The organism is Frankia canadensis, assembly GCF_900197875.1.
In the GTDB taxonomy this organism is placed as follows: Bacteria; Actinomycetota; Actinomycetes; order Frankiales; family Frankiaceae; genus Frankia; species Frankia canadensis.
This window is the reverse complement of sequence record NZ_FZMO01000312.1, coordinates 1-41,645: the sequence shown is the minus strand read 5'-3', so window position 1 is coordinate 41,645 and position 41,645 is coordinate 1. Positions and strand designations below refer to the sequence as shown.

The 41,645-nt window shown below is 73.1% G+C and carries 38 protein-coding genes and 3 pseudogenes; 23 read left to right on the top strand and 18 right to left on the bottom strand.

Going from position 1 to position 41,645, the window contains the following annotated elements; genetic code table 11:
- The 5 genes from C1A33_RS21825 to C1A33_RS21805 all read right to left on the bottom strand — a co-directional run.
- Nucleotides 1–602 (bottom strand): toll/interleukin-1 receptor domain-containing protein (locus C1A33_RS21825; protein ID WP_133150779.1); only part of this gene is annotated, 602 nt, incomplete at its 3' end.
- Between the two features lie 152 nt (nucleotides 603–754).
- Entirely contained in the window at nucleotides 755–925 is a 171-nt protein-coding gene (locus C1A33_RS35920; protein ID WP_207770433.1) for a hypothetical protein, read from the bottom strand.
- 45 nt (nucleotides 926–970) lie between these two features.
- Nucleotides 971–2,551 carry a TIR domain-containing protein gene (locus C1A33_RS36905; RefSeq protein ID WP_243407802.1) on the bottom strand — a complete coding sequence of 527 codons (1,581 nt, stop codon included), beginning with the start codon at nucleotides 2,549–2,551 and terminating at the stop codon, nucleotides 971–973.
- A 152-nt stretch (nucleotides 2,552–2,703) separates the two neighbouring features.
- The gene (locus tag C1A33_RS21810) at nucleotides 2,704–5,157 is read right to left on the bottom strand and encodes a WD40 repeat domain-containing protein (protein WP_133150778.1); all 2,454 of its coding nucleotides are present in this window, start codon (nucleotides 5,155–5,157) and stop codon (nucleotides 2,704–2,706) included.
- A gap of 5 nt (nucleotides 5,158–5,162) precedes the next feature.
- A complete protein-coding gene (locus tag C1A33_RS21805) occupies nucleotides 5,163–5,360 on the bottom strand; it encodes a hypothetical protein (RefSeq protein ID WP_101833248.1) in 198 nt (65 codons plus the stop codon).
- 479 nt (nucleotides 5,361–5,839) lie between these two features.
- Here C1A33_RS21805 and C1A33_RS34310 point away from each other — a divergent pair, with 479 nt between their 5' ends.
- Nucleotides 5,840–6,193: a hypothetical protein gene (locus C1A33_RS34310; protein WP_133150777.1), complete on the top strand. Its 354-nt coding sequence runs from the start codon at nucleotides 5,840–5,842 to the stop codon at nucleotides 6,191–6,193.
- 71 nt (nucleotides 6,194–6,264) lie between these two features.
- On the opposite strand, the gene C1A33_RS21800 is transcribed toward C1A33_RS34310, so the two are convergent.
- The 3 genes from C1A33_RS21800 to C1A33_RS21790 form a co-directional block, all read right to left on the bottom strand.
- Nucleotides 6,265–7,641, bottom strand: a complete 1,377-nt coding sequence (locus tag C1A33_RS21800; protein ID WP_207770432.1) for an RNA polymerase sigma factor — start codon at nucleotides 7,639–7,641, stop codon at nucleotides 6,265–6,267.
- Complete coding sequence (locus C1A33_RS21795; RefSeq protein WP_101833247.1) at nucleotides 7,641–8,060, bottom strand: YciI family protein; 420 nt, start codon at nucleotides 8,058–8,060, stop codon at nucleotides 7,641–7,643. The genes C1A33_RS21800 and C1A33_RS21795 overlap by 1 nt, the downstream gene beginning before the upstream one ends.
- Before the next feature lie 213 nt (nucleotides 8,061–8,273).
- Nucleotides 8,274–9,014: an SDR family NAD(P)-dependent oxidoreductase gene (locus tag C1A33_RS21790; RefSeq protein WP_101833246.1), complete on the bottom strand. Its 741-nt coding sequence runs from the start codon at nucleotides 9,012–9,014 to the stop codon at nucleotides 8,274–8,276.
- 107 nt (nucleotides 9,015–9,121) lie between these two features.
- On the opposite strand from C1A33_RS21790, the gene C1A33_RS21785 reads away from it, so the two are divergent.
- The 13 genes from C1A33_RS21785 to C1A33_RS21725 all read left to right on the top strand — a co-directional run bounded on the left by C1A33_RS21785 (nucleotide 9,122) and on the right by C1A33_RS21725 (nucleotide 24,382).
- Nucleotides 9,122–9,673 (top strand): MarR family winged helix-turn-helix transcriptional regulator, encoded by a 552-nt coding sequence (locus C1A33_RS21785; protein WP_165818522.1) that lies wholly within the window; start codon nucleotides 9,122–9,124, stop codon nucleotides 9,671–9,673.
- Nucleotides 9,674–9,703: 30 nt separating this feature from the next.
- Nucleotides 9,704–10,555, top strand: a complete 852-nt coding sequence (locus C1A33_RS21780; RefSeq protein WP_101833244.1) for a DUF72 domain-containing protein — start codon at nucleotides 9,704–9,706, stop codon at nucleotides 10,553–10,555.
- 282 nt (nucleotides 10,556–10,837) lie between these two features.
- Entirely contained in the window at nucleotides 10,838–12,658 is a 1,821-nt protein-coding gene (locus tag C1A33_RS21775) for a VIT1/CCC1 transporter family protein (RefSeq protein WP_243407801.1), read from the top strand.
- Nucleotides 12,659–12,934: 276 nt separating this feature from the next.
- Nucleotides 12,935–13,813, top strand: a complete 879-nt coding sequence (locus C1A33_RS21770) for an SDR family oxidoreductase (protein WP_101833243.1) — start codon at nucleotides 12,935–12,937, stop codon at nucleotides 13,811–13,813.
- Between the two features lie 217 nt (nucleotides 13,814–14,030).
- The gene (locus tag C1A33_RS21765) at nucleotides 14,031–14,948 is read left to right on the top strand and encodes an IclR family transcriptional regulator (protein ID WP_133150776.1); all 918 of its coding nucleotides are present in this window, start codon (nucleotides 14,031–14,033) and stop codon (nucleotides 14,946–14,948) included.
- 568 nt (nucleotides 14,949–15,516) lie between these two features.
- Nucleotides 15,517–16,272 (top strand): SDR family NAD(P)-dependent oxidoreductase, encoded by a 756-nt coding sequence (locus C1A33_RS21760; protein ID WP_480014662.1) that lies wholly within the window; start codon nucleotides 15,517–15,519, stop codon nucleotides 16,270–16,272.
- 59 nt (nucleotides 16,273–16,331) lie between these two features.
- Nucleotides 16,332–17,618: an acyl-CoA dehydrogenase family protein gene (locus C1A33_RS21755; RefSeq protein ID WP_101833240.1), complete on the top strand. Its 1,287-nt coding sequence runs from the start codon at nucleotides 16,332–16,334 to the stop codon at nucleotides 17,616–17,618.
- A gap of 153 nt (nucleotides 17,619–17,771) precedes the next feature.
- Nucleotides 17,772–19,322 carry a rhodanese-like domain-containing protein gene (locus C1A33_RS21750; protein WP_101833239.1) on the top strand — a complete coding sequence of 517 codons (1,551 nt, stop codon included), beginning with the start codon at nucleotides 17,772–17,774 and terminating at the stop codon, nucleotides 19,320–19,322.
- Between the two features lie 193 nt (nucleotides 19,323–19,515).
- On the top strand, nucleotides 19,516–20,610 hold the full coding sequence (locus C1A33_RS21745; RefSeq protein WP_133150775.1) for an ABC transporter substrate-binding protein: 1,095 nt from the start codon (nucleotides 19,516–19,518) through the stop codon (nucleotides 20,608–20,610).
- Nucleotides 20,611–20,702: 92 nt separating this feature from the next.
- A complete protein-coding gene (locus C1A33_RS21740; RefSeq protein WP_101833237.1) occupies nucleotides 20,703–21,707 on the top strand; it encodes an ABC transporter permease in 1,005 nt (334 codons plus the stop codon).
- Nucleotides 21,704–22,588, top strand: a complete 885-nt coding sequence (locus C1A33_RS21735; RefSeq protein ID WP_101833236.1) for an ABC transporter ATP-binding protein — start codon at nucleotides 21,704–21,706, stop codon at nucleotides 22,586–22,588. Before C1A33_RS21740 ends, C1A33_RS21735 begins: the two co-directional genes overlap by 4 nt.
- Nucleotides 22,585–23,898 (top strand): LLM class flavin-dependent oxidoreductase, encoded by a 1,314-nt coding sequence (locus tag C1A33_RS21730; protein ID WP_101833235.1) that lies wholly within the window; start codon nucleotides 22,585–22,587, stop codon nucleotides 23,896–23,898. Before C1A33_RS21735 ends, C1A33_RS21730 begins: the two co-directional genes overlap by 4 nt.
- A 124-nt stretch (nucleotides 23,899–24,022) precedes the next feature.
- On the top strand, nucleotides 24,023–24,382 hold the full coding sequence (locus tag C1A33_RS21725; protein WP_243407800.1) for a 2OG-Fe(II) oxygenase family protein: 360 nt from the start codon (nucleotides 24,023–24,025) through the stop codon (nucleotides 24,380–24,382).
- Nucleotides 24,383–24,686: 304 nt separating this feature from the next.
- On the opposite strand, the gene C1A33_RS21715 is transcribed toward C1A33_RS21725, so the two are convergent.
- From C1A33_RS21715 to C1A33_RS21685, 6 genes and pseudogenes are all read right to left on the bottom strand, one after another.
- Nucleotides 24,687–25,592 (bottom strand): alpha/beta fold hydrolase, encoded by a 906-nt coding sequence (locus C1A33_RS21715; protein WP_101833234.1) that lies wholly within the window; start codon nucleotides 25,590–25,592, stop codon nucleotides 24,687–24,689.
- A 211-nt stretch (nucleotides 25,593–25,803) separates the two neighbouring features.
- Complete coding sequence (locus C1A33_RS21710; protein WP_243407803.1) at nucleotides 25,804–26,631, bottom strand: SAM-dependent methyltransferase; 828 nt, start codon at nucleotides 26,629–26,631, stop codon at nucleotides 25,804–25,806.
- 191 nt (nucleotides 26,632–26,822) lie between these two features.
- A complete protein-coding gene (locus C1A33_RS21705; protein ID WP_243407799.1) occupies nucleotides 26,823–27,257 on the bottom strand; it encodes a type III PLP-dependent enzyme domain-containing protein in 435 nt (144 codons plus the stop codon).
- Nucleotides 27,176–27,843: pseudogene (locus tag C1A33_RS38070) on the bottom strand (type III PLP-dependent enzyme domain-containing protein). The gene C1A33_RS21705 and the pseudogene C1A33_RS38070 overlap by 82 nt, the downstream one beginning before the upstream one ends.
- Before the next feature lie 163 nt (nucleotides 27,844–28,006).
- Nucleotides 28,007–29,031: pseudogene (locus C1A33_RS21690) on the bottom strand (agmatine deiminase family protein).
- A gap of 14 nt (nucleotides 29,032–29,045) precedes the next feature.
- Entirely contained in the window at nucleotides 29,046–29,249 is a 204-nt protein-coding gene (locus tag C1A33_RS21685; RefSeq protein WP_165818518.1) for a hypothetical protein, read from the bottom strand.
- A gap of 90 nt (nucleotides 29,250–29,339) precedes the next feature.
- Between C1A33_RS21685 and C1A33_RS21680 the strand changes: the two are divergent.
- Nucleotides 29,340–29,534, top strand: a pseudogene (locus C1A33_RS21680) (AfsR/SARP family transcriptional regulator); the annotation flags it as partial.
- Between the two features lie 32 nt (nucleotides 29,535–29,566).
- On the top strand, nucleotides 29,567–31,237 hold the full coding sequence (locus C1A33_RS21675) for a long-chain-fatty-acid--CoA ligase (protein WP_101833228.1): 1,671 nt from the start codon (nucleotides 29,567–29,569) through the stop codon (nucleotides 31,235–31,237).
- Here the strand turns inward: C1A33_RS21675 and C1A33_RS35910 are convergent.
- Together C1A33_RS35910 and C1A33_RS21665 are read right to left on the bottom strand one after the other, a co-directional pair.
- Entirely contained in the window at nucleotides 31,191–32,042 is an 852-nt protein-coding gene (locus C1A33_RS35910) for a helix-turn-helix domain-containing protein (protein ID WP_207770434.1), read from the bottom strand. The two genes, C1A33_RS21675 and C1A33_RS35910, sit on opposite strands and share 47 nt — an antisense overlap.
- 169 nt (nucleotides 32,043–32,211) lie before the next feature.
- Nucleotides 32,212–33,384, bottom strand: a complete 1,173-nt coding sequence (locus C1A33_RS21665; protein WP_101833254.1) for an acetamidase/formamidase family protein — start codon at nucleotides 33,382–33,384, stop codon at nucleotides 32,212–32,214.
- Between the two features lie 215 nt (nucleotides 33,385–33,599).
- Here C1A33_RS21665 and C1A33_RS21660 point away from each other — a divergent pair, with 215 nt between their 5' ends.
- From C1A33_RS21660 to C1A33_RS21640, 5 genes are read left to right on the top strand one after another with little or no spacing between them, the layout of a single operon-like run.
- The gene (locus tag C1A33_RS21660; protein WP_243407798.1) at nucleotides 33,600–34,445 is read left to right on the top strand and encodes a cysteine hydrolase family protein; all 846 of its coding nucleotides are present in this window, start codon (nucleotides 33,600–33,602) and stop codon (nucleotides 34,443–34,445) included.
- Nucleotides 34,446–34,450: 5 nt separating this feature from the next.
- Nucleotides 34,451–34,936, top strand: a complete 486-nt coding sequence (locus C1A33_RS21655; protein ID WP_243407797.1) for a cupin domain-containing protein — start codon at nucleotides 34,451–34,453, stop codon at nucleotides 34,934–34,936.
- Entirely contained in the window at nucleotides 34,933–36,447 is a 1,515-nt protein-coding gene (locus C1A33_RS21650; RefSeq protein ID WP_101833227.1) for an AtzH-like domain-containing protein, read from the top strand. Before C1A33_RS21655 ends, C1A33_RS21650 begins: the two co-directional genes overlap by 4 nt.
- Complete coding sequence (locus tag C1A33_RS21645; RefSeq protein WP_243407796.1) at nucleotides 36,444–37,775, top strand: amidase family protein; 1,332 nt, start codon at nucleotides 36,444–36,446, stop codon at nucleotides 37,773–37,775. Before C1A33_RS21650 ends, C1A33_RS21645 begins: the two co-directional genes overlap by 4 nt.
- Nucleotides 37,772–38,338 (top strand): helix-turn-helix domain-containing protein, encoded by a 567-nt coding sequence (locus C1A33_RS21640; protein WP_101833226.1) that lies wholly within the window; start codon nucleotides 37,772–37,774, stop codon nucleotides 38,336–38,338. The genes C1A33_RS21645 and C1A33_RS21640 overlap by 4 nt, the downstream gene beginning before the upstream one ends.
- Nucleotides 38,339–38,401: 63 nt before the next feature.
- On the opposite strand, the gene C1A33_RS21635 is transcribed toward C1A33_RS21640, so the two are convergent.
- On the bottom strand, nucleotides 38,402–38,623 hold the full coding sequence (locus C1A33_RS21635) for a helix-turn-helix domain-containing protein (RefSeq protein WP_101833225.1): 222 nt from the start codon (nucleotides 38,621–38,623) through the stop codon (nucleotides 38,402–38,404).
- Nucleotides 38,623–39,114, bottom strand: a complete 492-nt coding sequence (locus C1A33_RS21630; protein ID WP_101833224.1) for a DUF2975 domain-containing protein — start codon at nucleotides 39,112–39,114, stop codon at nucleotides 38,623–38,625. Before C1A33_RS21630 ends, C1A33_RS21635 begins: the two co-directional genes overlap by 1 nt.
- A 398-nt stretch (nucleotides 39,115–39,512) precedes the next feature.
- Here C1A33_RS21630 and C1A33_RS21625 point away from each other — a divergent pair, with 398 nt between their 5' ends.
- Nucleotides 39,513–40,814 carry an LLM class flavin-dependent oxidoreductase gene (locus C1A33_RS21625; RefSeq protein ID WP_243407795.1) on the top strand — a complete coding sequence of 434 codons (1,302 nt, stop codon included), beginning with the start codon at nucleotides 39,513–39,515 and terminating at the stop codon, nucleotides 40,812–40,814.
- Nucleotides 40,811–41,645: creatininase family protein (locus tag C1A33_RS21620; RefSeq protein WP_101833223.1), on the top strand; the 835-nt coding region annotated here is incomplete at its 3' end. The genes C1A33_RS21625 and C1A33_RS21620, both read left to right, overlap by 4 nt.

Genomic DNA, 41,645 nt, shown 5'->3' with positions numbered 1-41,645 from the left:
CGTTGGCGGGTGAGGGTGTCCTCGAGGCTTCGTCGATCTTGTGGGGTGGGGGAAGTGTCGGTGGGCTCAGGGTCGGCGGTGGGGAACGCTGGTACGTGGGCTGGTGCGTTGAGCCTGTGTACGGGGAAGTCGGGTGGGGTGGTGGGTTTCGCGCGTCCGGTAAGGGCGTGGCGGACATGGTCGAGGAGGTGCGGCCCGGCCGTGTCGGGGTTGTGGTGGAACAGGTCGATGGAGACGACGCCGCCGAGCAGTCCGGGTCGTGGGCAGTCTTCGACCCGGACGGGGAGGAGTTTGCGGCCGAAGCCGTGGGGGTCGGCGGCTTGGGCGGCCTGCCATTCGCTCTGTCCGTATACCGAGGTCAGGTAGGCGGCGGAGAGCACGGCGACGGTGCGCTGTGAGTGTTGGACGCCTTGTTGCATGCGGATCTGCCAGTTGGAGCCGGCGACGAAGTCCCAGGCTTGGACCAGAACCCGGTAGCCGGCTTCCTCAAGCTGCCAGGAGATCCACTCCGCCCACTCGCGGTCCGCCCGGGTGTAGGAGACGAAGAAATCCCAGCCCTCCCCGCCGTTGTTGGTGCTGTAGGTGCTGCCCCCGCCGGTCACCAATCCAGTGTGTCACTGGCACACACCGCGGCAGACCCGCCCATGACGACACTACGGCGACAGAAAGTCTGTGATGGCCGTCACGGTGTACTTTGCTTTGCGCGACGAGTCGCAAGAGAGGACTCGTGCACCGGTGGAGTCGTGATCGGTGCTCAGGAGTCGGCCGGTACCCAAACAAGGACGGCGTGGTCGTAGCTGGCGCTGGCGAGCAGAGTGGTGCCGTCGGGCTGGGACAGCATGGCCAGGGCGCGCACCGGTCCGGTGTGGCCGGGGGTGAGGATGGGGCCGTGTGGCTGGCCGCTGGTCGGACCCCACAGCCGCACCGTGGCGTCGCTGCCGGCCTAGACCTCGACCCTCGGGTCTGCGGCTTACAGTGCTCGACCACTGGCGGACACCAACCCCATCACAGACGGAACTGGTGCAGCCCCATTAGCGGTTTTCCCTATGGAACCCGGGCAGCAGCGTCTGGACCAGCGCGTCCGTCTCGGCTTCGGCCCGGCCACCCCGGCGCGAGCTGCCGGTACTGATCGAGCGGTACATCTCCGTGACCACTGCTTCCAGTATCCCCGTCGGTCGCCTCGGGCGGCGACCGTGCGCAGGAGGTCCCGCCAGAGCACCTCCGAGGTGGGTACGGCCCGAAGCCCAGTCCGATTGGCAGCCATGGCGGTCATCGTGTCCCCGGAACCGAGGGCCAGACCGGCGAGCCGATGGGCCACGTCCACGACGCCGGCCCGGGTGCTGCGCGCGATCGGCCCGGTGGTCGCCCACCGGTACCGGTCCGCGGGAATGTTGGTCCACAGCGGGCCGCTGACCATCCTCAGCGCCGTGGTGAGATCCGCCTCGGTGTCGCTGCCGACCAGGTCGGCCCGATGGCTGTAGGCGACGAACAACTCCCAGTCGCAGCGCACCTCGGCGCTGAGCCGCCACTGTCCCTGTGGGTCCGCGGCGAGCCTGGGTCGCCCCTCGCTGTCGACACCCAGCCAGCGCCCCGCCCGTTCCAACGCGGTCTGGACGGGATCGCGGTCTCCCGAATCCGTACCTGTGAACGTGATCTCCTGGGCGAGCTGTTGATGCTGCGCACCCTCCCGGTGCAGGGCGAGGTAGACGACGAGCTCGGTGAGCAGATCGAGGTCGCTTCCCGGCTGCCGGCCCGGTGCTTCGACGGTGGGAGTGCCGAAGACCCGCACATGGGCCTCACCGGTGGCCTTGGGCGTGTCCGGCTGGGCCGTGTCGCGCCCAGCGGTGCCGGCCGCGGCCGTCTCGGTGGCGGGGCGGGACATACGTGCGGTGACTGGTCGGCCGGCAGCCCGCGGTGAATCATCCGGGATCGTCGAGTCCCTGTCCCTGTTGGTCGGCGGCCTCGCCGTTGACCGCATGGTCGTCCCGGTCGGGCCGCTGGAAGCATCGGCGGACTGAGGTCCATCGACGGGGAAGGCTGGCGCATGGATATGCGTATTAGCTCGGCGTGCGGGGAAGTCGGGTGGATCGGTGGGTTTGGCGCGCCCGGTGAGCGCGTGCAGGACGTGGTTGAGAAGGTGTCCGCTGGCCTGGTCGGGGTCGTGGTCGAACAGGTCGATGGAGACGACGGCGCCGAGAAGCCCCGGTCGCGGGCAGTCCTCCACCCGGACGGGGAGGAGTTTGCGGCCGAAGCCTTGGGGGTCTGCGGCCTGGGCGGCCTGCCATTCGGCCCGGCCATAGACCGAGGCCAGGTAGGCGTTGGAGAGTATTGCGACGGTGCGTTGTGCGTGTTCTACGCCCTGATGCATGCGGATCTGCCAGTTCGAGCCCGGAACGAAGTCCCAGGCTTGGACGAGCACGCGGTAGCCAGCTTCTTCGAGCTGCCAGGAGATCCACTCCGCCCATGGGCGATCCACGGCCGTGTAGGAGACGAAGAAGTCCCAGCCCTCCCCGCCGTTGTCCGCGCTGTGCGTGATGCCCCCGACGGTCATCGGATCAGTGTTTCACCGACGCGGAGCGCAGCACACCCGCCCGTACTGACGTCCGTACGACCGGCGGGTTGTGGTCCAGATCACGGTGCACCTTGCTTTGTACGACGAGGCGCGAGAAAAGACTCGTACACCGGCAACGTCCTGACTGACGATCACTCAAAATCCGGTGCCCAGACGAGGATGGTTCGGTCGTTGCCTGCGCTGGCGAGCAGGGTGGGTCTGTCGGGCAGGGGCAGGACGGCGAGGGCGCGGACCCAGTCGGTGTGGCCGGTGAGGGTGGGGCCGGGCTGTCCGGTGGCCGGGTCCCACAGTCGCACGGTGTGGTCTGCGCTGGCGCTGGCGAGCAGGGTGCGTCCGTCGGGCAGGGGCAGGACGGCGAGGGCGGTCACCCAGCCGGTGTGGCCGGTGAGGGTGAGGCCGGCCTGTCCGGTGGCCGGATCCCACAGCCGCACGGTGTGGTCGTTGCCTGCGCTGGCGAGCAGGGTGGGTCCGTCGGGCAGGGGCAGGATGGCCAAGGCGCGGACCCAGTCGGTGTGGCCGGTGAGGGTGGGGCCGGCCTGTCCGGTGGCCGGGTCCCACAGCCGCACGGTGTGATCGTCGCTGGCGCTGGCGAGCAGGGTGGGTCCGTCGGGCAGGGGCAGGACGGCCAGAGCATTCACCGGAGCGGTGTGGCCGGTGAGGGTGGGGCCGGGCTGTCCGGTGGCCGGGTTCCACAGCCGCACGGTGTGGTCGTTGCCTGCGCTGGCGAGCAGGGTAGGTCCGTCGGGCAGGGACAGGACGGCCAGGGCAGTCACCGTGCCGGTGTGGCCGGTGAGGCAGGGAACGGGCTGTCCGGTGGCGGGATCCCATAGCTGCACCGTGTGGTCGTTACCTGCGCTGGCGAGCAGGGTGCGTCCGTCGGGCAGGGACAGGACGGCCAGGGCGAGCACTGTGCTGGTGTGTAGGGCGAGGGTGCGATGGGTGGTGCCGGTCCACATGGCTGTGTGAATAGTCCACGGGCGTGGGGTGTGATGGGCGGCGTTGTCGGCGAGGGTGGTGGCGCGGGTCTTGCGCGCCCAGATATGTAGCCACCAAGTGGGTGCGTCCTCGGGGTAGCGGTTGATGTCGTCAAGGGCTTGTTCATAGGCGTCGACGGCTGCGGTGCCAGCGGGTGTGGTGAGGCGGTGTCGGTGACGCAGGATGCCGTCTGGCTGGCATGCCAGCAGGAACTCAGGATCCTGGACCAGGTCGTCGAGGCGCCCGGCGTAGGCGGCGTGATGAGGTAGGTGGGTGCGGGTGTAATCGTCGGTCCAGGCGCGACGGGCGGGGTCGCCGGCTGGGATGAAGTGATCGGTGAGTGTGCTGTGGGCGGTGAGGATCGCGTAGTGGAGTTCGTCGCCGAGGCCACCGTCGTCGTGGTCAACCTGTGTCCTGGTGGGGGTGAACAGGTCGCGGAGGCTTTGGTGGCGCATGGTGTAGGTCCGTGGCCAGGGCCGTGTGACATCGAGGAACGCCCGGAGATCACCTTCCAGCCAGGCGGCGACGTCGTCGCGGTCGACACAGGCCAGCTCGGCGAGTTCGGTAGCGGTGGCGGGGCGTTGGAGAGCGGCGATTAGCGCGAGGGTGGGCCGGCGGAGGCGCTTCCAGTGGTGGTCCACGGCCCATCGCTCACGGATCTGTTGCATGTAGTAAGTGCGGAGTCCGACTGGAAGGGAGGCGACGTCAGTGGGGGAGCGGCGTCCGGCGCGTATGTCGGCGAGGACGTATTGCAGGTAGAGCCAGACTCCGGCACACCGGTCAAGCAGGGTGGCGGTGAACGCTGCCGAGGTGATCTGTTGCTCGTCCAGCAGCCGAACGAGCTGTGAGTCCGGGTGGGGGCCGGTGAGGAGCCTGGTCAGGTAGTCGTGCATGTCCTGCCGGTTGCTGGCATCGTCGACGTTAAGGGTGAACCAGCCCTGGGAGCCATCCTGAAAGCGATCCAGGGGTGGGCCGAGCCGGCTTGTCGCCACCACGAACACGCCGGGGGGAAGGCTGTCCGGGGCGGGTAACCCGAGTGGCACGCCGGTGTCCATACCGGGGGGGTCGGGTTCGGCTTCGTCGAGTCCGTCGACGACGAGAACTAGCGGCGCGCCGGGAGAAAAGGTGTCGCGTTGGCGGGCTGCTGCCCGGAGGACTTTACCGAGCCAGTCAGGACGTGCTGCCCCGATGGGGAAAGTATCGTCGGGAGCGAACTGGCCCGCTAGATCCCAGGCACCGATCAGCTGCGCGGCCAGGTTCTTGCGTGCTTCTACAGGTATGCGTGCACCCGCGCCAACGCGGGTGAAGTGGTAGGCGCAGGGCCGTGTCCACACCAGATGCGCCGCCAGCGCGCTTTTGCCGACGCCGGCTTCTCCGCGGATCAGGGTGTAGCCGCGGTCGTGGGTGGCGATGTACTGGTCGATTTTGCCGATGAAGTCAGTCCGGCCTTGGAAGCGGGCGACGTCGAGTTGGTCGGCCAGCTCCTCCACATCGAAGATTGCGTCGGCCAGGCGATCGAAACTACCCTGCACCACCCGGATGGTGACCGGCCCGCCGATCGTCAGGTCTCGGCCCGCGCCGATCGCCCCAGGCCCGAGACTCCACGTCACCGCGCTCACGAGCCGGAAGGACCACCCGTGCTACCTGGACGGGTCTGCACGTCCCCGCCGATCTCCATGTCCCGGCCGGAGGCGACCGCGCCCGGGCCGAGCTGCCAGCCCGGGCCCGCAGCCGGAGGCGGATCGGCCGGTGTCTCCAGCCCGGTCGAGGTCGATACTCCGCCGAGGATCTTCAGGTCCTGGCCGGAGAACACCCCTCCCCTACCGATGTGCACACGGTCTGGTGGGCCTGCCGAGTTGGCGGGAGGGGGGGCTGATGGGGGGCTATCGGTGGTCCGCCACGTCGTCCATGCGGTCACAACACCGCCGATCACAAGAGCGGCGCCCAGGCAGACCCACGCCCATCGGCTTCCGGCGAGATTCCCGCCCGCCGCGCCAGCTGCGCCGGCCATCACGAACGTCACCCCGCCACCCGCCGTGGCGACCCATCGACGTGACATCCCCACCCCCGTATGCCACTTCTGGTGGAAGATCGTACGTGGCCTGATCGTAACCCTGAGCAGCAGCTACCCGGAGACCTTGCCGCTACTGGGGCAAACGGGTGCCGGATGTAACGCGCGTCACGGTGTACTTTGCTTTGCGCGACGAGGCGCGAGAGTAGGCATCGGGGGATGCGGCCGGTACACGGGGAAGTGTCGGGTGGTGCGGCGGGTTTGGCACGTCCGGTGAGTGCGTGGCGGACGTGGTGGAGCAGATGCTGGCTGGCCTGGTGGGCGTCCCACCGGAACAGGTATATGGCACCGAGCAGGGCGGAGGTGCTCGCGGCGCTGGCGAGGTTCGCGGTGATCGTGAGGGTGTCGTTGCCGCCGACGCGGGTCTGTGGGGTGAGAAGGTGGCGGTGGCGCCGGCGGGTAGTCCGGTGACGCTGAGGTCGACGGGAGCGCCGTGCAGGCGGCGGCTGGCGTCGAAGGTGATGGTGGTGCTCACCTGGCTGCCGGGCTGGATGGTCGCGGCGGTGGTGGACGTCGCATCGTGCTCTCCCCTCTCTCGCCGACGCCCACGGGGTAGGCGGGCGCGGCTCAACTGATGCCTTTCCGTGGTCGTGACCTGGCCGTGCCGCCACCCCGAGACGCTTCTGGGACGGCAATGGCCAGGCGGCTACGACGGGCCGGCAGCCTTGCGGTCGAGGACGGCGCGTTCGCGGGTGTTGCGGCACAGGGCGGCGGCGCGGGCGAACTCGGCGCGGGCCTGGGTGGTGCGGCCGAGGCGGGCGAGGAGTTCGGCGCGGACGCTGGGCAACAGGTGGGAGTTGGACAGGTGGCCGGCGGCGGCCAGGGCGTCGACGATCTCCAGGGCGGGCAGCGGTCCGACGGCCATCGCGACGGCCACGGCCCGGTTCAGCTCGACGATCGGGGACGGAGCGATCCGGCCGAGCGCCTCGTAGAGCAGCACCACCCGCTCCCAGTCGGTCTCGGCGACCGACGGCGCCACCGCGTGGCAGGCCGCGATCGCCGCCTGCAGGCCGTAGGGCCCGAGGCCCCGCCCGAGCGCGCCGGCCCGGTCCAGCGCCGCGCGCCCGCGGCGGATCGCCGAGCGGTCCCAGCGGCGGCGGTCCTGGTGCTCCAACAGGATCGCCTCACCGTCCGGGCCGGTGCGGGCGGGGAAGCGGGCCGCCGTCAGTTCGCACAGGGCGAGCAGGCCATGGATCTCCGGCTCGGACGGCAGCAGGGCGGCGAGCGTCCGGGCCAGCCGGATCGCCTCGTGCGCGAGGTCGGCGCGCAGCAGATCGTCGCCGGACGTCGCGGTCGAACCCTCCGTGAAGATCACGTAGAGCACGCTCAGGACGCCGCCGAGACGTTCCCGCCGCGCCGCCGCGGCCGGCGGCTCGAAGGGGACGCCGGCCGCGGCGATCGTCTTCTTCGCCCGGGTGATCCGCGCCTGCACGGTCGGCACCGGGACGAGGAACGCCCGGGCGATCTCCTCGCTGGTCAGGCCGCCGACGGCACGCAGGGTCAGGGCGACGCGGGCCTCCGGCGCGAGCACCGGATGGCACGAGATGAACATGAGCGCCAGCAGGTCGTCGTCGATCCGGTCGGGATCCCACAGCAGGTCGTCCGGTCGCTCCGGCGGGAGATGCGCACCGGAGGTCGCCTGGCCCTCGGCGAGCTGGCCGGCGAGGGCAGCGTGCCGCTCGTCGAGGGCCGAGCGGCGGCGGAACCCGTCGATCGCCCGGCGCCGTGCGGTCGCGAGCAGCCATCCCACCGGGTTCGCCGGCGTGCCGTCGCGGGCCCAGGAGACGAGCGCCTCGGCGACCGCTTCCTGGGCCACGTCCTCGGCGAGTTCGAGGTCACGCGTGTAGCGGGCGAGCGCGCCGACGATGCGTGCCGACTCGATCCGCCACACCGCCTCCACCGCCCGCCGCGCGGCCGAGCCGTTCCTGGCCGCCGCGGTGTCCAGCCCAGCCGCGGTGTCCCGCGCCGTCGCGGCGTCCGCCAGCGGCCCCTCCGAGGACGGGCCGCCGGGCGTCGGGACCATCAGAGCTGGCCGGTCCGCTCGCGCCAGGCCCGCTCCTTGATGATCCACTCGTTGTCCTGCGGGAACTCGTCGATGGTGGGCACCCGGCGGATCTCGCACTTGGAGCCGCGGACCGCCGGCATCCGCCGGGCCCACTCGACCGCCTCCTCCTTGGAGGCGACCTCCAACAGGTAGAAGCCGCCGAACAGCTCCTTCGTCTCGCCGTACGGCCCGTCGGTGACCACCGGCGTCTCGCTCCCGAAGTCGACGACGACGCCCTGCCCGGGGTCGTCGAGCCCCTCGGCGGCGACGAGCACGCCGGCGCGGATCAGCTCCTCGTTGAACCGGCCCACCACTTCGAGCATCTCCTCGAACGGCGTCGACATCATCTCCGCCATCGACTCGTCCGTCCCGCGCATGATCAGCATGAACTTCGGCATCGCGGTGTTCTCCCTGGTCGTGGGCCCGTGTCCGGACCCTCTCACCACAGGGTCGAACGGGACACCCGCACATCGACACGGCGGCGGCACCTTTTTCACGGCGGATGTCGACCTTCACGGCGGATGTCGACCTGCGGCTCCCGCGGGGCGAACGGCGCACGGACCCGCCGCGGGGAGCCGGCATGGCTGCGGCGCCACGGTCGCGGGGTGGCCTCAGCCGGCCGAGCGGCCGCCGTCGACGACCCAGATCTGGCCGGTGACGTGGCTGGCCTGGCTGTCGTCGGCGAGGAACGCCGCGACGTTCGCGATCTCCTCGGGGGTGCCGAGACGTCCCTGCGGGATGCGGCCCTCGAGCATCCGCATCAGGTCCGGCGTTGCCTCGTCGAGGATGGCGGTGCGGGTCGTCCCGGGCGCGACGGCGTTGACCCGGATGTTGCGCTGCGCGTACTCCAGCGCGGCGACCCGGGTCATCATCACCATCGCGCCCTTGGAGGTGATGTACGCCGACGCGGTGGCGGTGGCGCGGAAGCCGCCGATCGACGCGGTGTTGACCACGGCGCCGCCGCCGCTGGCCAGCATGAGCCGCAGGCCGGCCTGCAGAACCAGGTAGGCGCCGCGGATGTTGACCGCGACGACCCTGTCGAAGGCATCGACCGGGTATTCGTGGATGGGCAGGTTCGGGCCGCCGATCCCGGCGTTGTTCGCGAGGATGTCCAGGCCACCGAACTCGGACCCGATCCATCGCTCCAGGTCGGCGACGTTGGCCTGGTCGGCGACGTCGAGCCGGCGGGCCAGCGCGAGCCCGCCGATCTCCCGTGCGGCCGCGTCCTGCGCCCCGCTGACGTCGGTGAGGATCACCCGGGCGCCGTCAGCGGCGAGGCGGGCGGCGATCGCGCGTCCGATGCCCGAGCCCGCGCCGGTGACGAGAGCGGTCTTGCCGTCGAAGCGTCCCATCTGAGCGTCTCCTGATCTGTGTATGACGGACGCCGGGGCTGCCCGGCAGGGCGGTCGCCCGCGGCGAAGGTTTCCGAGGGAAAACATATAGGCGGTACTGTGTTGATGTGGACGAGGACGGTGCCCCTCAGGAGCTGCGGCACGCCGTCGAGCTGACGGCGCTGCTGAGCTGGCTGGCGGAGCTGTGGTCGTCGCCGACCTACCAGGCGTCGATCCTCGCGGCCATCGGGGCGGACGTCGGCGTCACGGAGGGCCGCGTGCTGTGGCATCTCGGCCAGTACGGCCCGCTGCGGCCGACCATGCTGGCCGAGCGCCTCGAGATCGGCGTGCCCAGCATCAGCAAGGCGGCCGCCAAGCTGCGCCGTCGGGGCCTGGTGGCGGACCGGAGCCCGGCGGGCGACCAGCGGGTGAGACTGCTCTACCTCACCCCGTCGGGCCGGGTGACGGTCGCTCGCATGTACCAGGTGGGTGACGCGGCGGTCCGCGGCATCCTCGCGGGGTGGGAACCGGCCGAGGCCGAGAGGTTCACGGTGGCGATGCGGACGTTCGTCGGCGCCGTGAGTGACTACGCCGCCCGGCTGCGCTCTCGGGCGGGCCTGGCACCCGGCGACGACCGGCCGACGCCCCGTCCCCGCACGGCAGACTCGGACGCGACGTGACGCGCCGTGCGCACGGGGAGGGACCGGGAGATGCGGCTGCACGTGGGGTGCGCGATGTGGAGTCTGCCGTCCTGGCAGGGGCGCTTCCTGCCGCACCGGCTCGCGGCCCACGAGCGGCTGCGGCACTACGCCAGCTGGTGTACGGCCGTGGAGGGCAACACCACCTTCTACGCGACGCCGGCGCGGGCGACCGTCGAGGCGTGGGCGCGCCAGACCGAGCCCGCCTTCCGGTTCGTCCCGAAGCTGCCGAAGATCGTCACCCATGACCGGCGCTTCGTCGACGTCGACGCCGAGCTGCGCGCCTTCTGGGACGCGATCGCCCCGCTCGGCCCGCGCGTCGACGCCGTGTGGATCCAGCTGCCGGCGGCGTTCACGCCCGTCGATGTGCCGGCGCTCGGCCGCTTCCTCGCCGGCCTGCCGGCGGTCCACCGTTACGCCGTCGAGGTGCGCCACCCGGCGTTCTTCACCGACCCACGGGCCGCGGACCTGCTCGAACGGGCGCTGGGGGCAGCGCGCGCCGAGTGGGTTCCCTTCGACACGACCGTCTTCTTCGCGTCCCCGCCGGACAGCGACGCCGAACGCGACGCCTGGGCGAAGAAGCCACGCGTGCCGGCGCGGAACCGCGCGCTCACCGAGCGGCCGATCGTGCGCTACCTCGGCCGCGACGACGTCGAGGCGACGGTCGCGGGCTGGCGGGGCTGGGTCGACGCCGTCGTCGCGTGGCTGCGGGAGGGACGCTCGCCGACGATGTTCGTCCACACGCCCGACAACGCCGACGCCCCGGCGCTCGCCCGCCGCTTCCACGACGAGGTCCGCGCCCGCGTCCCCGCCCTCGACCCACTGCCCGCCCCGATCCCGGCCGCACCGCCGACGCTGTTCTGATCCGGCCGGCGCGCGGTGGCGGTCCTGGGCACGCCACGCCCAAGGGTGCCATGCCTGATCGCCATGACCTGGCGGCGGTCCCCGGCGCCGCCCGGCAACCCTGTGAGCACGTCGTTCGTTGCACCGACAGCGTCTGATCGGTGTTCCTGCGTCACTACGGCGACACAATGATCGTCGAGGGCTCTGTCCTGGAACCGCGAATTGTCCCTAAAATCACCTTTGGTGGGGGGCGGCATCGGCTCCGGCGCGTATGGGAGCCCTGACACAAGGGCGGTTCAATCGATGGCGGTCAGTGATGACCGTGGCTGGCGGGGAACCGCCTCGCCTCCCCGGACCCCGGTTGACCCCTCGGCGGACGGCGCCGCCGGGGAGGAGCCGTACTTCATCATCAACACGCCCAGCGGCCCGATCGCCGTGAGTCGGCCGCTCGCCCCGACGACCAGCTGGGGCCAGGTGCCTGGCGGGTCGGCGCGGGACTGGCCCGACTTCGAGGACGACTTCCCCGCCCAGCCATCGGATCCCCGGCTCACGGCGCTGTTCGACCTGCCCGGGCCGGACGCGGGCGCAGACCCCTTCGACCCCGTCTATCAGGCCGGTCCCGCCGGTCTGTACGACCCGGCTGGTCTGGCGGGGCCATCGGGCTGGGACGCCGCCGGCCCCGGGCCGGGCGGATCCGGGCCGATGCGGGTGAGCCCACCCGATGGGGGCGCCCTGCCGTTCGAGTCCGTACCGCCGTCCACCGGCCAGGGGACGACGGCAGCCGGCCCGGTGGCGCCGCGGCCGAACGCGGCGAATGCGCCCGACCAGGACGACTGGGGCGACGCCGAGTGGGAGGACGACGCCTGGGGTGCCAGCGATCCGTCACCCCGCGGCGGCCGGGCCGCCACGCGCCGCGGCCGCGGGCGCCAGCAGAGCGGCGAGCGTGGTGGCGCTCAGCGTGGTGGCGGCCGGCGCGGCAGAGCGCAGCGTGGCGGTAGTCAGAGCGAGGAGGAACCGCCGCCCGCCGACCGGTACCGCGCCTATCTGGTCTCCGAGCGCGAGTCCGCCGCGATGTACCGGGAGCTCGCCGAGGTCAGCGACGGCTCGCAGGGCGAGGTGCTGCGCCAGCTCGCCGACGTCGAGGACGAGCACGCCGGGCACTGGGAGAGCCAGCTGCGCGCGATGGGCGAGCCCGTTCCCCCCGCCCGCCGCCAGCGCAGGAGCCTGCGGCTGCGGATCGTCATCATGCTGGCCCGCTGGTTCTCGCTGTCCGCGGTGCTGCCGATGCTCGAGGCCGGCGAGCGCGCCAGTGCCGGCCGCTACGACGACGAGGCCAACGCGGCGCCGGGCATGCGCCTGCAGGAACGCCGCCACGCCCGGATGCTGGCCGGGATGTCGGTGCGCCGCGCGTCGCGGGGCGGCATCGGCGACGGCGAGCGATGGCATCACGGCGACCGCTCCGGCGCGCTGCGCGCCGCCGTGTTCGGCGTCAACGACGGGCTGGTCTCCAACGCCTCCCTGGTGCTCGGCTTCGTCGGCTCCGGGGCGTCCAGCCGGGCGATCCTGCTCGCCGGGGTCGCCGGGCTGCTCGCCGGCGCGTTCTCGATGGGCGCGGGCGAGTTTGTGTCCGTGTCCAGCCAGCGCGAGATGTTCGCCGCCGAGATCCGCCTCGAGGAGCAGGAGCTGCGCGACTTCCCCGCGGGCGAGGAACGCGAGCTGGCCCTGCTCTACCAGGCGAAGGGCCTGCCGAAGGAGCAGGCGGAGGAGACCGCCCGCAAGATCATGGAGAATCCGGAGACGGCGCTGGACACCCTCGCCCGCGAGGAACTCGGCCTCGACCCGGACGAGCTCGGCTCACCGTGGGCGACCGCGGCGTCGAGCGCGGCGTCGTTCACCGCCGGCGCGTTCGTCGTCGTGCTGCCGTTCCTCATCGGGTCGGGCACGGGGGCGGCCGTGGTGGCGGTGATCCTCGCCGCCATCGCGCTCGCCGTCGTCGGCGGCGGGCTGAGCCTGCTGGCCGGCGACTCGCCACGCCGCGGCGCCACCCGTCAGCTCGTCGTCGGTGGGCTGGCGGCCGCCGCCGCGTTCGGCATCGGCGGCCTGCTCGGCGTCAACGTCTCCTGATCCCGCACGTCTCCTGATCCTGCACGTCTCCTGATCCTGCACGCCCCGACGGCCGGACGCCCTGACCGACGCGAGTTCTCATCACCCCGGGCTCGCACGGACAGGGCGCCGGCCGAACGGTTGCGGCGCGTCGCGGCGGCCCTGAGCATGTTCCGACGACGGGACCGCCACGGACCGGCTGTCATCACGGTCCCGGTGTCACCGTCCGCGCCGTCCCACCGCCCTCGGCCGCACCGAAGCGACCCGTCGACCGAATTCTGTGAGGAGAGACGCCGTATGCCGATCATCGCCGTCACCGGGGCCACCGGGCACCTCGGCCACCTCGCCGTCGAGCAGCTGCTCGCGTGCGACGTGGCCGCCGGCGACATCGTCGCTGTCGTGCGCACCCCGGCCCGGGCCGACGATCTCGCCGCCCGCGGGGTCCAGGTCCGCCACGGCGACTACGACCGGCCCGACACCCTCGCCGCCGCCCTCGTCGGCGTCGACCGGCTGCTGCTGGTCTCCGGCACTGACCTCGGCCGGCGCACCGGGCAGCACGCCGCCGTCATCGACGCCGCCCGGACCGCGGGGGTGCACCGGATCGGCTACACCAGCGTGCTGCGCGCCGACACCACCGGCAATCCGCTCGCCCCGGAGCACGTCGCCACCGAGCAGGCGCTGCGCGACTCGGACGTGCCGTACACCGTGCTGCGCACCAGCTGGTACACCGAGGTTTACACCGAGCGGCTCGCCGAGTTCCTGCGCACCGGGGAGATCGTCGGCGCCGCCGGCACCGGCCGGATCTCCGCCGCCACCCGGGCCGACTACGCCGCCGCCGCCGTCACCGCCCTGCTGCAGGACACCGACTCCGACACGATCCACGAGCTCGGTGGCCCCGCCTTCACCCTCGACGAGCTCGCCGCGACGATCACCGAGGTCACCGGGCGGACGGTCGTCTACCGCAACCTGCCCGCCGACGAGTACGCCGCCACCCTGACCGGCGCCGGCGTCGACCCGGCGCTCGCGGGCATGCTCGCCGCGATCGACACGTCCATCGCGGCCGGTGAGCTGTACACCGACAGCGACGCGCTCACCCGGCTGGCCCGCCAACCGGCCACCCCGCTCGCCGACGCCGTCCGCGCGGCCGCCCGCGACGCCGCGGCCGTCGTGGACTGAGCCGCGGCGCCGGGAGCGGCGCGGGGGAGCGTCAGCCCAGCGGTCTCCCTACGATCGCGTAGGCGCTGCGACCGCCGGCGGCGAGGGCGCGGGCGAGGGTGAGGCCGCTGGTCCCGGTGACGGGCACAGGCTGGGCACTGTCGTTGGCGGTTCCGTCTCCCACCGGACCGGGTGATCACCACTGGTGACGGTCTCCGCCGATCTCGATACTGGACGGGTGGCGAGAACCGATCCGAACACCGTCCAGTCCGTGCTACGGGCGTCCAGCCTGCTGGACTGCTTCGCGGACGGGCGCCGGGACAGCACGCTGACCGAGCTCGCCGCGGCCACGGGCCTGACCACCAGTACCGCCTACCGCCTGCTGCGCACCCTTACGCAGGCCGGCCTGCTGTGGCGCGAGCCCCACTCGGAGCGCTACCTGCCCGGACCCGCCCTGCTGCGCCTCGCGCGGTCGGTACTGGACACCGGGGACGTCGCCAGCAGCCGGGAGGTGGTGGAGAGCCTCGCGGTGCGGACCGGCCTGCCGGTGTCGGTCGCCGTCCGCGTCGGCGACGGGGTCGAGACCATTCTCGGCGCGGACGGCGACGGCGTCGCCCTGCCCGACCCGCGCACACTGCCGCGTCTCCCGCTGCACGCGACGGCGCTCGGCAAGGTGCTGCTCGCCTACGCCGCGCCCGACCTCGGTGCGGCCGGCGCCGAACCGGGTGCCGCGCCCGGCGACGGCTGGGGCGACGACCGCGGTCCCGGCGACGGCGGGAACGGTGCCGGTCTCGGCGTCGTGAGCGAGGCCGGCCCGGACAGGCTGCCGCGGTTCACGGCGGCGACGATCGCGTCGCGCGCGGATCTCGCCGTGGACCTCTCGCGCGTCCTCGACCGGGCCTACGCCGTCGAGGACCTCGAGTACACGTCGGATCGGCGTGGCGTCGCGGTGCCGGTCCGCGGTGACGACGGGCGGGTGGTGGCCGCGCTCGGCGTGGTGGGCGCGGCCGATGTCCTGCCGCTGGCGGCGGTCCGCCGCACGGGGCTGGAGCTGGCGGCGGCCGCCGGTGCGCTGGGTCTGCCGCGTTCGCTCGTGGGGCGGGCCCGCGCCGAGGAGGTCACCGCCGCGGTGCCGCCGCCGCACGTGCCACGCTAAGCCGACCAGATCAGTGGTGTTTGCCGCATCGCGGGAAATGCCTCTTTACCTGCGTCGGGGCGGCGGGTAGCGTGTGCCGCGAAGAAGGAGGAACCGGTGTTCGTCGACTGCGGCTTCGCGGGGAGCGACTGCCGCCGCGCCCACAGGGGGGCGCCGCGGCCGGTCGGCCGTGCGCTGCTTCTCACCCGACGGCGCGATGTCGACCTCATGCGTAACAGCGGAGCGGTCTGTCCCTAGCGCGCTGATTCCGAGGCGGCGTTCCGGGCGGCAGAACCCGGCTGGCCCGCCGAATCCAGCGTGATTCCTCTCGGTCGCCATCCATATCCGGAGGCGACCCCGGCCGGGTGATTCCGGTCCCGGTCGGGACCTTTCCGCGTCCACATCGGGCGCGTCACTCTCCTGTTCCGGCACCGGGCGTCCTGGAAAACATCCGCGCGCCTGCGCCGCTGATTCCCGCGCGTAGGCGCCGGCGGTCCGAAACACGCCGCTGTTCCACGCTGCCTCGACCATCTCAGGCTGCCCAGAAAGAGGGACCATGGACCTCGGCCTCACCGACAGACGCGCCATTGTGACGGGTGCGAGCCAGGGAATAGGACTGGCCGTCGCGCACGCGCTGGCGGCGGAGGGCGTCGACCTCGTCCTGGCCGCGCGCTCAGCCGACCGGCTGCGCCGCGCCGCCGACGAGGTGGCACAGCGCCACGGCCGCGTCGTCCACGCCGTGCCGACCGACACCGGCGTCGACGAGTCCGTCCGCGCGCTCGTCGACGAGACGGTCGCGCGGCTCGGCGGCGTCGACATCCTCGTCAACAACGCGTCGAACCAGACGGCGGGCTACCCGTTCCCGCCGCTGGCCGACACCACGGACGAGGCGTTCTGGGCGGACGTGAACGTCAAGGTCGTCGGCTATCTGCGGACCAGCCGGGCGGTCGCTCCCCACCTCGTCGCCCAGGGCTGGGGCCGCATCATCAACATCAGTGGTCTGGGCGCGCGGCAGACCCATTCGATCGTCCGCACGATCCGCAACGTCAGCGTGGCCGCCCTGACGAAGAACCTCGCCGACGAACTCGGCCCGCATGGTGTGAACGTGACGGTCGTCCACCCCGGGCCCACCCGTACGGAGACCAACGCGGCCCTGCTCGCCGCGGTGGCGGCGACCGGCGCCACCGACCAGGCGGGGCGGACGACGGCAACCTCCATCGGCCGGATCGTCGAGGCCCACGAGGTCGCCGACGTGGTCGCCTTCCTCGCCTCGCCCCGCAGCGTCAGCATCACCGGCGACGCGATCGCCGCCGGCGGTGGCCTGCCCGGCGCCGTCTACTACTAGATCGCCGTGACGATGACCAGCGCGATCCCTCCCACCAACGCCCACTCGGGGAGCAGGCCATGACGCTCATCGACGCCCGTGACCCGTCCGCCGCCGGCGCCTCCGCCGCCGGCGCCTGGGTCACCGGCTCCGCCGGCGCCGATGTCGACGGGCCGGTGACGCCCGGGTCCGCCGCGCTGCGCGCGCTGCTCGCCGAACTGGCCCACGGGGAGGCGGACCGTGAGCGCGACGGCCGAGCGCCGCATGAGCAGTTCGCCCTGATCCGCCGGGCCCGGCTGGGTGCCCTGCGGGTGCCCGCCGAGCGGGGAGGCGGCGGCGCGTCGATCCGCGAACTGTTCGAGACCGTGCTCGACCTGGGGGCGGCGGACCCGAACATCGCGCAGAGCCTGCGCAACCACTTCCTGATCGTGGAGGCGAGGGTGCGGGTGTCGGCCGGCGGCGCGGCGGATCCGCTGCTGGACAGGGTCGTCGCCGGCACCCTGCTCGGCGCCGCGTCGTCCGAGCCGGGCACGCCGGACGTCGGCCAGCGCGCGCAGGACCACGCGACGACGGTGACCCCCGACGGCGACGGGCACCGGCTGGACGGGACCAAGGTCTACAGCACGGGTAACCTCTATGCCGACCTGCTCCTGGTCACCGCCGGTACACCCGACGGAACCACGGCGCAGGTGCTCGTCCCGGCCGACCGCGACGGGATCCTCCACGAGGACGACTGGGACGGCATCGGCCAGCGTCTCACCGGCAGCGGCACGACCCGGTTCGCCGGCGTCCGGGTGCTTCCGGAGGAGTTCCTGGCCGGGCAGGAGGCGTGGCCGGAGGGTGGCTCGGCCTATCCGGCGACCTATCCCCAGCTGTGGCTCACGGCGATCGTCGCCGGCATTGTTCGCCGGGTCGCCGGCGACGCGGCGGCCCTGGTCCGGGAACGGTCGCGGACCTTTTATCACGCGCCGGCGCGCCGCCCGGTGGACGACCCGATCCTGCAGGAGACCGTCGGCTACATCGCGAGCGCCGCCTATGCGGCCGAGGCGCTGGTACGGGACGCGGCGGCGGCTCTCGACGCGTCGTTCACCGCCGTTCTCGCCGGGGTGGAAAATCCCGATCTGGACGCCGCCGCGGCACTGAAGGCCGCACAGGCCAAGGTGGTCGTCGACGACCTGGCGCAGCGCGCCGCGACGGCCCTGTTCGACGCGGGCGGTGCCTCCGCCGTGCGCCGGGCGGCCCAGTTCGACCGGCACTGGCGCAACATCCGTACCCTCGCCTCCCACAACCCCCGCGCCTACAAGGCGATGTGGATAGGCGCGCACACGATCAACGGAACACCGCTGCCCGACGGCTCCTATTTCTAGGCCGCCATCCGCCGCCTTTTCCCCGCCCCTGTTTCCCCTTTCCTTCGTGACCCTTCGTTCGCCCTGAGGAGCCTGGACATGGCCGACCCGGCCGTCGCGACCGTCACCGCCCCCGAGTTGCACGCCCTGGTCGGCGGCTAGGCGGAGTACGCGCTGATCGATGTGCGGGAGGCGCGCGTCACCGCGGAGCGTGGGTCGATCCTGCTCGGGGTGTCGGTGCCGCGCAGCGTTCTCGAGACGCGGATCGACGCGCTCGTCCCCCGGCGGTCGACGCCGGTCGTCGTGTACGACGGCGGCGAGGAGGGGGAGACCCTGGCCGCGCGCGCCGCCCGCCGCCTCACCGAACTCGGGTACACCGACGTCCGCACCCTCGACGGCGGCCTGCGCGCCTGGGCGGACGCCGGCCACAAGGTGCACCTCGGCGGCACCCACGTGGTCGGCCAGTCCTTCGGTGAGTTCGTCGAGGACGTCCACGGGACCCCGCACGTCACCGTCGCCGAGCTGCGCGCCGCCCAGGCCCGCGGCGAGGACGTGGTCATCCTCGACAGCCGGCCGACCGAGGAGTTCGTCGTTCACAGCCTGCCCGGCGGCACCTCCATCCCCGGCGCCGAGCTCGTCTACCGGGCGGACGAGGTCGTCTCCTCACCGGACACGCTGGTCGTCGTGAACTGCGCCGGGCGCACCCGCAGCATCCTCGGCGCGCAGACCCTGATCAACGCCGGTCTGCCGAACCGGGTGGTCGCCCTGGCGGGCGGCACCCAGTCCTGGATCCTCGAGGGCCACACCCTCGAGCACGGCACGGTCTCCGCCGCCCCGCCGCCGTCGCCGGCGGCCCTCGACAGGGCCCGCGCCCGCGCCCGGGGGGTCGCCGAGCGCTTCGGGGTCCGCGCGATCGACGGGGCGACGCTCCGCCAGTTCCGCGAGGAGCGCGAGCGGCGCTCGCTGTACCTGCTCGACGTCCGCACTCCCGAGGAGTTCACCGCGGGACACCTGCCCGGGTCGCGGTCGGCGCCGAGCTGGGAGGTCGCCCCGTGGATCTTCCGGTTCGCCGGCACCCACCATGCGCGGATCGTGCTGCTCGACGATCCCGACCTGGTGCGGGCGACGGTGACCGCGTCGTGGCTGGAGCAGCTCGGGTGGGGCGAGGTGTTCGTGACGAGCATCGCCGAGGCCGGCGGGGAGCGCGCGACCGGTCCCGACGTGCCGACCGTCCTCGGTCTGACCGACGTCCCGTCCACCGATCCGCTCGCGCTGCGAGACGCCCTCGCCTCGGCCACGCCTCCCGTCGTCGTCGACCTGGCGCCGAGCCCCGACTACGGCGCGGGGCACATCCCCGGCGCGGTCTTCGCGATTCGCGCCCGGCTGGCCGACAGCGCGGCGGACCTGCCCGGCGCCGGAGCCATCACGCTGACCTCCCCCGACGGGGTGCTCGCCCGACTCGCCGTGCGCGACCTCACGGCGGCCACCGACCGGCCGGTCACCGCCCTGGCCGGGGGAACCGCGGCCTGGGTCGACGCCGGGCTTGCGCTCGCCACGGGGGAGGAGCGCCTCCTGCACCCAGCCGACGACGCGGTCCCGCACGGCTGGCGCGAGACCGACCCCGAGCGCCAGAAGGAGGGATTTCGCCGTTACCTGGCCTGGGAGCTGGGCCTTGTCGCCGAACTGCGCCAGGACGACACCGTCCCCTTCCGGCGCTTCCGGTAGCCCCCGCCGCCGATCCCCGCCGGACGAACCCGCTCGCCCGCGGCGCAGCCGCACGACAGGCCAGCAGCCGCACGACAGGCCAGCAGCCCACCGCGACCGCCGCCACCCGGACCGCCCCCGTCGGCCCTGCCCCGGCCTCCGCGCACCAGCAGACATCTCCACCCAGCATTTTCGCCCATCGGAGGAAAAGACCGTGCAGGGCTCCATCCGAATGCTCACCCGCCGCAGACGTGGCGCCGTCGCCGCCGTCGTCGCTCTCGTTCTCACTCTCGCGGCCTGCTCCAGTTCGGGAGGATCACACTCCTCCGGATCCGGTGGATCCGCGACCGCGGCACCCGACCTGAGCAAGGTGACCCTCAAACTCGGCCAGATCACCGCCAGCGAGGCCGCCCAGATCAAGCTGTCGGGCGTCTTCGACGACACGCCGTACAAGGTCTCCTGGTCGACGTTCGCCGGGCCGGCTCCGATGATGACCGCGCTGCTCGCCGGCGCGATCGACGCCGGCGCGAACTTCGGTGACGTCTCGGTCACCCTGGCCAACGCGAACAGCTCCACACCCTGGACGGCGGACAACGCCCCCGCGAAGACCATCGGCGTGCTCGCCACCACCCACCCGCTCTACCAGACGATCGCGACAACGTCGTCGGGCATCACCAGCCTCGACGACCTCAGGGGCAAGCGGTTCGCCTACAACAACGGCGGCAACATCCAGGCGCAGTACCTGCTCGACCTGAAAAAGGCCGGCCTCACTCCCGCCGACGTGAAGCCGATCGTCATCCAGGCGGCCACCCAGGGCAGTACCTTCGCCGCGGGAGCCACCGATGTGCTGAGCACCTCGGCCGGGGTGGCGGTGCCCTTCCTCGCCGAGGGCAAGGCCCGGGTCATCGCCACGCAGAACGACATCGGCCTGCCCGGGCTGAACGCGTTCGTCGCCAGCACGAAGGCGCTGAAGGATCCGGCGAAGCGCGCGGCGTTCGCCGACGTCCTCACCCGGCTGACGAAGTTCTACGCCTGGTACGCCAAGAACCTGCCGGCGGTCGCGAAGCAGTCGGAGTCGGTGAGCAACGTGCCGGCGAAGTACTCGCTGGAGGAGGCGAAGTACGCCGGCAGCTACCTTGTCCCGACGACTCCGGACATCATCGCGAAGGAACAGGCGCTGGCGGACCTCCTCGTGGAGGGGGGCGTCATCAAGAGCAAGGTCGATGTGAGCGCCCAGTACGACCAGTCGTTCAATTCGGTCATCTCCGCCGGGAACGCGGTCAACGGGATTCCTCGGGCGACCAGCTGACTGCCCGCCGGCGGCGGCCCGCCCACCGCCCGCGGGCGTCGCCGGCGCTTCTTCTCTTCTCTCCGTTCCCGGATCTCACGTCGAGGTAGGCAATGTCTTCCAAATCCGTCGCGGTGAACTCACCATCACCGCTGGCGCGCCCGCTCCCCGGGGCGGGCGTGCCGTCTCCGACGCTCTCCTCCGATGTCCCGGCGTCCGAGGCCGTGGCGTCGGAGGTCTCGACGCCCGAGATTCCGGCGTCGGATGTCCCGGCGTCCGAGGATCCGGCGTCCGGCGTCCGGGACCTGAGCCGGGTGGCGCCGCCGCCGGGACGCCCGCGGACCCGCGTGCGCCCGCGTGTCCTGCGCCGCGCGCTGCGCGTGCTGGTGCCCCTCCTCGTCCTGGCGGCATGGGCGGCCGGATCCGCGACCGGGCTCATCCCGGCGAAGATCCTCGACTCGCCGCCGACCGTCGTCGACGCCTTCGGCCACCTGATCTCCACCCATCAGCTGCAGGACGCGCTGTCCATCTCCCTGCGCCGCGCCGGGGTGGGCCTCGCGTTCGGCCTCGCCGTAGGGCTGGTCTTCGGGCTGACGACCGGCCTGAGCCGGCTGGGCGAGGAACTGCTCGACTCCTCGATGCAGATGGTCCGGATGGTCCCGTTCCTGGCCGTCACGCCGCTCATCGTCGTGTGGTTCGGGATCGGCGAGACCGCGAAGATCGCGCTGATCGCCTTCGCCTGCGTCTTCCCGATCTACCTCAACACCTACGCGGCGGTCCGGGCCATCGATCCGAAGCTGATCGAGGCGGCCCGGGTCTTCGGGCTGCGCGGCCTCGCCCTGACCCGGCGGCTCATCATCCCCAACGCGATGCCGGGAATCCTGGTCGGGCTGCGGTTCTCGATGGGCGTGTCGATCCTCGCCCTCATCGCGGCCGAGCAGATCAACGCCGACTCCGGCCTCGGCTACCTTGTCGCGAACGCCCAGGAGGCGTTCCGCAACGACCTCATCCTCGCCCTGCTGTTCGTCTACACGGTGCTCGGACTGTTCATCGACCTGTTCGTCCGGCTGTTGGAACGGACGCTGCTGCCCTGGCGAGCGACGGTGGTGGGCAGATGAGCACGCGCACGGTCGCCCCGGTCGGAATGAAGCCGGTCGACAGCGGGGCCGTCCACATCCGGGGGGCGGCGAAGTCGTTCGGTGCCAAGGACGTCCTCGTCGACTTCGACCTGGACATCGCCCCCGGCGAGTTCGTCGCGCTGCTTGGCGCGTCCGGCAGCGGCAAGAGCACCCTGCTGAAGATCCTCTGCGAGCTGGAGACCGTCGACCACGGCATCGTTCGGGTCCCCTCGGCCCGCTCGGTGGTGTTCCAGGAGCCGCGGCTCGTCCCGTCCATGCAGGTGTGGAAGAACGTCGTCCTCGGCCGGTCGCGCGCCCTCGCCTCGCGGGCCGCCGCCGAGGCCGCGCTCGCCGAGGTGGGCCTGGCCAGCCACGCCGACGACTGGCCCCGCACGTTGTCCGGCGGCGAGGCCCAGCGGGTGGCGCTCGCCCGCGCGCTGATCCGGGAGCCCCGACTGCTCCTGCTCGACGAGCCGTTCGCCGCCCTCGACGCGCTGACCCGGATCCGCATGCATGCCCTGGTCGCCCAGCTCTGCGCCCGGCACAACCCGTCTGTGCTGCTGGTCACGCACGACATCGACGAGGCGATCCTGCTCGCCGACCGGGTCGCCGTGCTGCGCTCGGGCCACAAGAGCCTCGACGCGGTGGTCGACCTGCCCCGCCCCCGCACCCGCGGCGGACCGGCGTTCGAGGCTCTGCGCCGCACCCTGCTCGCCGAGATCGGAGTCAGCACCGATCCCGAGGCCGAGCCAGCGGTCGCCGACCAGACCCAGCCGCCGCGGGCCGCACCGCTCCCGGTGCGGGCGCGGTCCGCGTCGACGGTCGTGCCGAGGACGGTCGTGCCGAGGACGGTCGTACCGAAGGAGACCGAACGGCGATGACCGCGTACGAGCGCGAGCTGCATCTCAACGTCAACATCCTCGACGCGGGCAAGCACCCGGGCGCCTGGCGGTTCCAGGACGACCCCCGGTGGTTCCTCGACATCGACTACTTCTCGACCATCGCCCGCCTGGCCGAGCGTGGCACCTTCGACGCCGTCTTCCTCTCGGACGGGGTCGCGCTGCTCTCCGAGCCGGCCGAAAAGCCATGGCAGGCGCTGGAACCCACCGTCCTGCTCGCCGCGCTCGCCCGGGAGACCGAGCACGTCGGCCTCATCGGCACGGCGTCGACCACCTTCAACGACCCGTTCAACCTCGCCCGCCGGTTCGCGTCCCTCGACCACCTCAGCCGAGGCCGCGCCGCGCTCAACGTCGTCACCTCCTACTCGCCGCGGGCGGCCGCGAACTTCGGCCTCGACGTGGTCCCCGACCACGACGCCCGCTACGCCCGGGCGGAGGAGTTCGTCGACGTCCTCACCGGGCTCTGGGACAGCTGGGACGACGACGCGATCACCGGGAAGCGGGACGCCGTGGCGTTCATGGACCCGGCCGGTGTGCGCCCGATCCACCACCGGGGCGAGCACTTCGCCGTGCGCGGCCCGCTGAACGTGCCGCGCTCCCCACAGGGTCGTCCGGTGCTGGTGCAGGCCGGGTCGTCCGAGGTCGGCAAGCGGTTCGCGGCCCGCGTCGCCGAGGTCGTCTTCACCGCCCAGACCACCCATGGCGCCGCCCAGGCGTTCTACGCGGACATGAAGAACCGGGCGCGGGCCTTCGGCCGCGACCCCGGTCATCTCGTCGTCCTGCCCGGGCTGTTTCCCGTCGTCGGGTCCACCGAGGCGGAGGCATGGGCCCGCAAGGACGCGCTCGACGAGCTGTTCCCCTTCGACCTCGAACTGCCCCGGCTCGCCGCGCAGCTCGGCCTGGATCCCGCGGACCTGCCCCTCGACCGGGAGCTTCCCTACGACCTGCTCGGCGACGCGGGCCAGTTCACCGGATCGCGAGGCTTCCTGGAGGCGACCGTGAACCTCGCCCGCGAACGCGGGTACACCGTGCGCGAGCTCCTGCTCAGCAACGGTGGGGGCCACCGGCAGGTCGTCGGCTCCCCGGAGCAGGTCGTCGACAGCATCGAGCACTGGTTCCACAGCCGCGCGGCCGACGGGTTCAACCTCAACTTCGACGTCTTCCCGTCCGGTCTGGAGACCTTCGTCGAGCACGTGATCCCCGAACTGCGCCGCCGCGGCCTGTTCCGCTCCGCCTACACCGGCCGCACCCTGCGCGACCATCTCGGCCTGCCCCGGCCGCCACGCAGGTAGGCCGCCGTCCTCGCCCGGCAGTCCCGCCCCCGGACGTGGCACTGGCAGGTGCCGGCTACACGCCGGGATAGCGGGCGAACCAGTCCGCCGACGCGGCCCCGAAGTCGTCCGAGACGGAGCCGGGGTGTTCGATCTCCGTCACCAGGTCCGCCGCCAGATGCGCCACAAGGGCGTGGCCCTCGAGCTGCGCGATCCAGCCGGCCGGCAACTTCAGGCGGGGGAGGACGTCAACAATGTCGGCGACATGTTGGAACGCTGGACCGGCGGCCAGCTGCTCGCCACCCCGCACCGGGTCGTCAACGCCACCGGTGCCGCGGGGGGCCGCTACTCGATCGCCTACTTCCAGCAGCCCAACCCCGACGCGCTTGTCGCCCCCGCGCTGCCGGTGGCACCGGGACGTCCCGACTACACCCCGGTCCTCGCCGGCCAGCACATCTCCCGCAAAGAACTCGGCTACCACACCGTGGCGGCGCTCGGCGTCTGACGCCCGCGACGCCGGCGCCATCGCGGGCGGCCGGCGGGCCGCGTCCGTGCACGACGCGTCGGTCGATCTGGCCGGCTGGTGGTCCGGCGAGCCCGCCGTGCGCCGGTCGATCGCGACGGTGGTCGACCGGGCGTGTCGCGAGACCGGCTTCCTGCTGCTGGACGGCCACGGCCTGCCGGCGGCGGCGATGGCCGCGTGCGCCGGCATTGAGGTCGTCGACGGGATGGTGGTGATGAGCCCCAGCACGTCCCGGCGGCACAACCGGTTGGCTGGCGCGGCCCCGCGGCCCCGCGGCCCCGCGGCGTCAGGCCATGGCGGTGGCGATGGGTTCGGCGCGGCGGACGAGCGCGGTGATGCGCTCGGTGAACGCGGGCCACAGGGCCCGGGGGAGGCTGTGGCCCATCCCGTCGAAGACCGCCAGCTCGGAGCGCGGGATGGCATCGGCTGTCGCGCGGCCGCCGCTCACGTCGCACATCACGTCCGCGGCGCCGTGGATCACCAGGCTGGGTGTCCGCAACCCCCGCAGCGGGACGGTGCGGTCCCCGGAGGCGAGCACCGCGACGGACTGACGCAGGATGCCGACCGGGTCATGGCCTCGGTCGTAGGCACGCCCGGCCCGCTCGGCGACCGCCTCCTCCTCGAACGGGAAACCCGGGGAGGCGACGGCCCGCATCGCTCGCACCTGCCACGCGACGAAGCCGGAGCGGTCCGTGGGCGGCGTGCCGAGAGCGCCGATGACCGCCGGGTCCGGCTGGCCCACCGCGCGGTCCCCGGTCGTCGACATCATCGACGTGAGCGAGCGCACTCGGAGGCGATACTCGAGCGCCACCGTCTGGGCGACCATGCCGCCGAGCGAGGCGCCGACCAGATGGGCGGCGTCGATGCCGAGCGCGCCCAGCAGGCCGACCGTGTCCGCCGCCATGTCCGACAGCGTGTACGACGCCGACGAGCAGTCGCCGGCGAGCGCCGCCGGCAGGTCCGGCGCGGGGGCGTCGGTGAGGTGCGTGGACCGCCCGACGTCCCGGTTGTCGAACCGGACGACCTGCATCCCGCTGTCGACCAGCATGGCGCAGAACTCGTCAGGCCAGTTGATCATCTGGGCGCCGCCGCCCATCATCAGCACCACCGGCGGCGCCGCCAGGTCACCGAGACGCTCGTAGGCGATGTCGATCCGATCCGGTCCCACACCGCGGGCGATCTCTTCGGCCACGTCCGACCACCTTCTTCGCCTGAACGAACCCCGCGGCACGGTAACAGGGGACCAGCGGGTAGCCGGGGATCCGGCTACCGTGCGGGCGCGCCGACCAGCGCGGGGGAGCGACGCGCTCCGTCGGCCGACGGCAACCATCCCTGACGGCGCCGTCGCCGGGAGAGTCTCGTCGGGATCGCCGAGGCCAGGATGCCGAGGGCGGTCTACGGCGTCAGCGCTTGCTGCCGACGGCGCCGTAGACGTTGACCTGACCGTCGGGGATGGCGGCGCTCGCGTTGTCGTCCGGACGCCAGCGGTGCACCGACTGGATGCCAGGGGCGACGAGGTCGAAGCCCGCGAAGAACGGTGCGATCTCGTCGCGGCTGCGCAGCCGTACGGGGATGCCGCGGGCGCGGTAGCTGCGGGCGGCCTGCTCCTCCATGGTCGGGTCGAAGTCGGCGGTGGCGTGGCTGATGGTGAGGCAGCTGCCGGCGGGCAGGGGAGCGACGAGCCGGCGGACGATGTCGTACGCGGCGTCCGGGTCTGGCAGGAAGTGCAGGATCGCGATGACGGACACGGCGACGGGGCGGGAAAGGTCCAGGGTGTCGCGCAGCTCGGCGGAGTCGAGGATCGTGTCGACGTCGCCCAGGTCCGCCTCGAGGTAGGCGGTGCGGCCCGCCGCGCTGCCGCCGAGCAGCGCGCGGGCGTGGGTGAGCACGATCGGGTCGTTGTCGGTGTAGACGACGCGGGCGTCGGGGGCGGCGGCCTGCGCGACCTCGTGCAGGTTCGGGCTGGTGGGGATGCCGGTGCCGATGTCGAGGAACTGGCGGATCCCCTGCTGCTCGGCCAGGTGGCGGACCGCGCGGTGCATGAACGCCCGGTTCTCCCGCGCGGTGGTCCGCAGGTACGGCGCGCCGGCGATGGCCTGCTCGGCGGCCTCCCGGTCGGCGGGGAAGTTGTCCTTGCCGCCCAGCAGGTAGTCGTACATCCGGGCGGTGTGCGCCTGGTCGGTTCTGAGGTCGACCGGCTCGCGCCGGCGTGTCTGCCGGGTCCAGGCCATGTTCCCGGCAGGCCACCGGTCGTTCCTCGCGCCCACGCGAACCCCCTCGCCCGTCGGCATCCGTGCACCAATCGTCCGGATCGCGTTAAAGGTATCTTCTTCGGTGCGTGGTGCATCTAGGTGATGGCGCTGCGCAGGCAAGGGCGGATGGCTGTAGGCGGTGGGCGGCATTCCTGGGCTGGGTGGGTGGCTCAGCCTGCGGGCGCGAGGGTGTGCAGCGCGAGCGCGGGCAGGCCGTTGAAGTCGACGGAGGCGAGGGTGGTGGCGTAGGCGCCGGTGGACCAGATCGCCATCCGGTCCCCGTCGGTCAGGGCGCGGGGCAGGCGGTAGGGCTCGCGGGCGATGAGACGGTCGAGACTGTCGCAGGTCGGCCCGCAGAGGGTGACCGGCCGGGTCGGGGCGTCCGGGGGATGATCGGGCGCGGTCACCCGGTACTCGATGCCGCCGAGGGTCTCGACGAGACCGGCGTTCCAGATTCCCGCGTCGAGCACGACGTAGGTCACGCCGTCCTCGCGAGGCAGCACCGCCCTGACCCGGCTGACGGTCACGCCGGCGTCGGCGACGAGGCCGCGTCCGGGCTCGATGACCAGGTGCGGGAGATCAGTGGCGCCGAAGTGACGCCGCACCGCCTGACCGATGACGCGCCCGTAGGCCTCGACCGCGGGGCGGGTTCGCGGTAGGAACCCGGCAGCCCGCCGCCGAGGTTGAGCACCGACACCGCGAGTCCCGCCTCACACATGCCCGTCCACACCTTCGCCGCGGCCGCGAGCGCCACGTCCCACTGCCGCGGGTCACGCTGCTGGCTGCCGACGTGCCAGGTCAGGCCGGCGATGGTGAGTCCGCGGCCGCCGCGTCGAGCGCGAGGGGGACGGCCTGCCCGGGGCCGACGCCGAACCGGCCCGACATCGGCCAGTCGCTGCCCGCCCCGCCATGGGCGAGCCGCAGCACGACCGTGGCACCGGGCGCGTCGCGTGCCAGGCGGCGCACCTCGGCCGCGCTGTCCACCGCGAAGGTCCGCACCCCCCGGTCCCACGCATGGCGGATCTCGGCGGGATCGCGCACCGGATTGCCGTGGGAGATCAGCGTGGGCGGGCAGCCGGCGGCCAGCGCCAGGTCGATCTCCCGGGGGGAGGCGACGTCGAGGCCGGCGCCGCGCCGCACCGGCGCGGCGAGCAACGTCGGGTCGGGCTGGGCCTTGAGGGAGAATTGCACCGCCGCGTCCAGGCAGGACACCAGCCGGTCGTGGGCGGTCAGGGCGTGATCGACGTCGAGGACGGCGTACGGCGTCTCCTGCTGCGTGGCGACGAAGTGCCGTAGGCGCGCGGTGGGCACGGTTGACCTCCGGGTGGCGGGCGGTCGGTCGGGTACGGCGCAGTCAGTGGGGCCCGCGGCCGGGCGCCGGGGGCCTGGCGGTCGAACGGGCCGCGGGCAGCTGCCGGGTGATGCAGTGCACGCCGCCGTCGCCCAGGGCGAGCGCCCGCGCTGGCACGCCGACGATCTCGTGGTCGGGATACGCGCGGGCGGCGGCGGCCAGGGCGTCGTCGTCGGCGGCCGTGCCCGCCAGCGGCAGGATCACCCCGCCGCCCGCGATGTAGAATTCACGTAGTTGACGACGGCGTCCCGTCCGTGCAGGTGGATGCGCTGCTGTGGCGGCAGCTCGTGGATCTCGAACAGCCGTCCGGCGGCGTCGGTCGACGCCTCCAGCACCGCCCGGTTGGCCCGCAGCCGCGGATGGTCCGGACGACCGGCCACGGCGGCCTCGACGACGACCCGTGCCGGTCCGGTGAACTGGCAGACGTGGTCGATGTGCCCGTCGGTCTCCCCGGCGAGGTGGCCGTAGGGCAGCCACACCACCGTGGTCACGCCGAGCAGCGCGCGCAGCTCGGCCTCCACGTCGTGCCGGTCCAGCCGCGGGTTGCGGTTGGCGGCCAACACACACTGCTCGGTGGCGAGCAGCGTGCCCTGGCCGTCGACGCTGATCGCGCCGCCCTCCAACACCATCGTGGAAGCCCGGCGGGGCAGACCCAGCGCCGGCAGGAGCCGACGCGCGACGAGGTCGTCCTGGTCGTAGGGGTGGAAGCGCTCGCCGAAGGAGTTGAAGCGGAAGTCGACGCCCACCCGCCCGTCGGGCCCGTGTACGACGATCGGGCCGCAGGCTCGCAGCCACGAGTCGTCCATCGGGATCTCGTGGACGTCCACCGGCACCTCACAGGCGGCGCGCACCCGGGCGGCCGACCCGGGTGGGACAACGAGCGTCACCGGCTCGAAGCGGGCGACGGCACGCACGATCGCCGCGTACTCACGCTCGACGTCGGCGAGGACGTCCTCGCCACCCCACGGTGCCGCCCGCGTTGGCCAGGCCAGCAGGCACGCCTCGTGCGGCTCCCACTCGGCGGGCATCACGAACCCGCCGGTCATGGTGCGCTGCCGGGCGAGTCGAAGGAGGTGACGGCGGCGTGCGCCGCGTCCCAGTCGCCGGCGAAGCGCCCGCCGAGCACGTGCAGCCAGCGTTCGAGCCCGAACGCGACGCAGGAGGTGTGCGCGGGCTCGCCGTCGAGGGCGATCTCCGCGCGTTCGCCGAAGAAGGTGCGGTGGAGGTTGGTGAAGGCGATGGCCACGCCGTCCTCGCTGACGAACTCCTCCTTGGTAGGGAACAGGCGCTGTAGAGCGCCCGGGACCCATTCGGGTCGAAGAACGGGGCGCATCCCTGGCGGGAGAGGATCATCGACCTGCTGATGCTGGCCCTCTACCGCTGCGGCCGGCAGGCCGAGGCCGTCGAGGTCTACTACGGCGTCCGGGAGCGCCTGGACCGCGAGCTGGGCCTGGAACCGTCGGCCTTGCTACGGGAGCGCCTTCAGAACATCCTTAACCACGCTCCGTCGTTGTCCCTGTCGCTGCGCTGACCCGATCGGCCGGGCCAGCGGAGGGGGTGCGTGTGCTCAACCTCGCCGTCGTGCTCGAGTCCACCGCCCGCGACCTGCCGGACCGCGACGCCGTCGTGCTGGGCGGGCGGCGGCTGACCTACGCGCGGCTCAACGCGGCCGCCAGCCGGGTCGCCGCCGCCCTCGCCGCCCTCGGCATCGGTCCGGGCGACCGGGTGGCCCTCGCCTGCCCCAACCTGCCCGACTTCCCGATCGTCTACTACGGCATCCTCAAGGCCGGGGCGACCATCGTGCCGCTCAGCGTGCTGCTCACCCGCGCCGAGATCGTCTACCACCTGGAGAACTCGGCCGCGCGGGCACTGTTCTGCTTCGAGGGCACCGGCGCGTCGCCGCTGGGCGAGTCCGGGTTCGCGGCCTTCACCGCGGTGCCCGGCTGTGAGCTGTTCGTCCTGATCACCGGCGATCCCCTCCGTGACCTGGCCGGGGCGGACGCCGGTGGTCCCGGCGGCGATGCGGCCGGTGGCGCCGCCGGCCCGAGCGGCGGCCCGGCGGCGATCGGCGATCCGGGCCGGGCCGGCTGGCCGACGCTAGCCGCGTTCGTCCGCGAGGCCTCCGCCGACCCCGCGTTCGAGACCGTCGTGACCCGCGAGGACGACATCGCCGTCGTGCTTTACACCAGCGGCACCACGGGGCGCCCCAAGGGGGCGCAGCTCACCCACAGCAACATGGTCCTCAACGCGCAGGTGTGCACCCGCGTGTTCCAGGCGGCGGCGCACGACGCGCATCTGGTCTGCCTGCCGCTGTTCCACTCCTTCGGTCAGACCGTCCATCTCAACGCGGGACTGCTCAGCGGGGCGACGCTGCACCTGCTGCCCCGGTTCGAGCCCGAGGCGGCACTGGCCACGATGGAACGCGCCGCCATCACCTTCTTCGCCGGCGTCCCGACGATGTACTGGGCGCTGCTGCGCCAGGTGTCCTCCGCGGAGGATCAGGACATGGCCCGCATCGCGGGAAACCTGCGGATCAGCGTCTGCGGCGGCGCGCCGATGCCCGCCGAGCTGCTCCGCGACGTCGAGCATCGGTTCGGCGTCGCGATCGTGGAGGGGTACGGGCTGTCCGAGACCAGCCCGGTGAGCACGTTCAACCGCCTCGACCGGCCGCGGCGGATCGGCTCGGTGGGACTGCCCGTGTGGGGGGTGGAGGTGCGGATCGTCCGCGACGACGGCGCGCCGGCGCGGGTCGGCGAGGCGGGGGAGATCCTGATCCGCGGGCACAACGTGATGCGTTCCTACCTCGACGATCCCGCGGGCACGGCGGAGGCGATCGACGCCCGCGGCTGGTTCCACACCGGCGACATCGGACGACTCGACGCCGAGGGCTATCTCTACCTCGTCGACCGCATCAAGGAGATGATCATCAGGGGCGGTTTCAACGTGTATCCGCGGGAGGTCGAGGAGGTGCTGCTGACCCATCCGGGGATCAGCCTGGCAGCCGTCGTCGGGGTGCCGCACGAGAGCCACGGCCAGGAGGTCAAGGCGTTCGTCGTGCGCCGCCCGGGCGCGACCGAGACCGAGGAGGACATCGTGGCGTGGTGCCGGCGGACGATGGCCGGCCACAAGTACCCGCGGCTCGTCGAGTTCCGCGACCAGCTGCCGATGACCGCCGCCGGCAAGGTCCTCAAACGCGCGCTGGTGACGCCGCCGTCCGCGCCGCCCGGCGGCTGAGGTCCCCGGGCCGCCAGCTCGCGCGGCCCCGCCGCCGCCCGAGGTCCCTGGTCCGCCCGGCGGCCGACCCGGCCATGCCCGGCCACGTGCCGTCGACCCACGTGCCGACGGCTCGCGTGCCGGGGCTTCGCGGCCCGGCGGGAACGACCACACGGCCGATGCCGAGCACCGCCTGGTAACGCGCGCAGCGGCCGAGGTCCGCCGGCGCCTCGAGCACACGCACGCTGCCGACGGTCCGCGGACCGGCCGTCATCGGGCCGCCGGCGGTCGCGCCTCCGAGCCACACACCGCCCGTCACGGCGCCGCCGGCGTGCGGCCCCACGAGCGGGCTGATGACCAGCGCGCCGGTGGGAGCGGCCTGGAGGCCGGACTCCCCAACCACGGCGGCGGTGCGGCGCCGGGGCTCGCCGAGGAAACCGGCGGCGGCCCGTGGCGGGACCACCCCGTCGTCGGCAGCGAACGAGGCGCCGGCGGCCGTCCGGCCCGCCACACCCGTGCCTGCGGCCCCGCGGGCCGGGGGAGCCACGGGCACCCCGGCGGGGACGATCTCCGGCTCGATCCGGGCCAGTTCCTGGCGGACCTCGTCCAGCAGGTCGGCCAGGCGCACGTGCAAAGCCCGGCAGATCGCCGCGAGGACCTCCGAGGACGCCTCCTTGAGACCCCGCTCGATCTCGGACAGGTAGGGCATCGACACCCGTGCGGCATCCGCGACATCACGTAGCGTGCGCCCCTGGGTCAGCCGCCGGCGGCGCAGCGCCTGCCCGACCAGCCGGCGCAGCAACGGAACCTCCACCCGCCCCGCCATTGTCACCGGGACCACCCTCCGCGCTCGCGCCGCCGCCGCGCCCGCGGGAGGCGGGAGCGTGCCGACTGGCCGCGCTCGCCCCGCGCCACCCACGACACGGCTCAGGTACCGAGGGTATCCGCTGCGCCGCCGCCGCGACCCTCTTACCAACGATCGCCCGCCGACGAGATCACCCGTGCGTGAGGACGGCGTCCGTCGTCACGATGAGCGGATCGCCGGGCGGGAACCCGTCGTCGAAGGGCGGCGGCGTGGGGTCGACGCCGTGCAGGTCGGCCCTGCGGATGCAGCAGTGCACGCCCATGACCTGGTCGACAACCTGGCTGACGGCGAAGTCCCCGGCCGCGGACAGGTAGGCGAGGGCCACCGGCGCGGGCAGGGCGTACCGCTCGCGCAGGAACGCCACCGCGTTGCGGGTCGCCTCCCGCATCGCCTCGCCGAGATCCGGGTCGAGACCGGCGACGATGTGCAGCGCGTCCGTGCCCGCCCAGGGCGCGGACAGCGCGCGGGCGGTGCGGCTCACCGCGTCGTCGGCGTGCACGGTCAGCCGCAGCAGCGCCCGCAGCGGCGCCTCGAACGCGGTCAGCGCCACCTCGCCGTCGCCCTGGGCGAAATGCGGGTCGCCGACGTAGAACAACGCGTCCGGAACCTGCACCGGCAGGTAGAGACGGGCTCCGACCCCGAGGTGGCGGATGTCCAGGTTCCCGCCGTGGCGCCCGGGCGGCACCGAGTGCACCGGATGGTCGGTGGCCGCCGCCACGCCCATGATCCCGAGGAACGGGCGCAGCGGGAAGCGGATCGCCCGACCGTCCCCGACGGGCAGCACCCCGGCGTCGCCCTCGGCGTGCGCGACCAGGCACACCGGCGGCACCGTCGCGCCGAAGGGCAGGTTCCGCTGGGCGATCGGCATCTCACCGGGCAGCGCGCCGCGGCCGTGCCGGTTGCTGATCACGCCGTAGGGGGCGCGGCGGTCGAGCTCCAGCACCTCGACCTCGAGCACGTCGCCGGGGCGCGCCCCGCTGACGGCCACCGGCCCGGTGACGACGTGCGGGCCGGCGGTGTCCGGCTGGTGGCGGCGTCCGCCGTCCACGAGGGCGAGCGCGTCGTCGAGGATCTGGTCGGGAGCGATCCCCACGGCGCCGAAGAACGCCCGCGGATCGCTGCCCTGGTCGACGAGCAGCCCCTCGTGACTGATCGTGTCGAACCGTACGGCCCCGCCGGACGGCACCCGCAGGACGGGCCGGCTGGCCGCGTTCGGCAGCAACCCCCAGGCGACCTCGTCCGCCCGCGCCGGCAAGTACGGCGCGTCGGTGGCCACGTCAACCCCGCTGTGCAGCAGTTTCACGGCGAGGGACCCTGCCACACCCCGATGACGCCGGTGTTACCGCCAGACCGGATCAGCCACGCAGGAGCGTGGGATGACAGGCACCGTCGGTGGTCGTGTACGGCCAGCGGATGTGCAGGTCGACGCGGCCCGCGCCGACGGCGTGGTCCCGGGTCGGCATCGAGGCGCAACGGCCAGGCAATGCGCGGGAAAAGCGCTGGCTGGAGAGTGTTGGCGTGGCCAACATCCGGATCGGGGCGTCCAGGAACTCGTGGGGGGTGTCGGCCGGTCGGGTGGATCTGCGCCGCGAGCCCGTCGTGCCGCGGCCGGTCACGGTCGACGCGCGTCCGCAGCGGCTCACCCTCGACCTCACCCGCACCGCGGTGATCGTCGTCGACATGCAGAACGACTTCTGCCATCCCGACGGCTGGCTCGCCTCGATCGACGTCGACATCACGCCCGCCCGCCGGCCGATCGAGCCGCTGCGCCGCGTCCTGCCCCTGCTGCGCGCGGCCGGTGCGCCGGTCATCTGGCTGAACTGGGGCAACCGGCCGGACCTGGCGAACGTGCCGCCGGGCGTGCGGCACGTCTACGACCCCGACGGCGAGAGCGGCGGCCTCGGCGCGCCGGCGCGTCCCGGCGGCAGCCCGACGCTGCAGGCCGGCAGCTGGTCGGCGGCGATCGTCGACGAGCTCGCGCCGGAGCCGGGCGACCTCCACGTCGACAAGTACCGGATGAGCGGCTTCTTCGACACCCCGCTCGACTCGGTGCTGCGCAACCTCGCCGTGACGACGCTGCTGTTCGCCGGGGTGAACTCCGACCAGTGCGTGCTCGCGACCCTCACCGACGCGGCCTGCCTCGGCTACGACGTCATCCTGCTCGAGGACTGCGCGGCGACGACCTCCCCGCCGTTCTGCCACGACGCGGCTGTCTTCAACGTCGCCCAGTGCTTCGGCTTCGTCGCCCTGTCGACGTCGCTGGTCGCCGCCCTCGACCCGCCCGCGGTTGACGCGACGGCCCTGGACGGCGCCCATGCCGGCATGGCACTACCGGCCGCGGCCACGACCATCGCGGGGAGCTGACGCCCATGTCGACGCCAGCCGTTCCGCCGGTTTCCGCGGTCCTGCCGGTTTCGCCGGTTCCGGCGACCCTGATCGAACCGGACACGTTGGAGATGCGGCACATCAGCGCTGGCGACACCGTGCGCCTGGCGGTGCTGGCCGGGCCGGAGGTGTCGCCGGTGACGGTCATCCTGGAGGCGTGGGAGGCCGGTGGCGCGCAGCCGCCGAACAGCCATCCCGCCTCCACCGAGCTGTTCGTGTTCCTGCGCGGGAGCGGCGTGGCCGTGTGCGACGGCGTCGAGACATCTGTCGCCGCCGGTGCCACGCTCGTCCTTCCGCCGACGTCGCTGCACCACATCACCAACACCGGGTCCGGCCGGATGTACGCGCTGACGCTGATGTGCCCGGACGACGGCTTCGCCGCGATGGTCCGCCGCGGGCCGCTGGCCGGCACCGACGACGAGGACCGGGCCGTCCTCGCCGCCCTGCCCGCCGCGGACGGCCCCCGATGACCGCGGGATCGGACGGTGTCCTGTCCGGTCGTGCCCCGCTGGCGGCGCGGGAGTGGTTCGCGCTGCGTCCGCTCGTGGCCCGGACCTGGCTGGTGGGCGAACCCGGACACGTCAACTGCTTCCTCATCGAGGGTGACGAGCGTGCCGTGCTGGTCGACACCGGCCTCGGTCTCGCCGACGTGCACGCCGCGGCGCGCACGCTCACCGACCGCCCGATCCTCGCCGTCAACTCCCACGGGCACGACGACCACCGCGGCGGCAACTGGCTGTTCGACGAGGTCGCCGCCCATCCGCTGGCCACGCCCGCCGTCACCGCGCCGGTGCCCGCCGACCGGTTGACCGCCTACCTGGCCGTCGCCCGCGACCAGTACGCCGCCTACCAGCGGATGCGCGCCGACGACGAACGCTTCTTCCACCTGCTCACCGACGAGACCACGCCGCGCCCGCTGCCGCCCGCCGCCGATGACTGGACGGTGCCGCCGGGGCCCACACCGACGCCGCTCGCCGACGGCCAGCGCCTCGACCTCGGCGGACGCACGCTCACCGTGCTGCACACCCCCGGCCACTCGCCGGACTCGCTGTGCCTGGTCGACGAGCGCGCCGGCCTGCTGTTCGCCGGCGACACGCTCATCACCGGCGATTTCTGGGTGCACATGCCCGACGCCGCCGTCGACGTCTTCGCCGCGACCCTGCGCACCCTGCAACGCCGCCTCGACGGCGCCATCCGCGAGATCTACCCGGCACACACCCTGCGCTACCGGGTCGGCCCCGACTTCCTGCGCCGCGCCGCCGACGCCTTCGAGGACGTCGCCGCCGGCCGCGCGCCCGGCCGCCTCGGTACCGACCTGCTGCGCCGTCCCGCCCTGCGCCACGACTTCGCCGACTTCAGCATCCTGCGCCCACCCATCCCCGAACCCATCGAACCCAGTGCGCCCGCCGCACCGACCGCGCCCAGTGCTGCGCCCGTCGTGCCCAGCGCTCCCGCCGTGCCCAGCGCTCCCGCCGTGCCCACCGCGTTCGTCGTGCCCACCGCGTTCGTCGTGCCCACCGCGTTCGCCGGGAGCGAGAGCCTCGCCGCGCCGGATCCCGCGCTCGCGGACCTCGCCGTGCTGGACCCCGCGCTCGCGGCGGCGTTCGCCCGCTACGAGTCGGCCCTCATGGCGGACGACGTCGCCGGCCAGCGGGAGTCCTTCTCGTCGCACGCCGGCGTCGTGCGGGTCGACCCTGACGGCCCCGTGGTGGGGCCGCAGGCGCTCGCCGCCTTCCGGGCCGCCCGCCCGACCCCGGGGCCACGACGGCTGCGTGACCTGCACGTGGTGCGTAGCCCCGGGGAGACGGTCGTCACCGTGTCGACGAACGAGCGGCTTGGCCCAGAGGGCCAGGTCATCGGCCTGAGCACCCAGACCCAGGTGTGGGCTCGCGACGACGACGGCAGCTGGCGGGTCATCGCCGCCTGCGTGTCCCCGATGCGCACCGCGCCCACACCCACCGACCCGGCGGTGGGTGGGTGAGCGCGGTCGGCGCCCGCCCGACCGCGAGACCGTCGTCGACCGCTGTCGTCGCGTCGTCGCCGACCACGGGCGCGTCGCCGACCACCGGCGCGTCGCGGCCAGCGGTCGGCGCGTCGGGTGTGGCCCTCAACGGGTCGTCCTCGGCGGTCTGGCGGGAGTGCGGCGATCCATTGCTGGCACCGACGGGGCGCGGCGCGTTGGACGGGCTTCGGGTCGCGGTGAAGGACCTGTTCGCCGTCGGCGGCCACCGCATCGGCGCCGGCAACCCGACCTACCTGTCCGGCGCTCCCGTGCAGCCGGCCGACGCCGCCGCCGTGGCCGCGCTGCGCGCCGCCGGGGCGGCCATCACCGGCATCGCCCAGACGGACGAGCTCGCGTTCTCCCTGTCCGGCACGAACGTCCACTACGGCACACCCCCCAATCCGGCGGCCCCGGACCGGGTCAGCGGCGGGTCGACCAGCGGGCCGGCGTCGGCCGTCGCCGCCGGGCTCGTCGACGTCGGCCTGGGCACCGACACGGCGGGGTCGATCCGGGTGCCCGCCTCGGTGTGCGGACTGTTCGGGCTGCGCCCGACGCACGGCGCCGTGTCCGTCGACGGCCTGGTCGGGCTCGCCCCGTCGTTCGACACGGTCGGCTGGCTCGCCGCCGAACCCGACGTGCTGCGCAGCGTCGGCGACGTCCTGCTGCCGCCCGCGCCCGACGACCCGTGCCCGCCCACCCGCCTGCTCGTCGTCGCCGCACCGCGGGAAGCGGCGCCGGACGGCACGGCTCGGACCGCGGCGGTCGCGGCGAGGCTCGCGGACGCGCTCGGCGTGCGTCTCGTCGTCGGACCGGTACGCGACGACGACGATGTGCCGGGCCTGCTGGCGGCGTTCCGCGCGGTGCAGGCCGCGCAGGCCTGGCAGCTGCACGGCGCCTGGATCGAGGCGCATCCGGGGGCGCTCGCCCCCGACGTCGAGGGACGGTTCCGGTTCGGGGCCACCGTCGACGCCGACATGCTGCGCGCGGCCACCGGGGTGATCGCCGACGGGCGGGCGCGGCTGCTCGACCGGCTCGGCCCCGACACCTGGCTGGTGCGCCCGGCCACGGCCGGCCCCGGGCACCTTCGGGCGGCGGATGGACCGGCCCGGGACGCCTGGCGTCAGGCCACACTAGGCTGCACCGTTGTGGCCAGTGCGTATGGACTGCCGAGCTGCGTGGTGCCCACCCGCCCGGGCGGTCCGGGTGGATGCCCACCGCCGGTCGGGGTGGCCCTCATCGGACCGCCCGGCGCGGACCGCGCGCTGCTGGACGCGGCCGTACTCCTCGGCCGTCCATCCGTGCCATGACCTCGTCGTTCACCGAGGACGTCGGCGTTCGCCTCGGCGGGGCCGTGCGCGCCCAGCGGCACGCGCTCGGCCTGACCCTCGTCGACGTCGCCGGCCGCGCGGGCCTGAGCCATCCCTTCCTCAGCCAGCTCGAACGCGGCCTGGCCCGGCCGAGCATGCGTTCCCTGACGGCGATCGCCTCCGCGCTCGGCACCAGCGCCCAGGCCCTGATGGCCGCCGCCGACGCGGCGAGTGCGCCGCCCACCGATGCCGTCAGCGTCGTCCGTCGCGACACGGTGGCCGTGGAATCACCGGGCGGTTCGGTGCGCAGCCTCGTGCGCGGCGAACGGGCGATGCTCCCGTCGGAGTACGTCGGCGCGCCGACCGCCTTCGACGACTACTTCCAGCACGACGGCGAGGAGTTCGTCTACGTCGTCGCCGGCCTCATCGAGGTCGACGTGGACGGCGCGCTGCACGTCATCGGCGCCGGGGAGAGCATCTACTACGCCGGGGGAGCGCGCCACCGCTGGCGCAGCCTCGACGGCGAGCAGACCCGTCTCGTCGTTGTCCAACAGAACGCCTGACCGGGTCAAACACCTGACCGGACCAAGCCGCGACGTGAGGTGGTGGCCTGCGCCGGGGGCATGTCATCTGTCCGTGGTCTCCTCGGGCTCCCAGCGCAGCAGGTCGCCCGGCTGGCAGTCGAGCGCCTCGCAGAGCGCGGCGAGGGTCACGAAGCGCACCGCCCTGGCGCGGCCGTTCTTGAGCACCGCCAGGTTGGCGGGGGTGATGCCCACGCGGTCCGCGAGTTCGCCGACGGACATCTTGCGCCTGGCGAGCATCACGTCGATGTCGACGGCGATCGGCATCAGATCACCTCGTCCAGCTCGGCCTGCAGCTGTGACGCCTCGACGTCGCGCTTGACGGCCTGGGCGAGCAGCGCCCGCAGCACGAGCACGAGGAGCGCGACTCCCAGGATGGCCACGCCGACCCCGCCCATGATGAGGCTGACGCCCGGGTCCTCCCGCTGGCCCGGCGCGTTGAGGACCGTGACCGCGAACCACACGAGGGCGGCCGCGACGATCGCGCCGATCACGACGTCCACATACCGGAAGGCGGCGTGGGAGAACACGGTTCCGCGTCGCACCATCGTCACCAGCCGCCAGACGGCGAGCAGGGCGACCTGGACCGACACCATGCCCAGGATCGTGACCACACGCAGCGGGGTCAGTGGGAGCGCCCCGTCCTCCGGATCGCTTCCGCTGACCAGCGCCCACACCATGCCTGCCTGTACGAACACGGTGCCGGCGAGCACCACCACGAGCACGGCGCGCAGCGCACCCACCGTCAGCTTCCCCATGACCCCCACCCTTCCATCGAGTCGCGATGGGAATCTATCGAGTTTCGATAGTCATCGCAAGGTTTCACAAAGAGGGCGCAGCCCCGAGAAGCTGATGTCAGACCGCCGGCGCACCGCAGTCCCCCCACCACCCCCGACGCGCCGTCCGAGCTTCAGGTTGATCTTCGGTCGTCGGTGTCCCTACGAGGGATCGCAACCGCTCTCCCACCGAGGCGCCGCGGACGCGGAGGTCGTCGCCCTGCGAGGGATCTCGGCGTCTGTGGTCTGCGCGGTCCGCTGGGCTCAGGTTTTGCGTGGGGGAAATGCGGGGCTGACGGGGGTGTGACCGGGGGGCAGCAACATGGGTGTTCGTCGGGATGTTGATTCCATCAACATCGGGGTTCTGCTGCGGAGGTCGCGTGCGGGTCGGGGTGTTCCTGTTCGGCGGGGTCGAGATGGCGGACGCCGGGGTCGGCGGGACCCAGCCGACCGAGCGGCGCTACGGGCAGGAGGACTTCGAGCATGCCCACCGGGAACTGCTGGCCTGCGGCGAGCTCGCGGAACGGCTCGGCTACGACAGCTTCTGGCTGACCGAGCACCACTTCCAGCACGAGGGCTACGAGGTGGTGCCGAACGGGTTGATGTTCTCGGCGTTCCTCGCCGCGCGGACCAGCCGGATCCGGATCGGCACCATGTTCAACGTCGTCGGGCAGTGGCATCCGCTGCGGTTGGCCGAGGACTTCGCGGTGCTGCACAACCTCTCCGGCGGCCGCGGCATCCTCGGCGTCGGCCGCGGGACCGTACCGCGGGAGATGCTGCCGCTGACCGCCGGCACCCTGTCCGTCGGCTCCTACGACAACCCGAGCGCGTCGGCGGCCGACGCCCGCAACCGGGAGATCACCGAGGAGAGCCTCGACGTCCTGCACCTCGCCCTGTCCACCGAACGGTTCCGCTACGACGGCCGGCACTTCCAGCTCCCGCCACCCGGCATCCCCGACCGCGGCGGTGAGACGCGGGAGCTGACCCTCGTCCCCCGTCCGCGCCACCCGTACGAGACGTGGCAGGCGGTGACGAGCCCGCCGACGCTGCGCGCGGTGCCGACCCGCGGCCTCGGGGGCGTGTTCTGGCTGAAGGAACGCAGGCGCCTCGCCGCCGACTGGAACGCCTTCGCGGCCACGTTCGCGCAGGTACACGGCCATCCGCTGACCCGCGGCGAGCGGCGGATGCTCGTGCTCAACGTCGCCGTCGGCGACACCCGCGAGGCCGCGATGGACCTGGTCCGGCCGGGTCATGACGAGTTCTGGCGCTTCCTGGCCCCCTACGGCTGGGGACGGGGCTACCTCGGCCCGGACGGACTACCCGCCGGCGGCGACTTCGTCCCCCGACTGGAGGACTCGATGGCCCAGGGCCCCTGGGCGGTCGGCACCCCTGCCGACGTCGCCGCGCACATCGCCGAGCTCGACGACCTGCTCGGCCTCACCGACCTGGTCATCTTCCCCGGCATGCCCGGCGACCCCTACCCGCGCGTCCGCGAGCAGATGGAACGGTTCAGCCGCGACGTCCTCCCCCTGCTCCCCTCGGGGAGCGGTGCGACCGGGCAGGCAGGCGCGACCGTACAGGCCCCGGTGGACGGACGGACCGCGCCGGTCCCACCAGCCGGGCCGACTGCGCAGGCCAGGGCGGACGAGCGGGTCCTGGTGGACGAGAAGGAGCGGGTGTGAAGCGCCATTTCGCCGATCTGCGTGGGCCCGAGGCGGCCGGGCTGTCGCCGGGGGCGGTCGCCGTCCTGCCCATCGGCTCGATCGAGCAGCACGGTCCGCACCTGCCGATGTCCACCGACCTCGTCGTCGCCGAGACCCTCGCCCGCGACGCCGTCGACGCCTTCGGTGACGCTCACGACCTGTGGCTGCTGCCGACGCTCGCCTACTCGAAATCCAACGAGCATGCCTGGTCGGCGGGCACGATGTGGCTGTCCGCGACGACCCTGCTAGCCGTGCTCGACGACGTGGCCCGGTGCCTCGCGACCACCCCGGTGCACCGGCTGGTGTACCTCAATGGCCACGGTGGCAACAGCGCGCTGCTGCAGGTCGCCGCCCGTGACGCGCGCCTCGCCCACGGCCTGCGCACCTTCGTCATGCACCCGTCGCTGCCCGCCGACCACGGCGGGGACTCACCAGCGGCCGAACTCGGCATGGGCATCCACGCCGGCCTCGACGAGACGTCGTTGCTGCTGCACCTGCGCCCCGAGCTCGTCCGTCTGGAGCTGGCCCGGCGCGGCGTGCCCGAGCAGCTGACCGGCTACGAGCGGGTGCGCTTCGGCGGGCCGGTGTCGTTCGGCTGGCTCAGCGACGACTTCGGCACCGACGGCACGATCGGCGACCCGACCGGCGCCACCGCTGAACGAGGCAAACAGCTCTACGAGGCGATGGTCGCAACCGCGGGCCAGTCCCTCGCCGAGATCGCCCGTTTCGACACCCGCCCCCGCCCAGGCCGGCGGTTCTGCCCATGTCGCCGTCGGTCTGGGCGGGGGAGGGGGAGGAGCTGCCCGCGCG

Bases quoted from the DNA above. Each gene is read 5' to 3' on its own strand.
- C1A33_RS21730 (WP_101833235.1), top strand. From the start codon at position 22,585: ATGACCGCGTACGAGCGCGAGCTGCATCTCAACGTCAACATCCTCGAC.
- C1A33_RS21780 (WP_101833244.1), top strand. From the start codon at position 9,704: ATGCGGCTGCACGTGGGGTGCGCGATGTGGAGTCTGCCGTCCTGGCAG.
- C1A33_RS21770 (WP_101833243.1), top strand. From the start codon at position 12,935: ATGCCGATCATCGCCGTCACCGGGGCCACCGGGCACCTCGGCCACCTC.
- C1A33_RS21795 (WP_101833247.1), bottom strand. From the start codon at position 8,060: ATGCCGAAGTTCATGCTGATCATGCGCGGGACGGACGAGTCGATGGCG.
- C1A33_RS21740 (WP_101833237.1), top strand. From the start codon at position 20,703: ATGTCTTCCAAATCCGTCGCGGTGAACTCACCATCACCGCTGGCGCGC.
- C1A33_RS21650 (WP_101833227.1), top strand. From the start codon at position 34,933: ATGACCGCGGGATCGGACGGTGTCCTGTCCGGTCGTGCCCCGCTGGCG.
- C1A33_RS21735 (WP_101833236.1), top strand. From the start codon at position 21,704: ATGAGCACGCGCACGGTCGCCCCGGTCGGAATGAAGCCGGTCGACAGC.
- C1A33_RS21635 (WP_101833225.1), bottom strand. From the start codon at position 38,623: ATGCCGATCGCCGTCGACATCGACGTGATGCTCGCCAGGCGCAAGATG.
- C1A33_RS21640 (WP_101833226.1), top strand. From the start codon at position 37,772: ATGACCTCGTCGTTCACCGAGGACGTCGGCGTTCGCCTCGGCGGGGCC.
- C1A33_RS36905 (WP_243407802.1), bottom strand. From the start codon at position 2,551: ATGACCGTCGGGGGCATCACGCACAGCGCGGACAACGGCGGGGAGGGC.
- C1A33_RS35910 (WP_207770434.1), bottom strand. From the start codon at position 32,042: ATGGCGGGGCGGGTGGAGGTTCCGTTGCTGCGCCGGCTGGTCGGGCAG.
- C1A33_RS21630 (WP_101833224.1), bottom strand. From the start codon at position 39,114: ATGGGGAAGCTGACGGTGGGTGCGCTGCGCGCCGTGCTCGTGGTGGTG.
- C1A33_RS21800 (WP_207770432.1), bottom strand. From the start codon at position 7,641: ATGGTCCCGACGCCCGGCGGCCCGTCCTCGGAGGGGCCGCTGGCGGAC.
- C1A33_RS21775 (WP_243407801.1), top strand. From the start codon at position 10,838: ATGGCGGTCAGTGATGACCGTGGCTGGCGGGGAACCGCCTCGCCTCCC.
- C1A33_RS21790 (WP_101833246.1), bottom strand. From the start codon at position 9,014: ATGGGACGCTTCGACGGCAAGACCGCTCTCGTCACCGGCGCGGGCTCG.
- C1A33_RS21655 (WP_243407797.1), top strand. From the start codon at position 34,451: ATGTCGACGCCAGCCGTTCCGCCGGTTTCCGCGGTCCTGCCGGTTTCG.
- C1A33_RS21755 (WP_101833240.1), top strand. From the start codon at position 16,332: ATGACGCTCATCGACGCCCGTGACCCGTCCGCCGCCGGCGCCTCCGCC.
- C1A33_RS21710 (WP_243407803.1), bottom strand. From the start codon at position 26,631: ATGGCCTGGACCCGGCAGACACGCCGGCGCGAGCCGGTCGACCTCAGA.